The sequence below is a fragment of the Vibrio sinaloensis genome, from assembly GCF_000808535.1.
Taxonomy (GTDB): Bacteria; Pseudomonadota; Gammaproteobacteria; order Enterobacterales; family Vibrionaceae; genus Vibrio; species Vibrio sinaloensis_D.
Genome location: NZ_JWLV01000010.1, coordinates 230,687 through 272,044 on the forward strand (window position 1 = coordinate 230,687; position 41,358 = coordinate 272,044).

The following is a 41,358-nucleotide window of genomic DNA, read 5'->3' on the forward strand; positions in this document are numbered from 1 at the left end:
AAAATTTTAATGCATAACGACGATGGCAAATCAACAAGCACTATTAAGAAACTTGCATACCTTTAATGTTGCGGCTCAAAGGTTAAGTTTTACCGTGGCAGCGAAGGAACTTCATCTAACTCAAGGCGCAGTGAGTCATAGGATCAAAGTGTTGGAATCTGAGCTGGGATTCAACTTATTTGTTAGAGGTACAAGAACGTTAGAACTTACGGCAGAAGGGGAGCGATTCCAAAAAACGTTATCAAAGTCATTAAGTGCTATTTTTGGCGAAATCGAAGATATCAACAGTACCGAGCTTCATGGCAAGATCAACGTTGGGACAAGTCCAGCTTTTGCTAACAGTTGGCTACTGCCGAGAATTTCCGATTTCAAACGACGTTATCCCAGATTTAATCTCAATATTTTTGCCCAAGAGTCACAAGACTTTCATAAAAACCATTTGGACGTGGCGATTTATTACGGCGACACCGAATTAAAGGATATGTATCGCAAGCGTTTGTTTGGCGAGAAGTACATTCCGGTCTGTACGCCTCGTTATGCAAAAGAGGTTGGGGCTTTTGATGACGGTTTAGAGTCGTTACATCGTGTCAACTTTATTCATGCACTAGAATCGGACGTATGGCAGCGCTGGATAAAGCACCACGGTATTGAAGTGAACTTATTTAAACAATTTTACTGTGTTAGCCATCGAGACATGGGAGTACAAAGTGCACTCCACGATGTGGGGGTAGCAATGGGACGCTATCAATTTGTTAAACAGTATCTAGAGACGGGGGAGCTTGTTTCGCCTTATCCTAGTATGGAAACAGAGATGAGCTACGAGGTGCTTTGTCCTATGGGGGCTGATAAGCGTCCTAAAGTTGACACATTCATTAGGTGGTTGGACACTCAACTTAGTTAATTTAGCAATTTCATAGTCCAAATGTGCATTTAGCAAACATATAGCGTTAATTCATAATAAACAGCGTTAAGTTAGATTATGGATATAAAGGATTATGAAAACGTTATTGGTCATTGCAGTGTTGCTGCAGATTGTGGTGGCGATACAGAGCGAAGGCTTGATACGCGCGTTAGCTGAGCTGAGCGCGTTTCTGTTAGTGGCTGCGATGGTTCTGAGCCATCGGCAGCAAAAACATACGAAATTCCGTCTAGGGGTTGATTGAGTCTAGAACAAGGTCAACCACGCGAGTGATGTCGTGGAAATAATCACCCAAAGGGACACACCAAACATTAACGGTTTTGGACCTGCTGCTTTCAACTTTTCCACCGAAATACCACACCCAATCAGGAATAAACACACCACTAAGGCGCGTTTTGAAACGTCAAAGATGCCTTGAAACAGCCAATCAAAGCTTGGAATCAAATCGCTGACGGCGATGGCAACGCAATAGAATAAGATGAAGTATGGAACGGTAATCTTCTTCGAGTCGCTGCGAAACAAAAACGCACTGAACAAGGCGACGGGAATGATCCACAGGGCACGAGCTAATTTGAGCGTTGTAGCTGTGGTTAATGCTTCTTCACCGTAGGCAGATGCTGCGCCGACAACTGAAGAAGTATCATGAATGGCAATCGCTGCCCATGTGCCGAAAGTATGTTGATCTAAGTTGAGCGCATGACCAATGACGGGAAAGACAAATAAGGCAATGGAGTTTAGGACAAACACAGTTGCAAGCGCTAAGCCGATTTGTTCGTCATCAGCCTTGATGGCGGGTGAGACTGCAGCAATGGCACTTCCTCCACATATTGCTGTTCCTGCAGAAATTAAATAGCCCGTTTTTCTGTTCAGACCAATCCATTTGGTGACGGCCCAGCCTAAGGCTAGCGTGCCGACAATGGTTGCGATGATTAGCCCGATCCCATCCGATGTCACTGCTAAGGCTTGATCAAAGTTGATACCAAAGCCCAAGCCGACGATTGAATAAGCGAGGAGCTTCTTAGTGACTTTAGCCAGATTAAACTGACCTGGAACAAGACCAAGAGAAGCTAGTAAAAAACCAATCACCAATGCGGTAGGCGACGTGATGAAGGGGGTTAAGCAAATTGCCAGAGAAAGCCAAAAAACAGACTGTTTAGTTACGTTATTCATGGTAGGGACAGGGACAAAACTCAGACGGCAAGTGTATCAACTTGTTTTTGGTAAGTAGAGTTGAATGTTTTGAACAAGCGTTCAGTCAAACTGAACGCTTGTCTGTTATTGCCAATCACCGCGAAGTTTAGCGACACGATCGTGCATTACGGAAGTTGTTGCATCTGCCGGTTGTACAGGCGTACCGGCTTCGATTTCAATTCGAGACCAGAAACGGGTAGGGAGCCCTTTGAATGCTCTTCCCTTGGAGCGGCTAAAGTAGCTTCCCCAAAGCCCTTTTAACGCCATAGGAATGACAGGAACAGGGCTGCGTCTTAGTATTAAATCCATTCCACGCATAAACTCATTCATCTCGCCGTCTGACGTCAATCGCCCTTCAGGGAAAATACAAACAATGTGACCTTCCGAGAGCGCTTGCTCTACCTCATCAAAAGCGCGACGAATAGACGTACGATTTGTAGCAGAGATAGGAATCACGCCTGCTCGTTTTAAGAAGCGCCTTAAAGGGGGAAGGCTTGCATACTCTTCTTCCATCACGAAGCGAATTAAACGAGGGCAAACCGCACTGAGCAAAAGAGCATCCATGTAACTGACGTGGTTACATACAATCAGCGCGCCGCCCTTCTCTGGCAAATGGTGAAGGTTTTTGTGATTTACTCGATACATCGAGTGCGTCAGGATCCACACTAAGAAACGCACAACAAATATAGGGACCTGCATGAACAGGTAGACAGCAACCAGTAGGTTCATCACCGCGAGCAGCGTAAATAGCTGAGGAATCGTCATGTCCAGTACTGTCAGACAGACAATACCAAGCACGGCACTACCTACCATGAACAACGAATTATAGATGTTCAGCGCCGCGATGACTTGAGCTCGCTGATTCACTTTTGCCCGTTGTTGCATTAGTGCGTAAAGAGGGACGATAAACACGCCACCAGAAGCGCCGAGCAACAGCAAGTAAGCAAACAGCGGCCACAACTCTTGATAGCTAACAAATTGGGAAAACGATTCGAATTCAGGGAGGTAGCTAGGGATGGACGTCGCCATCAAAGCACCAAAGATTGTAATACCCAGGCTTCCGATGGGTACGATGCCAACTTCAATACGGTGATTGGAAAGTTTGTCGCATGCTAATGAACCGACCGCAATACCAACAGAAAAGAGTGCAAGTAAAAATGAAACGGCGCTCTCGTTTCCATTTAGGTAAATTTTGGTGAAGTTAGGAAACTGTGTCAGGTAAGCCGCGCCAAGGAACCAAAACCAGCTGATGGCCATTAAAGCAAGGAAAATGGTTTTGTCTGCTTTGGCAATCGCGATGGTTTGTTTCGTCTGTTTGATGGGTTGCCACTTAAACGACAAGTCAGGCGCACTTGCGGGGGCTTCTGGAATGGAGCGACTGGCAATGTAGCCAAACACGGCGCATAGCACGACGGCGCCAGCGGCGATGTACTTGGCGTTTTCAGCAGAAGCAATCACACCAGCCCCCAATGTTCCAAGTAGGATCGCTAAGAATGTACCTGTTTCAACAAGCGCATTACCCGGAACCAGTTCATTGGCTTTTAATTGCTGAGGAAGTAATGCGTATTTGACAGGACCAAAGAAGGCGGACTGAGTCCCCATCAAAAACAGTAGTATCAAAAGAATGACGTAACTTTCGGTGATAAAACCAATCGCTCCAAGGCACATGATGCCTATTTCAGCGAGTTTCACTTTTCGAATAAACCAAGACTTTTCATATTTGTCCGCAAGGACGCCCGCAGAGGCAGAAAATAGAAAAAACGGCAGGATGAAGAGACCAGCTGCAAGGTTGATGAAGAGGTTACTTGAAATTGGCAGCGCACCGACACCAGCAAAAGCAACAAACAGCAACAACACATTTTTAAAAATGTTGTCATTAAATGCGCCAAAAAACTGGGTAATGAAATAGGGCAGAAATCGTTTCTGCCCTAACAAAGAGGTTTGGTTGTTCGACATGTGTGCCTGATTCCTTTAGGGCTTAATCACCAATTAACAAGGTAATTGGTCAGTAGATTGTCGATAAGTTCTTTACCATCGATTGGGTCTGCGGCGAAAAACTTGTCATCAACGCTTAAGAGCGTGATTCCATGCACACCAGACCATAATACGCGACTAGCTTTGAGAACTTCATCTTCACTGCGCTCTGGTGCCAGCACTCTAAGTAAGTGTTCGAGCATCCCTGTCATGCTATCGATACGTTGAGATTGCCATTCGGGCAACGCCTCACCATTCATATTGTGCTCGAATATTAGCTGCCATCGATGAGGGTGCTTTTGCGCAAAATCGTGATAACAATACGCCAATTGGTAGAGTGCTGTTTTGTGGTCAACACTGCCGCCGACGACATTTTTTGCCTCTTCCGACAACTCGTCTAGCGTTTGAGCGACAACGTGAAGCAACAACAAATTATAGTTACCAAAAACATTGACTAGCGTACTCGGTACATAGCCGATCATGTTTGCTATTTTACGCAGACTTAGCTCGTGGTAGGAGTTTTGTTCCAAAAAGTCCTTCACAGTATCGAGAGTGAGTGCGATAAGTTGCTCGCGAGTATGATCGTTGCGTCGTGCCATGGTAATTACAGTAAAATGAACAATGTTCGATATTCTAATGAGCCACACCCTGTAGCGTCAACTAACAGAAGGCAAATTTGCAATATTCTGATACATGTGTGGCGGAGTATTTAGTTTGCTTCTTTCTAACCAACCCTTATTATAACAAGATAACTACAAACTCTTATCTTGAAAGAACCCGAAAGGATAACTATGAAACGTTTGTTTTCTCTTGTTGCTCTACTGATGGTTTCTGTGGCAATTACGCCAATCGCAGAAGCTAAAAAGTTTGGTGGTGGTAAGTCTTTTGGCAAAAGCTATAAAACTGCTCCTGCGCCTAAACAGCAGCAACAAAACACCAACACGGTTGGTAAAGACCAAACCACTAAAACTCAAAGCTCAAGCAAAAAAGGTCTAATGGGCGGCTTGCTGGGTGGTTTATTGGCTGGTGGTCTGCTCGCAGCTTTCTTTGGCGGTGCGTTTGAAGGTATCCAGTTTATGGATATTCTCATTATCGGTCTGATCGCCTTTGTCATCTTTAAGTTGATGCGCGGCATGCTCGGAGCCAAACAAGGCAGCATGAATCAGCAGCGTCAACAGCCAGCATTCGGCGGCTCTGCGCCTAAGTTCGAGCAGCCTAATGTACACAACTTCGAGCAACCTCAACAACCGGGTTCTCAAGGTGGTTTTGGCTTTGGTTCGCAAACCGATGTGCCGCACAACTACCCACCGGGTTTTGACCATGCAGCGTTTATCAACGGATCTCGTGAGCACTACCGTATCCTGCAAGGTGCTTGGAACCACAATCAGTTGGACACAATCGAAGAGTACGTTTCTCCAAGTTTGTTCGCGGATCTAAAATCAGAGCGAGCGAAACTTGAGGGCGAGCAACATACTGATGTTATGTATGTTGATGCAGAAATTGTTCGTGCCGATTACGATGCTTCGAAAGCACAGCTCAGCCTTCAATTTAGTGGTCGTTACCGTGATGCCGTCGAAGGCATTGAAGAAGATATCACTGATATCTGGCACTTGGAGCGTGATCTTACTACGCCGAATGCGCCATGGTTGATCGTTGGCATTCAAGGCTAACATTGACTGATAACGGCAACGCCCGAGCTTTTCGCTTGGGCGTTTTTGTTTGTAGCCTAAGCTGAGCAATTTTAGGCATGGGTAATTTAGATTGTTCAGTGGAGCGATTACTTGGTAGTATTTTTACACACCAACAATCATAACAAGGGTAGTAAAGTGGCTGAATTTAAATACAAAAACCTGTCTCAAGAAGAACAAGATAAGCTAGACGCCGCGACATTTCGTCGCTTGTTGGCACACCTTGATGAAAATAAAGATGTGCAAAATATCGACCTGATGATTCTTGCGGGTTTCTGCCGTAATTGCTTTAGCAAATGGTACAAAGCAGAAGCGGATAATCAAGGTCTTGATTTGGATATTGATGACGCGCGTGAACGTGTTTACGGCATGACTTACGATGAGTGGAAACAAAATCATCAACCGAAAGCAACGCCAGAGCAGCTTGCAGCCTTCGAAGCTCGTCAGAAGAAGTAACGTTTCTTAGAGTACAAATAATAAAAAAACAGCCCGCTAAGTGAGTGGGCTGTTTCTGTATGTGGAGTCTGATTTTATTCAGTGATTGGACCGCAGCATGCAGCTTCAACGCAGCCTTTCGACTGAATAATTTCAAGTTGTGCTAGGTAAGGCTGAATGTCGCCAATGTTCTCTTTTACCCATTGTGCATTGTAGTAAGTGTCTAGGTAGCGTTCACCAGAGTCACATAACAACGTTACGATTGATCCTGTTTCACCTCGTTGCTTCATTTCACATGCAAGCTGAAGAACCCCGTATAAGTTAGTACCTGTTGATGCACCGACTTTACGGCCGATCAAGCCAGACAACCAATGGGCAGTTGCAACGCTTGCAGCATCGGGGATTTTGCGCATTTCATCGACCACACCAGCTATAAAACTAGGCTCGACACGAGGACGACCGATCCCCTCAATTTTGCTGCCGTTTTCGCCTTTAAGCTCTGCGTTTCCAGAATTGAAATAATCAAAGAAAACGGAGTTCTCTGGGTCAACGACACACAGTTTTGTATCGTATTTTTGATAGCGGATAAAGCGGCCAATGGTAGCAGAGGTTCCCCCTGTGCCAGGGCTCATGACAACCCAACTTGGGATTGGGTGATCTTCGAGCTTCATTTGGCTAAAGATGGAGTTGGCAATATTGTTGTTCCCACGCCAGTCTGTTGCGCGCTCGGCGTAGGTGAATTGATCCATATAGTGACCGTTTAACTCTTTCGCTAAGCGACGAGATTCATCATATATTTGGTCTGAACGGTCAACCAGGTGCGCCTTACCACCGTAAAATTCGATCTGTTCTATTTTCTTGCGAGCAGTGCATTTGGGCATGACCGCGACAAAAGGCAAACCAAGCAATCGTGCAAAGTAAGCTTCAGACACCGCAGTGCTGCCTGAAGATGCTTCAATGACTGTTGTTTCAGGACCAACCCATCCGTTACAAATCGCATAAAGAAACAGCGAACGAGCCAATCTATGTTTGAGCGAACCTGTTGGGTGGGTACTTTCATCTTTGAGATAGATGTCGATGCCTTCAAGCGACGGCAGTTCGAGCTTGAAAAGGTGAGTGTCTGCTGAACGTTGAAAATCAGCTTCGATTTTTCGTACTGCGTTGTTAATCCAGTTGTGGTCTGTACACATAACTTGATTCCTCGAAAATCGTAGGGTAGTTGTTTTTATCTATGGCAATAATCTACCTCTAAGAAGAGAGAAAAACTTTGCTATTATTGTTTTTAAAATGTCTTATTGGAGAATTATTTTCTCCCAATCTGGTAATTTGCAAAATGAATTTAGACAAGATAGATACGCAGATCCTTTCGTTGCTTCAATCCGACGGCACGCTCTCTCTCAATGAGTTAGCAGAGCACGTGAATCTGACGACAACTCCGTGTTGGAAACGGTTGAAAAAACTAGAAGATGAGGGCTACATAGAGAAGCGAGTCGCGTTGCTGAATGCCGAAAAGCTCGACTTATCATTTATTGCCTTCGTACAACTGAAGACGAGTGACCATTCACACGAGTGGTACCACAATTTTGTTACCACCGTCAGCGAATTTCCTGAAGTGATGGAGTTTTATCGTATGGCTGGTGAATACGATTACATGATGAAAGTCTTGGTGAAAGATATGAAGTGCTTTGATGAGTTTTATAAGCGAATGGTCAATAGTGTGAAAGGGTTATCGAATGTGACTTCCACTTTTGCTATGGAACCCATCAAATATACGACCGCTTTGCCGATTTAGACACCGTCAAAAGGTTAAGGAGTGACGCATCACTCCTTACATTTTTATTGAGTAAAGCGCATTACGCCTTCTTGTACTGCGGTGGCAACGAGGTGACCCTCTCGATTGTAGATTTCACCACGCACTAAGCCGCGAGTATTGCTTGCCGTTGGGCTTTCGATGACGTAAAGCAGCCACTCATCCATTTTGAACGGTCGGTGGAACCAGATAGAGTGGTCAATGGTTGCAACCTGAAAGTTTGGTGTCATCAAAGAGACCCCGTGCGGGTGCAGTGCAGTAACCAAGAATCCCCAATCAGACGCATAACCAAGCAAGTATTGATGAATCAACTGATTATCAGGCATCTCACCATTTGCCCGAATCCACAAGTACTGTTTTGGTTCCACTTTTTTAGGGTTGAGTGGGTTAACGACTGTGACAGGCCGCATTTCAATAGGCTTCTCGCCACAGAAGGCTTTCTTGATTTTTTCAGGCAAGTACTCTTCGATTCGTGCCGCTAACTCGGATTCCGACGCAAAATTCTCCGGCCCTGGAATGTCTGGCATGCTATTTTGGTGCTCGAAGCCCGGCGCTTCACCGTGATAGGAGGCGGTAAGATAAAAAATAGGGCGCCCATTTTGAATTGCTTTTACTCGTCGTGTACTGAAGCTTTTACCATCACGAAGGTTTTCCACATCATAGATAATTGGCTTTTCAGGATCTCCAGGATAGAGAAAATAGCTGTGGAACGAGTGTACGGTGCGCTCTGGCTCGACCGTGTAGCGAGCGGCTGATAACGCTTGGCCGATCACCTGCCCCCCATATACCTGAGGCAGTCCTAAGTTTTCACTTTGGCCACGAAAAAGACCTTCTTCTAGTTTTTCTAACTGCAACAAATTGAGCAGTTCGTTCAACGGTTTACTCATACGTTGGCCCTTATTGTTCATGATACCTAACATTTTATGCAATAAGTGATCGTAGAAACAACTGTTTGAGTTAATTGTCAGCAAGAACCAAGTTGCGTAAAGAATCTGTCAACTGACGAGCGATAGTAATGACAGTTAGATAAACCCTACCTATAATCTGCGTGAATTTACCTTCAGGAGAGGCTTTAATGAAAAAAGCACTATTTGCAATAATGTCAGTGGTTCTAGGCGTGGTTTTGGTTGGGTGTCAGTCACCGAGTGAAGAGGTAGAGCAAGCGCAGATTCAATCGATTACAGGTACAGTCGCTTACCGAGAGCGAATTGCTTTGCCGGGCGATGCATTGGTAACGGTGACACTTCAAGATGTCTCTCTTGCGGATGCACCCGCGAAAGTAATCGCTAAACACCGTTTTGAAACAAATGGCGCGCAAGTTCCTTTTGCATTTGATTTGGCGTATGACAGTGCAAAGATTGACCCAAGACACAGATACAGCGTAAGCGCTCGTATTGAAGTGAATGGTCAACTTCGTTTTATCACGGATACCTCTTACCCAGTGATCACAGATGAAGCTAACAGCGACAACGTTGCGTTGATGCTCATCGGAGTCAACTAATCCGAATTTATTGATGGTAGCGTTATGGCTGCCATCGATAGACCTTCAAGCTCACCTTTCCATCATTCGTTACGTCGACTCCGTCTTCTATCAAGGCATTACGTTGACGAACCAAGTCCTCTCCTTTTAATGAGATTCTTCCTTGGCTGTTAATTACTCGATGCCATGGGAGCTTACTTCCAGTTGGGAGTTTATTTAGGGCTTTGCCAACATGGCGTGCATAGCCAGGATAACCTGCCAGTTTTGCGACCTCACCGTAAGTTGTTACTTTCCCACATGGAATTTGGTGAATTACTGCAAAGATTTGCATCAGAAATTGGTCCATAATCTTTAAGTCCTAGTTCAGTTTTCCAAGGAATGGAGTAAGGAGAGGGCATGGTATTTTCTACTTTTCAGTTCTTAATAACAACTTTGTTAGCGATTGTCTGTGCACGTGCGATCAGTTTAAGTGAAGGCGATATTCCTGTTTTAGCTTTACTCATTCCCGCGCTCTGGATTTTACCTCAAGGTGGTGTCTCTGGTTTAGTGTTAATGGCCGCGATGACCACTTATGGGCTAACACTTCCTCATCAACCTATCGCCCTGTCTGTTAGCGTTTGGGTGCTATTCCCGTTACTTATGGTTGTATTCTCAAAACGAAGCAGCATTGGTGTTGTGTTGACCGCTGCTCTCATCGTTTTGACGCTTCAAGTCGGCATTATGGTGACACAAGCATCGGGTAAACTGGCTGGCGAGGCCATCGTGACTGTTGTTCAAACACTGTCGGTGATTGCAACATGGTGGGCTGCTGCACATTGGAGTCGCTCGACAACCCATCGCTGGTGGGCGCTTTTCCTCGTCTTCCCAATGTGGATTGCCGGGCTTCCCTATGCGGCGCTGTTAGCGCTTTGCGTCACTGGCATCATGGCATCAATGGAGAGCCTCTCGCGACTTAAGTCCTTCAAGTGGACCAAATTATTATGCTGGACGTTACCAACGGTTGGTTTCGCGGCTTTAGTTGTGTCTCCCAACATCGATGTTCCTAACCCTGTTTTTGTTGTCTGGCTTTGCTTATTGGGCACCGCATGGATGACAGATTATATTTTACGCAGTGCGGAAGAAGAGTCAGGCATATAAATAGTCAATTATGGCTCCCATTATATGCAGTTGGCATATTCACTTATGTGTGTCAGAATTGCGCATTATTTGCTCACCTTAACAAGTGATGTAAAAACTTAACATTTCAAGTGGTTCATTGTTCACTAATTTCCAACGGAAGGAACAACAGTGTTTGAACGTTTGTTATTTTTTCCATCATATAGGCAGAGTCGTGTAGAAATCATAATTATTCAGGTAGGATTCGGCTAGGATGGCTTACTTTTGGCGCGTGTGGTGCATATGTTGTTTTGTGATGTATGCGCACTCGGCGGTAGCGAGTACGAAATATAAAGTGGCGATGGAAGCGGACGATGTTGTGACTCGTATTCTATTTGATGCCATTTCAGATAAATTTGGACTTAACGTCGAATACGTCTATTACCCAAGTTTTAGCGCGATACTCAACGCAGTAAAGACGTCGGATGCTGATTTCGCCGCAAATGTGACCTTCACCGACGAGAGAGCACGTGATTTTGAATTTACTAGCCCAACCAACATAGAGTACACGTATCTCTACAGTCTAATTAATGCCGATCTAGAGCAGGTCAGTATAGTAGGCGTGCCCGCCGGAACGATATACAAACAACTGATAGCAGCGAACTATCCATCCATTGAACTGATCGAATACACCGGCCATGAACATGCGAAGTCTTTAATTGAGTCTCACCAAGTTGATGGTGTGGTTGATGCAATTAATCAACTCAAGCCAATGCTGCTTGCTGGATTCGACGCTCAACTTCTAAATCATCAGTTGATGATCAAACCTGTCTCAATTATCTCGCCGAAAAACACGCACATGCCTCTGCTGACGAAAATTGAAGATTATGTACATAGCGCCGAGGTACAAAAACAACTAAGAGAAGCGGTAAAACAGTACCAATTTGACCTCCGAAGGCAGGCACTCCGTCAATCCGTCATCGACAGCAATATCAACTACCAGAAGCCCCTTAGAGTCAAAATCGAGGATATTGGTCAGTTCGCGAGCTATCACCCTAATGGAGTTATATCAGGAATCACGGCAGATGTTGTGCAGCAAGCTTGCGCAATTTTAATGCTGTCGTGCGACATTGTAAGTACAAAGGGTGAGTCTTGGGAAAGCATGTACCACGATTTAATTGATCGGAAAATTGATTTGTTGTCTCCGATGGCGATATCGGAGAGTCGCAAAAACATTGCCTACTTCTCTGCTCCCTATTATTTCCCAAAAGCGATCCTAGTGAAAAGGGAAGGGTATAAAGCGGACGTTTACAGCAACGTGTCTGAACTCATCGCGGAACGAATCGGTGTGGTTAGAGACGACTTCTACCAAGAATTACTTTCACAGCGACTACCAAACAAAACACTGCATGCATTTTCGAGCGATGATGAGCTGTTTGATGCATTACTTAATGAGGAAATCGATTATTTGGCGGTGAGTCGCGCCAACTTCAACAAACGATTACGAGATTCTGACTATGTCCTGCCTTTAGTGGAAGAGTCTTTGATCGGCAGCTATTACGAGTCACCGATCGCAATTGGGTTTGCGAAGAATGAGCTCGGTGCTTCTTTAGCCCCTTTGTTTACTCGAGCCCTTAAGATGATAGATGTCGAGAGAATTGTGTCTCAATACGATTATCAACCAAATTGGAAAGCGACACTTCAGGCTGAACAAGCCTTTTCTCGTAAAAGCCAAATTCTATTTATGTTAGTGCTTGGCTTTTTGGTGGTGGTGGCGATGTACTTGCACAGTCAATCAAACACCGACAACTTGACTCGCCTTAAGAATCGTCGAGCGCTGAAGCAAAAGTACCGCAGTGGTGTAAACGGTGATGAAACTCTGATTTATCTCGATGTGAATAAGTTCAAGCAAATCAATGATACCTATGGGCATGAAGTGGGTGATCAAGTACTGCGCTGTGTGAGTGGTCATATTGAACGGTGTTGGCATGGTAGTAGCTACCGTATTGGTGGGGACGAATTCGTTCTGGTTGGAAAAATAGACCCACCTCGTCTTGCCCAGTTAAAACAGAGGTTGAGCACGATTCCATTTGTGTCGCACGACCGAAGCCTTTCGTTTAACGTGTCTTTGGCTTTTGGGGCTTCTGTAGCGGGGCGATCGTTTATGAGTTTACAAGAAGTCATGCACCAAGCCGATCTAGCAATGTATGAGCATAAACATGCGCGTAGTGATTACGTTAAAACGAAAGAGACCCGCTCAAAAGTTGTTTGTTTGAACCAATAGTGGTTACACACTAAGCAGTTGAATCAAAAACACCATTTTTTCGGTGATTCTGCTTGAAATAACATAGGGGATGGCAGATAATCCTCGCACTCCTTAGCACAGCTAAGGAAACAAAATCTATGGAGGCCCTGGTCCTCCCGCAACAATAGCTCGTGAACTCGGTCAGGTCCGGAAGGAAGCAGCCGCAGCGGGTGACTTGTGTGCCGGGATGTGGCTGGGGTCTCCGCCCATCTGAAGCCTGCAATATATGTTCGCATAAATTGCAGGCTTTCTTCATATTTGCACCATAAGTCTTCATAGTCTATTTTTTTGTTGTAGGTTTACAACAAAAGTGATTTTGCTATGTTCGACCAAACCAAGAAGTCATCTCACGTACACAACATCTGTAAGTTCATGAGCTTGAAGAATGACGCAGTTGTTCGCACTCTGTCCATTTTAGAGTTTGATTTCTGTTTTCACCTCGAATATAACGCAGACATCAAAAGCTTTACCTCTCAACCTTTTGGTTTCCACTATCAATTCAATAATCGGAAGTGCCGATATACCCCCGATTTTTTGGCGACAGATCACGATGACCAGTCAACTTTCTTCGAAGTAAAACACTCTAGCCAGATTCTCAAACCTGATTTCAGGGATAGATTTAAAAAGAAACAAAGAGTTGCATTGAATGAATTCAACAGACGTTTAGTTTTAGTTACTGAAAAGCAAATTAGAATGGGACCAACTTTAGATAACTTCAAGCTACTGCACCGATACTCTGGATTGCGTACTGTGACTGAGTTTCAAAAGTTAGTTCTCACGTTTATTCAACATAAGCAAATGGTGAAGCTGGAAGAAGTTTCATTGTATTTCGGATTATCGGAGCAAGATACGCTCATCTCCACCTTGCCTTGGATCTCATCGGGGCAAGTTAAGACAGACCTCAATAGTATTGGCTTTGGCCTCGAAACCTACGTTTGGTGTTAACTATGCCATCGGACTCTAATAATATATTTGGGTTCTTTGATGAGTTTGAAGCTTCAGAAGGAGAGTCGGAACAATCTCCATTAGAGCTATATCAAGAGCCCGTTGAAATTGTATTAACCCTAGACAGTCAGCCAAAGAAGGTGCAACAAGAGGTGCTCCGCCGTATCAAAATTATCGCCTTTGTGGATAGGCGTTTAAAAGGTGGATGGACCGAGAAAAACTTGCCCCCCATACTAAGCCTCGTTGAATCTGAATTGCAACTAACTCCTCCTAGTTGGCGAACACTAGCTACGTGGAAAAAATCTTACTTTGAGTCAGGAAAAGACCCATGTGCGCTTATACCGAAGCATGCGTTTAAGGGGAATAGGCAAAAAGAAATGGATTCACAATCCTTAATTGATGAGGCGATTAGGAATATATATCTGACACGTGAACGACTTAGTGTCGCAGAAGCATATCGATACTATAAGAGTCGAGTGATTCAAATAAATCGTGAGATTGTCCAAGGGAAAATAAAGCTAATTTCCGAGCGTTCTTTTTACAACCGAGTACACGACTTGCCTCCCTATGAAGTGGCGACTGCAAGGTTTGGCAAACGATATGCAGACAGAGAATTTCGCTCGGTTGGTCAACAAGTAGCTGCAACCAAGCCAATGGAATATGTCGAAATTGACCATACTCCAGTTCCAGTTATTCTGATTGATGATGAGTTAGATATTCCTTTAGGACGCCCTTATCTCACGATGCTTTATGACCGTTTCAGTAAATGTATTGTAGGGCTGAGTGTAAATTTTAGAGATCCCAGTTTCGACTCTGTACGCAAGGCTTTACTTAATACTTTGATAGATAAAAGCTGGTTAAAAAGTAGCTACCCTTCTATAAAGAATGATTGGCCATGTCACGGAAAGATTGACTACCTAGTTGTTGATAATGGCGCTGAATTTTGGACCGACAGCTTAGAAGACTCTTTAAGACCATTCGTAACTGATATTCAATATAGCCAAGCTGCTAAGCCTTGGCGAAAGTCAGGGATCGAAAAGCTATTTGATCAGATGAACAAAGGGTTAGTGAACGCATTGCCTGGGAAAACGTTCACCAATCCTACTCAACTTCAAGATTACAATCCTAAAAAGGATGCGGTGGTTAGAGTTTCTATATTTCTTGAATTACTTCATAAGTGGATTGTCGACTATTACCATATGGCACCTGATTCAAGAGAACGTGACATTCCATACCACAAGTGGAATCAATCGGAATGGACTCCCTCTTACTACAGTGGTGCAGAGAAGGAGCAGTTGAGAGTTGAGCTAGGTTTGCTTAGACATCGGACCATCGGAGTAGCAGGAATTAGGCTTCATAACCTACGCTATCAGTCCTCTGAACTTATTGAATACCGTAAATATTGGGCATCCAACAATGGCAAAAAGCTGTTTGTTAAGACCAAAACAGACCCTTCTGATATCAGTTCTATTCATGTTTACCTAGAATCGGAAAAGAGGTATATAAAAGTTCCAGCGGTAGACAACAGCGGATATACAAAAGGGCTGTCCCTTTTTGAGCATGAGCGAATACAAAAAGTACGTAGGCTTAATACTAAGCAGCTTGCTGATGATGAGGCGCTTTCGGATACATTCCTGTACATGAAAAAACGTATTCAGGAAGAGACCGATAGATTCCGCCGTGCGAAAAACAATAAGGCTAGCTTGCCTAAAACGGGCAATACTTCGAAATTAGCAAAGTTTAATGATGTGGGCTCAGACGGACCAAGCTCAATCAATACGACTCCAGTTAAACAAGAAACTACGGTAGTGTTCGATGTCTCAGGGCAATTATCTGACGATGATTTTGAAGATATTGAGGGGTATTAATTTGAACTTAACATCTAGTCAGTTTGAGCAACTAAAGTCCTTTGAAACTTGCTTTATCGAGTACCCTGCAATAACTGAAATCTACTCTATTTTGGATCAACTTCGTTTTAATCATTCCCTTGGCGGGGAACCGGAGTCTTTCTTGTTAACTGGTGAGGCCGGAAGTGGAAAGACGGCTTTGATTAATAATTACCTATCACGCTTTCCGTCGAGTTCAACTTGGAGCAAACAACCAGTTCTTAGCACTAGAGTGCCGAGCCGCATAAATGAACAGAATACGCTCACACAGTTTTTAGTTGATTTGGATGGTAAATCAGGTGGAAGAGGTACTCGAAGACGTAATGAAATTGCACTCGGCGAGGCTGTCGTAAAGCAACTTGAACGCAAATCTGTAGAGCTGATTATCGTTAACGAAATTCAAGAGCTTGTAGAGTTTTCGACAGCAGAGGAAAGGCAAGCTATTGCTAATACGTTCAAATATATAAGTGAAGAAGCGAAAGTCTCGTTTGTGTTGGTTGGTATGCCCTATGCGGATGTAATAGCGACAGAGCCACAATGGAACTCGCGATTAAGTTGGAGACGAAAGATTAAGCATTTCAAGCTGTTGAAAGCTAGCAGTCATTCGAGTGGAGCGGTGTCTTATGCTTTTGACTTGGAACAAAAAAAGCATTTTGCCAAATTTGTCGCGGGTTTGAGTGCGAGAATGGGTTTTGATGAACCGCCAGTACTTACAAAAAATGAAGTGTTATATCCTTTGTTTGTTATGTGTAAGGGAGAGTGCCGAGCGTTGAAGCACTTCTTGAAAGATGCATTACTGATGAGTTTCAATGAGAACGTCGATACGATAGACAAAGCGATATTGTCGCGCACGTTTTCATTTAAGTTCCCCTATTTGGATAACCCATTTGATGCTCCTGTAGAGGAGCTTCGTCTTCATCAAATTGACTCTGGTTCTACTTACAACCTAAATGCCATTGCCGCAGAAGATAAAATACTTGCTCCGCGATTTACAGATGCAATTCCGTTGAGCATGTTATTGAGTAAAAGCGGGCTTAAAGCTTAGAGATGACTTTCGCCATTTAGGTTTTCCAGTAGCGCTTTTTTTTCGTCGTCACTCATTTTCTCAATGGCACACGCCAGTTCAGCACTCAATTCGTTCCTACAGAAAAAATAGTTCAAGGGAACATCTAACTCTTCAGCCATTCGTTCGAGTGTACCAATATCTGGTACGTGTCTACCTTTCTCATAATGGTTCATTCGCCCACTAGCAGAGCTTGGTTCCATGCCGATTTTCACCCCTAAATCTTTTTGGGTGATTTTGGCTTTTTTACGCGCAGCTTTGAGCCTCGCTGGGATTGGGTTGTCTTTTTGCACTTACACATTTCTTTTCAACCTTTAGATAACTTAGATTGTCTAAGTTTTACTGATTTTTGTATACTTAGCAATCCTAAGTTTTTGTTGTTTGTACTAGTGATATGAATAAAGCGATCAGAATTAATCCCCACATGTTTAACCTATTGATTGAAAAAGGAATGGATGGCTTTTCAGTCATAGACGCTAGGGATACTTTACTAAACAGTGATGTGACCTTCCCGAGTAAGGATGACGCTCGAAAGTACATTTATAAGCAACTTCTATCATTCGAGGAGAAAGGTTGGCTTTCTGTTGTTGGGACCCAAAGATCGAAACGTTACCATCAAACTAGTGAGTTCAAAGCACTCAAAGTCGAGCCCAGAATGGCTAGAAACAGTAAGGTTAAAGCTGACTCAATGGCCATTCAGATTTCAGAGACATCTTTGACTGCATTGGAGCAAGAGAAAAAACAATATGAAGGAGAGCTCGCGATTACTCTAGGTGAGATAGAGGAATATCAGTCGCTGTTGACGCGCTTCCCTCACAGCAGACGAAAGATGCAACCCCTATTTAACGAAGCGAGAGAGCGATCAGCAAAGCTATTGGGCAAAATCAATGCACTAACCAATTGGATGCAAGTAGCACAAGGTAAGGTGTAACAATGCTAAGGGTATGGCAAGCCGACTGTGCAGAGCTGGCTATCAATAAATTTGCATCCAATAGACGACCGCATTTCTTCTGCCAAGCGACTCCTGGTGCAGGTAAAACCGTTATGGCTGCCGAGGTGGCAAGGCGCTTATTTGAAGAAGGTATGATTGACTTAGTGCTCTGTTTTTCGCCATCTTTGTCCGTAGCTGAAGGGATGCAAAAAACGTTTGCATGGAAATTAGAGTGCTCATTTAACGGAGGGTTAGGTTCTCTGGGAGGATCTTATACTTACCAATCTATCCGTTTTTTTGACGATAACTTTTGGAACACTATCAGCAAACATCGAGTCTTAGTCGTATTTGATGAAATTCATCACTGTTCGTTTGAAGAAGATGGTCGATCAAACTCTTGGGGTATAGAGATAGTCTCAAAGATACAAGGACTTGCACGATACACGCTGGCATTGTCAGGCACTCCTTGGCGTTCAGACAGACTGCCAATTGTGATGGCAGAATATTCTGCCCCTGAAGGGATGCTTATCTGTGATTACCAGTATGGCTTAAAGCAAGCGGTTGTAGACGGAGTTTGTCGCCAACCGAAAATTGTCTTAATCGATAATGAGCATTTGAGTATTACGTCTGGAGGCAATAGGCAACATTTTGCGTCCATTTTGGATTGCCTTAAACAATCTGATATTTCTTATCAAAGCGTCATTCACAATGAAGAAGCGATGCATTACATCTTGAACAGTGCCTGCAAAAAGCTAGCGCAGATCAGGGAACTTTCGCCAAACGCAGGCGGGTTAGTGGTCGCTGCTTCTATCAAGCACGCGAAAGATATTCAAAAACGCTTGGTCGAGCAGTTTAATCAATCAGCAAGCATTGTCACTTATCACCACGTAAACCCACTAAATGAAATTGAATCTTTTCGACACTCGAATGTTCAGTGGATAGTCAGTGTTGGGATGATAAGTGAAGGTACGGATATTCCTCGGTTGCAGGTTTGCTGTCATATGAGCTCAGTGAAAACAGAACTCTATTTCAGGCAGGTCCTTGGAAGAATATTGAGAGTTAACGACTCACTGAACCAAGAAGCATGGTTGTATACTTTTGCTGAAGAGAGCTTGGTCAAGTTTGCTGAGCGTGTAGAAGAAGACATTCCAGAATCTTGTATGTTCATTGGCGTTGAAAAGTCAGTAACTTCATGTTGTTTAGATTCTCTTTCAGACGATACTGGTTCTATTTCTGAATCACGAACAAACAATATTCTACCACTTGAATGGGCTACGGGCCCTTTTTTGGAAAGTGTGAATAGTGATTTTTTAGCCTTCGAAGAATCAGAACGTATCAAGTTAGGGGCCTTTCGAGAGCGAGTGATAGCGGCTTTTGACTATGTTTAATCTCCCAAGCCTACAATTTGTGATCGGATTACCCATTAACCATACTATTGTTGCGTTCTTATTCTTCACCCATATGAACTTTGTTATATAATCCGTCGCAATTCAGTATGGAATCAAAGTCGTATGGTCGAAAAGTTCTCCAAGTCTCAGCTGTCTGAAGCCGACATCATCTCCAAGTTCATTCTTCCCGCTATTAAAGAAAATGGCTGGGATGACATGAACCAAATCCGCCAAGAAGTAAAACTGCGTGACGGTAAAGTTGTGGTTCGTGGTCAGATTGCCGCACGTAAGAAAGTGAAGTCTGCTGATATTGTGCTGTATCACAAACCAAGTATGCCGCTTGCTGTAGTGGAAGCGAAAGCGAACAAGCACGAAATTGGTAAGGGAATGCAGCAAGGCTTGGATTATGCGTCACTACTGGATGTTCCGTTTGTGTTTGCTAGTAATGGTGATGGGTTTATATTTCATGACAAAACGAACCCTGCGCAACTAGAAACAGAAATCAGACTCGAAGACTTCCCATCCCCTCAAATGTTGTGGGAAAAATACTGCCAATGGAAAGGTTACTCAGATGAGCAACTGCCGCTAATTACACAAGCTTACTACGATGATGGAAGCGGTAAATCTCCGCGTTACTACCAATTAAATGCGATTAACAAAACCATTGAAGCTGTCTCTGAAGGAAAGAACAGAGTGTTGCTGGTGATGGCGACGGGGACGGGGAAAACCTACACAGCATTTCAGATCATTTGGCGTTTATGGAAGTCCGGTGCGAAAAAGCGCATTTTGTTTTTGGCAGATCGCAATATCTTAGTTGACCAAACGAAGAACAACGATTTCCAGCCATTTGGTACTGCCATGACCAAAATTGGAAACCGCAATATCGATCCTGCTTTTGAAATTCACCTAGGTCTCTACCAAGCGATGACGGGGCAGGAAGAGCAAAAGAAAATCTTTAAGAACGTGAGCCCTGACTTCTTTGACTTAATTGTTGTTGACGAGTGTCATCGCGGTAGTGCGTCTGAAGACAGTGCTTGGCGAGAAATTCTGGAATATTTTAGTTCCGCTACTCAAATTGGTTTGACTGCTACGCCAAAAGAAACAGACGAAGTTTCTAATATTGAATATTTTGGTGAGCCTGCTTATACCTATTCTCTAAAGCAAGGGATCGAAGATGGATTCCTCGCTCCTTATAAAGTGGTTCGTGTCGATCTCGATGTAGACTTACAAGGTTGGCGTCCAACCAAAGGTCAGAAAGACAAGCATGGGGAAACCATCACTGATCGCATCTACAACCAAAAAGATTTCGACCGAACAATGGTGATAGATGAGCGAACAGCATTAGTTGCTCAAACCATTACTAAATATTTAAAACGTACAGATCCGATGGCGAAAACCATCGTATTTTGTAACGACGTCGACCATGCAGAGCGTATGCGACGTGCCATTGCTAACTGCAACCCAGAGCAAATGGCGAAAAACGAAAAATACGTAATGAAGATTACAGGGGATGATGAAATCGGCAAAGATCAGCTTGATAACTTCATTAACCCGAAAAAAGCATATCCGGTGATTGCAACAACATCTGAATTGATGACGACAGGGGTCGACGCAAAGACATGTAAATTGGTTGTACTTGATTCGACGATCAAATCCATGACCAAATTCAAGCAGATCATTGGTCGGGGCACGCGTATTGATGACCGATTTGGTAAGCTGTGGTTCTCTATTCTTGACTTCAAAAAGGCGACAGAACTCTTTGCAGATGAACGTTTTGACGGTACACCAGAAAGGGTAAAAGTTACTAAACCAGAAGATTTTGAAAACCCAGATGATCTCAACGATATTGTCGATGGTACAGGTGATAAAGGGGCCGATGACTCGTCTTTCGAGGATGATATAGACCCCACTACAATTTCTAAACCAACGACGCCAACAGATACCCCAACGGATGGAGGTAACACCCCTGAAGGTGGAGATGAACCGATTCAAGAAGAAGTGCGCAAGTTTTATGTGTCTGGTGTTTCGGTAACTAAGGTCGCGGAGCGTGTCCAGTACTATGACAGTGACGGTAAATTGGTAACGGAATCATTTAAAGACTATACCCGCAAAGCAATGGCAACGCAGTTTGCGTCAATGGATGATTTCACTAAGAAATGGAATGATGCAGATCGTAAGCAAGCCATTATTGATGAACTTGCTGAGCTCGGTATTATATGGGAAGCGCTGGAGCAAGAAGTGGGAAAAGACATGGACCCATTTGATATGATTTGTCACGTTGTATATGACCAACCGCCATTGACTCGAAAAGAGCGAGCGGAGAACGTGAAAAAGCGCAACTACTTCACTAAGTACGGTGAAACAGCACAGCAGGTACTGAATAATCTACTGGATAAGTACGCGGATGAAGGCGTTCAAGAGATTGAAAATATTCATGTATTGAAAGTAAAACCTTTTGATGAAATGGGTCGACCGATTGAAATCATCAAGAAAGGCTTTGGTGGTAAGCCGCAGTATCTCGAAGCGGTAAATGAACTAGAAGCGGCAATCTATCAAACTTCATTTGAACAAACCGCATAAACTCCCTTCGTAAAGGTCGCTAAATTTAGCGACCTTTTTATTTTGACTCACCCACTCGATCTAACTCTGAAGAAAACTCTGAAAGAAGCTTAGTGAACTCATCGTCTAAACAAGAATGATTTATGTACTTTGTAGGCACCATATTTAGCTTTAAAGAAAGGTAGTCTGGGTGTTCAGTAATGACTTTTAGATACGCATCAAGGCGCTTTTCCGATGTCGTTTCTCTTTTCAAATGTTTCTTTAGCTTCTCATAAAAGTTTGAGACTGCCTCTGGGGTTACATCTTGAAGATCCTCGTAATCATCGCAATAAAGTTCTTCATATAGCACATCAGCCAACTGACGAATGCTCCATCCCAAAGACGCAATAAGGTCTCGTATCTCTGTTTGTTTTTTTCTTGTCCCCATTTGTCCCAAGTCCGTTCGTTAATATGCAATTGTCTTAGCGAAGACACGTAAATAATCAATTTTAAAGGATAAAATCATGACTAAATCAAAAACACCAATGACACCAGAAGCCGCTGCTCGTATTCAAGGTCACGCAGCGAAACAAAATGGTGGGCAAGTTCCTAAAGGTGACTTTGCGGGCCGAGCTCAACGCGCGGCTGCTCACAACCAAAAACAAGGGAAATAGGAGTTCATCATGAATAAACCAGCTTCAAGTACACCAAAAGGTGGTGCTAAGCCGAATCCAAATTACCCAAGCACGACGGGCAAACCGTCGGGCGGCGGTCGCGGAAATACCCCTAAAAACAAATAGCTGTATATACCCAGAGGCGCACTAGCGCCTCTTTTTCTTCTATTTACTCAACAGCCCTTGGAGTTGTGGATGAATGCTGCGATAAACGGCTTGTTGTCAGCTATATATTCCGAATACGGTATGGCTTTTTCAGTTTTACTCATCGCGCATAAACAAGTATCTCGCTTGTTTTCATACCAGCTTACATCGACCATATTTTGGGAAGAATTCACGCAGGTATCTATGATCGCGTACTCCACTTCCAGGGGATAGCGTTCTTCATCGAAAGTATTATTCACTTGGTAACCACCAAAAGCACCAATAAGCAATGTGGTACTTGCTGATATCCATTTTCGCTTACTAAAGCTAAAGCCTTTAAAACTCTTCTCGCACTCTTTACAAGAGATATTCTCAGCAAACTCGATGTCATTATCGGCTTGGCAATGGGGGCATTCTATTTTCATTAGCAACTAACATGATTGATTTATAAGTATTTATTGAATCTATAATTCTAGCGTGATTATACGCCTACATTCATAGACATAAATCGATTTTTTCGATCGATGTTCTGCTATAATTCGCCCCAATTTTCAGTTAGCTAAAGTAGTAAAACATGTCTATCAGTTCTGTAATTAAATCCATTCAAGACATTATGCGTAAAGACGCAGGTGTTGATGGTGATGCTCAACGCCTTGGTCAAATGTCATGGCTTTTATTCCTAAAAGTATTCGATGCTCAGGAAGAAGAGCTAGAGCTGGAAATGGATGACTACAAAACACCGATTGATGAAAAATATCTGTGGCGTAATTGGGCAGCAGATGCAGAAGGTATTACGGGCGAAAAACTGCTGGAATTTGTAAACGATGACCTGTTTTTTCATCTAAAGAACATGACGGCGCCGGTAGATAAAAACCCGCGTGGCTTTGTAGTAAAAGAAGCATTCAGTGATGCGTTCAACTACATGAAGAACGGTACGTTGCTACGCCAAGTCATCAACAAGCTTAATGAAATAGACTTTACCGACTCTAACGAGCGCCACTTGTTTGGTGATATCTACGAGCAAATCCTCAAAGATCTTCAAAGCGCAGGAAACGCTGGTGAGTTCTACACCCCCCGTGCGGTCACCCGCTTTATTGTTGACCGTTTAGACCCTAAGCTTGGCGAAACTATTATGGACCCAGCAACGGGTACGGGCGGCTTCCTTGCTTGTTCATTCGACCACGTTAAAAACAACTACGTGAAAACGGCGGCTGACCATCAAACGCTGCAAAAGCAAATCCACGGTGTAGAGAAGAAACAGCTTCCACATCTACTTTGTATCACCAATATGATGCTGCATGGAATTGAAGTACCCGTACAAATCAAACACGGCAATACGCTAAACAAGCCGCTTTCAAGTTGGGACAGCAACATCAACGTGATTGCCACCAACCCTCCGTTTGGTGGTACTGAAGAAGACGGTATTGAAAAGAACTTCCCCGCAGAGATGCAAACCCGTGAAACGGCGGATTTGTTTCTGCAACTGATTATTGAGGTGTTAGACCCTGCCAATGGTCGTGCGGGTGTGGTATTGCCAGATGGCACTTTGTTTGGTGAAGGTGTTAAAACCAAAATCAAAAAGATGCTGACGGAAGAGTGTAACTTGCACACCATCGTTCGTTTGCCAAACGGCGTGTTTAACCCGTACACGGGCATTAAGACCAACATTCTGTTCTTCACCAAAGGTAAGCCTACTAAAGACGTGTGGTTCTACGAGCACCCATACCCAGAGGGCGTGAAGAACTACAGCAAAACTAAGCCAATGAAGTTTGAAGAGTTCCAGCAAGAGCAAGAGTGGTGGGGCAGCGAAGAAGACGGGTTTGCTTCTCGTGTTGAGAACAAGCACGCATGGAAAGTCTCGATTGAAGAGATCATCGAGCGCAACTTCAACCTAGATATTAAAAACCCATATCAAGAAGAAGTGGTAAGCCATAACCCGCAAGAATTACTAGAAAGCTATCAACAGCAACAGCAAGAGATTACTGAGCTGCGTAACAAGTTGAAAGGCATTCTTGGTGATGCTCTGAAATCATCTGTAGGTGAGGGTGAATGATGAGCCTTGACCAAACACCTATCAATCAGTTGATTACCGACAATATCGATACTTGGACTTCAACGGTAAAAACTAAAGCAACGACAGGGCGTGGCAGTAGCAAAAAGCTAGAGCTGTATGGCGTTAAGAAACTGCGTGAGCTGATTTTGGAACTGGCGGTGCGAGGTAAGTTGGTGCCGCAAGATCCGAATGATGAGCCAGCTTCTGTGTTGCTTGAGCGAATTGCGGCACAAAAAGCGCAGCTAATCAAAGACAAAAAGATAAAGAAAAATCGTAAACAACCAGTGATTACTCAAGAGGAAATTTATTTCTCTGCGCCTAAAAGCTGGGCATATGCTCGTTTAGAAGATGTATATGATGTTCGGGATGGTACTCATGATAGTCCTAAGCCAACTAGTGAGGGGTATCCATTAGTCACTAGTAAGAACTTATCTTCAGGTAAGCTAGATCTTTCAGAAGTAAAACTGATTTCTAAAGAAGATCATATGAAGGTGATCGAGCGCTCTAGAGTTGATAGGAATGACATCTTGTTTGCTATGATCGGTAGCATCGGTAACCCAGTGATAGTAGATACTGAGATTGAATTTAGTATCAAGAACGTAGGGCTATTCAAGTATTACAACCCTAAAGACTCATCACCAAACTATCTAAATCATTTTTTGAAGTATGCTGCGGAAATCATGAAGAAGCAGTCGGCAGGCGGTGTTCAGCCATTTGTATCGTTAGGCAAGCTAAGAGGTTTTGTTATGCCAACTCCTCCGCTGGCCGAACAACACCGCATCGTCGCTAAAGTCAACGAACTAATGACCCTATGCGACCAACTAGAGCAACAAACCGAAGCCAGCATTGAAGCGCATCAGGTATTGGTGACAACGCTGTTAGACACGCTAACCAACTCTGCAAATGCTGAAGAGCTAATGCAAAACTGGCAACTAGTTGCGGAGCATTTCGATACCCTGTTCACTACCGAAGAAAGCATCGACCAGCTAAAACAGACCATCCTGCAACTGGCGGTAATGGGTAAGCTTGTCCCACAAGACCCAAATGATGAACCTGCTGCAAAGCTGCTAGAGCGTATTGCGGAAGAGAAAGCGCAGTTGGTGAAAGAGAAGAAAATCAAAAAGCATCCCAGCGTCGAGCCAATTGGTCACGTTGGTGTTATCCCAAGTAGTTGGAAAGAAATTGTTGTTCAAGATTTCGCCGACATCAGATTGGGGAGCACTCCATCAAGGCATGAGTCTAAGTTTTGGAATGGAGATATCCCTTGGGTTTCATCCGGTGAAGTCGCTAATGGCGTTATTGTAGATACTGCTGAAAAAATAACTCAAGTAGGCTTTGATAACTCTAGTACATCGATAATCCCTAAAAGAAGTTTGTTAATGGCAATTATTGGACAGGGTAAAACTAGAGGTCAAACGGCTTTGCTTGGGATTGATGCTTGCACAAATCAGAATGTGGCCGCATTTGTATTCAATGAAGAGCTTGTCATTCCAGAATATGTTTGGTTGTGGGCACAAAGTAAATATGAATCCCATAGACAAGGTGGTCACGGAGGTGCTCAACCAGCTCTAAATGGTAAAAAGGTTAGAAGCTTTGCATTTCCTCTGCCTCCAACTAACGAGCAAATGCGTATTGTTGCAAAAGTTAATGCACTTAACTTGCTTTGCGACCAATTAAAACAACGTCTTCGCACTAGCCAACAAACCCAACTTCAGCTGACTGATGCGATTGTTGAGCAGGCGTTGTAGTTTGCGAATGTATCGGGCTTACCACATATTAATGGCAGCCTTAGCGCTGCTATTTTTCTCTTTATTGTTTGAATAAAAAAATCATGGCTTTAGAACAAGTTATCTACGACCTTGAGCAGGTTAAAGGGCTCTCTGATGAAGAGCTTTACCAACGCCTTTACGATAGTTGGGGCTTGGAAAATAATAAAATTGATGTCTGGGGTGAACTGGGTATTAACGAGGCAGGGAACTGGGCTGGCATTCGTAACGCAAAAACACTTAATGGTAACCAAAGCATAGAATACCCTTTGGCTGATTCTTATGAATTGCAATCAGGTGTGTTTTTAAACCCATCAGTAGCAAAAATAGTGCTAGGCAATGACACTAAAGGCATGGTTGCTTGTGAGCTAATGTTAGCGTCCATCCCGCAAAGAGCTAAAAAAAACAACCCATTTCTATTAGCTGTCAATGACAAGACGGTTGAGCGTTTGACCTACTTGCCTGATGCATTACCTAACTTAGACCGGCAAGCCCTAATTCAAAATGAAGATGAAACACTCCTACGCAAAGTTATTTATGACGCAGAAGTTAAGCGTGTTAAACACAAAATCGCTTCAGAAACAGAAGCGTTAGAGGCAACGTTACTAGAAAAACAACAGGATATGACTGAGAAGTTGGCGGAGTTGTCAGACGCATTCAAAAGTACACAGGATAAAATCACAGCATCAACGACAGAGCTTGAAAGCTCAATCAAGAGAAATGAAGAACTAAATGATGATAATCATCGGCTAAATCTGAAGATTCAAGAAAGCAAAGCTGAGTTAGACGTCATTATCGAAAAGAGCCGAAGAGTAGAGGAAAGTATGGCAAGAAAAGTCGAGAAACTAACAGATTTCATCAAAGAGAAAGCCATCTTCCTCAAGAGTTTTGAGTTTTTGGATGAGGAAGATTTCGACTTTTTTGTTGGAAGTCCCTTGTCTAATAAGGAGTGTGGCGAGCATATCTCTTTTTCGCAAGCTTTTGATTCTAACTACAGCGATGCAGTTTCATACATTCAAGCGCACCTAAAAGAACGGGATATTCTTTACCCGTGCCATATTATTGAGAACTTTTTGACGCTTATCCGTACCAATGATCTTATCATTTTGGCGGGAGACTCTGGTTCAGGCAAAACTAACCTAGTTCAGTCGTTTGCTAAAGCGATTGGTGGCGTATCGAAAATCATCCCTGTTAAGCCAAACTGGACCAGTTCAGAGGACTTGCTGGGCTATTACAACCCGTTAGAGAAGAAATATTTGGCGACACCATTTCTTGAGGCGTTGATCGAAGCTAAGCAAAACCCTGATATCCCATATTTCATCTGCTTGGACGAAATGAACCTTGCCCGAGTGGAATATTACTTTGCAGACTTTCTTTCTAAGCTTGAAGAACGTAACGAGCAGCCGACTATTCAACTTTACTCGGATGATGAAGCCGCACACGTTCTCGCCGAGCTAAAAGGGGTTGTTTCGATCATTTCTAACGCGCAAGAAAAATTCAACAAAAACGGCATCTCGGACTTCGTTGCGCTTATGCAAGATGAAGAGATAAACGCAGAGATGAAACGTGCATTTGGCTTTAGCGATAAAGACTCACTGATTAAATACCACGGTGACATCAGACGCATGTTAGCAGGTGTTCTCGGCACGCCTTCGTCGATCACGATTCCAGCGAACGTAAGAATTATTGGTGCTATTAACATCGACGAAACGACGCATTACCTATCACCAAAAATTCTTGACCGCGCGCATGTGATGAAGTTTAAGAGTCCTTTGCTGACCGACTGGGATGCTATTTTTGATGAGATTGACTCTTACGGGCTAGACGACGTTACTTTACCACTAGTGTTTGATATTGAAGAGCTTGGTGAGCGTACCCCTTATCCGAAATTTGAACGTTCGAATGAATTCTGCGAGCTATTTACGACTTTAAACCGAGATGTCTTTGACCCGCTTGGCGTGGAGTTTGGTATGCGTACCATTCGACAAGGGCTTAACTACGTAAGTTTGTTTAGCGATGTAAACGACAATAAGTCTCTGGCCATCAACAACTTTATCGTTCATAAGGTGCTACCAAAATTCACATTTGATGGTGATAAGCAAGTAGGCGATTACAGTAAAGCTGAGCTTGTTAGCCGTGTATTCTTACCTCGCCTTGAGTCGCTGTTGGGTAATCAAGCAGAGATAACGGCGGAGTTTTCTTGCACCAAATCGGTAGAGCGTTTGGTTAAAACTGCTGAATCGAATGATGGCGTTGTGAACTACTGGGCGTAATCATGGAAGCTCCATTCGTTATCAAGTTTATCGAGACCAAATGGCACGATAAGCAAACCTTAGTCAGTGTTAGCGAGTCGGAGTACTCGCTAAAGCTTGATCAGATGGGGAACAATGCCTTTTCCGCACACACCACCATCTACCCTAAGGTCGATGAGCTACGTTTTGCTCAACTTGCGATTAAGACTAAGTATGGCAATCAGTCTCCGCCTTACATTGCCATGCCTAATGGTGATAGAAAGCAGTTAGAGTCGATAACCGATCCCGCCTCTAATGCTGTGTGGTGGGTTGAGCCCGCTCATTGGGATGCAAAACAACGGGTTTGGCGAAGTGAAGCGCGGCGAACGGCTGGTCAGATCGCGTTTGTCATTGGTAACTCAACTCTAAAGCTTGATATTGATATCTCCGAACAGACCAAATCGGATCTTTCACGCTACCTATCAGATTTTAAAGCGGATCTGTGGGAGCTGATACTCGATGAGAATAGTCATATCACGGGCGACGCTAAAAATTCACAGGTTGCAGCCATCGACCAAGAAGCGTTGTCATTGGTCGCATCAATTCTTAGCAATGCACAAACCATCCTCAAAAAGCCCAAAGTTGAGCTGAAAGAAGTTCAAGCATTGAAGCCGGTCAAAGAGGTACGCCCTGTTCCACGTACATTTATGGAAATATGTACCAAAGGTTCGCGTAAGCATTTAACGAGCCGCGCATCTGAGCCGAGTTACAACGTGCCAGAAAACCAGTATGTGCTGTATGTGGTTTCGAGCACACTTAGCATTGTAAAGCAATTGGTTAGGGTGGCTGAGAGCAAAAAGAGTCGTTTTTCTGGTGCTATTGAAAAGCTCAATGAGCGTTTAGACAGTTTAAAAGACTATCGTATTATCAACCGTGACCTAGTAGTTAAAGACTTAGAACGACTTAAAAAGCGCTTTGATACAGAAGTAATCAATGCCGAGTTATCGGAACAGTTAGCGAAAATCAACGTTAATCTGTCTCGAAGTTACTCTGAAAAAGGTTACCTAAGATTGGAAAAAGCAACAGGCTCTGAGAATGAGTGGTGGGCTAAAATCAAACCATCGCAAAATGATGACTGGCAACAGTTTGAGCCAGATGGATATACCATTTTTAGTTCTAGAGGTCATTACGCCAGCTTGTTTAAATCTTATAGCGACTATGAGATAGAAGCGAAGATCCCTTTACCGTTAAGAAGGGGAAAAGCGGTGGTCTTGTATCCAGAATACATCTCACGAATTTGCGTATTACCAGAGTCGCGTTCTATTCAAAGAGAGCAAGAAAATTTCATTAAATTGCGTGACAAAGGCATTGCTCTAAGTAAAAAGGATTGGCAAGCGAAGCTGACAACAGATGAACTCGCTGAACAGGAAAAAGAACGTTCTACCATCAATAAGCGCTTGGGTTATTTCGCAACTGAACGTGAAAAGGTGGGAATGGTACACAAAGCGCTTGAGCCAAAACTGAAACCTTTCCAGCAAGTAGAAAAAGAATGGCGTCAGTGCAAAGTCAAAAGTAAAAGCACCTTTCCTAACTCTATGACTTTTGTGCAAAACCCTGCCTATCAAGCGGTTCACTCGGGTTTTAAAAAGTTAAAAGAGCAGATTGGCTTGGCCGATGAGGACATTTTGCTTTCGCTGGAGAAAGTCGAGGCGATTGGACTAGTCAACATGCCACTACTTTATGAACGTTGGTGTTTGCTGCAAATCATCAAAGTGCTGACTCATGCATTCCGATATCAGCCAGAGGACAACTGGAAACGAAAATTGATTGCGAATATTCAAGGCAATGAAGAACAAATCAGCATTCAGTTTTTCAACCCAAGTGTTTCAAGAACTATCACTCTGCAATACGAGCCGTTCTTAGCTAATGGTAAGTGCCCTGATTTTGTTTTGGATGTAGAAGCGATTACCAAAAGTGGTTACCAGATCTCAAAGCGGTTAGTTGTCGACGCAAAGTACTATTCTGCTGACTATCTCAAGAAAAGAGGTGGGATCGGTGGGGTTATCCATGAACTATATAAAGTTAAGGATTATAGCGAAGGTCAAGAGAATAACGTGTTTGTTCTTCACCCCGTGGTAGATGCGGTTGAGAAAGTCGTATCCCCTCAGGAATGGGCGAAAGACAGTTATTTAGGTGAGCTATCCATGTTTGAGTGGGAGCCTGCATACCATGAACGCAAAGCTACAAACTATGGTGCAGTATGTGCTAACCCAATGAAGTCACAACGCTATCTTGATGAAATCCAACGTATGCTAGGGATGTTTTTGCAATATGGCATTGAAGATAATACGCCATCTCGTGCAGATTCTGATGATACTCAAGCCATAAATTTCTGCGTGTCTTGCGGTTCAGAAAAAGTTTCTGATGTAACTAACTCAATGAGATCAAATCATCAAAAGCGTTGGTATCGGTGCAATGAGTGCACTCAGTTTACCGTGTATAACCACTGTGGTACCTGCAATACACGATTAATTAAGAATGGCGAGTATTGGACCTATTTATCTTTGATGCCGATGTCTTCAATTAGCATTAAGTGCCCAAGTTGTGAGTCGCCAGTTTAGTGAAAATAGAATAATGTCAAAGGTATAAACACAATAATGAGCCTCTACAACATATATAACAAAAACCTAATCGCTTTAACCCAAACTACTTTTGCCGCCGAAGGGCTGCAAGAGCGTCAGGATCTGCAAGAAGCGCTTAAAGGCTGCATCGACGCCATTGCCCCAGATTGCCTGGTGATCTCTGAAGAGTTTTCCGACTGGGAAGACAGCCGTAGGCGTATCGACTTGCTAGCCATTGACCGCAACGCTAACTTGGTAGTGATTGAGCTGAAACGCGATGAAATCGGTGCACACATGGAGCTTCAAGCGCTTCGCTATGCTGCGATGATTTCCACGATGACGTTTGATAAGGCATGTGAGTACTTTGAGCGTTACATCGCTAAAGAGGAGCTAGAAATCAATGCCCGTGAAACCATTCTAGAGTTTGTCGACTTAGATGAAAGCAGTTTGGATGACTTTGGGAACGATGTCCGTATCGTGCTTGCCTCCGCTGATTTTGGTAAAGAACTGACCACATCTGTCCTTTGGTTGCGGGACAAAGGCATTGATATCAGTTGTGTTCGCCTTACACCATACCGCTACAAAGACGATGTGTTGATTAATGCAGAGCAGATCATTCCCGTCCCAGAGGTTGAGGCGTATCAAGTCAAATTCCGCGAGAAACAGGCAGAGCAACGCACCAGTAAAAAGGGACAGCGCGATTACTCGAAATATCGATTTAATGGTCAAGTTTATAACAAACGTAAGTTGGCACTGGCTGTTTTGACACATTGGATTGAACAAGAAAATCCTCAAAGCCTATCTGTCATCAAGGATGCGTTAAAAGACTATAACTTGCCTCGTGCCGTTGCTTTGTTTGAGGGAATCGCTGACAAGCATATGAGCCGTTATCATTCAACAGAATGTGATTTAATTACTTTGACCTCTGGTGAGCTTATTGCCATTTCAAACCAGTGGGGTGACAACATTCCAAGGCTGTTAGATGTGATGAAAAGCTATGGTATAGCCGCGGAAAGAATAGAAAATTGAATTTGTAGAGGGAGCGATTAGCTCCCTTTTTACAAGTATTAATTGATTAAAAGCAATGTGCAATCTCATGCTTATTGATAGAGTGCTCTGATTTTAATGCTTTTTCTTCGAGGTTATTCGCTTCCATGAGTTCGTTACCCACACCATCTCGCTCAAAAAATCAGTTTATTTATGACTTTTCTGTTTACAAATATTCAAGCAAATCAGATGCAGAGCAGATGGTTGAGAAGATTCGCACAGTATTGGATGATGCTAGAACAAATGAACAGTTCAAAGAAATCCAATTGGAGTTGCTTTGGAGAAGTTTAGAAAGTACTGATAAGAAAGTTAATTCTAAGGCATGTATTAGTGAGCAGGAAAAAGCAGAGAAGAAGGCAAGGAAAAAAGCTAAGAAACAAGCGAAAAAAGAGAAAATACGACTTCGTGAAGAAAGAGGGCGTGATGCCATTATAAAGCCAACTAGACGCACACCGTCGAGTTATATCAATCAGGTCGCAACGAAACATCAAGACACCACTAGACAACCGATCGTACACCGAATGGCTTTACAGCCAGCTTCTAAAAAACAAGTGACTCCATGGCCTACATGGGCTCAGGTTAAGGCGAATAAAGTTGTAGCTGTGCCAAAAGAGGCAGCCCCTGTAGAGACGCCCATACATGAACCAGAACTTGAAGCTGTTGCGTTAACTAATGTCTTAATTCAATCAACGGTTCAAAATCCTAAATTAGAAGTAGAGGTTAAAGCGTCGTCTAGTTTCGAAATATCAGAAAAGACTAAAGTAGAACCAGTAGTGTCATCTGCGGCGACTCCTAAGCTAGAAACGTTCCGATGGCCTTCGACAGTCGCTTATGAAGCAGATGAGAGCATGCCTGAATCTAACTGGCCTAAAGTAGGTATGTTATCTGCGGTAGGTTATTGCGTTGGAATTAATGGCTTGGGGCTTAAACAGAGGCAAGAGCTATTGAGTAACGTTTATTCAAAACGTTTGCCGTTTGTCGATAGCCGCAAGTATGTCGCCGAGTGGGGTGCCCCTAAAAGCTCAGAAAGGCTGAAGAAATTAGCAGAGGCAATAGCTGCTTTTGTTCGAAATGCGAAGAGAAAGAAGAATAATATGTCTGTTGCCATTCGTGAATGGGAACAAGATTTAGCATGGCTGAAAGAGAAATACTATCTCCAACACAAGTTTGTATGGGTTTGGCCTAAATCAGCGCTGCCGAATGAAGAGATCGAAAAACTTCAGATAACAGAGGCGCTTGAAGATCAAAAAGTATATGCATCTTCACGAGAGTTTTTGGTAGATCAGTATGTAAATGATGCCAATGAACTTTGCTGCCAGATCTGCCAATCAGCTTTACCGTTTAAATTAGGTACTGGAGAGTATTATTTCGAAGAAACTTCGGTTCATAGCCTTGCTAAGAAAAGTAGTTTTTCCGATCTGCTGTTTTGTCCAAACCATCGTGCAATGTATCAACATGCAAATGATAACGAAGTTCAATTGTTAGAAGCTCTCGGTTCATCCTTTCAAAAAGATTTAAAAATCACGCTAGCTAATAAAAAACATATAATTTTTGTTACTGAGAAACATCAAGTCGAACTAAGAAAGCTTCGTTCTGAACTCAGTGATATAACGTTTGAATTTGTACATAAGTCGTTGTTAGGAGTTAGTAAAGTTCACCTTTATGAACTGGGTGGAAAGTGGATTTTGTCATCGAAGGCAGATGTGAAACTGAGCGAGTTTACATCTAGTCAAGAGGCGAAAGAGTGGCTAAAACGATTCGATGCATTTCGAAAGCGGGAGTCACCAACTCAAATTAAAGAGACAAGACCACAATCTAGAATGAAGAGAAAAACGGGAGCTGGCAAGGTCACTCACACATCGAAAAGTCCTATTTTACGATTAGGGTCTATTAAGAAATCAGTAACTCAAAGCACTTACAAAACGGGCTTCACCACTTGTAGTAATTGCCGTGGTGATGGTGGTATTAATGGTGGCTGTTGGAAGTGTGGTGGTTCAGGTTGGATGTAATGGAAGGTATTAAACTTGTTTAAAAGTGGCACTACGAAGACTACGGTAATTGGTTATGTAAACCGTAATAACCAGAAAAATCATGGTACGAGGTTTGTGAATGGTAATGATCATTACCAAGTTTCGTACAAACTAGAATGTCTTGAATCTGGGTGCGGTGTTGTTTACGGCGCCAATGGGACTGATGTATTTCAAAGAAAGTGCCCTAAATGCCAAGTTGGTAAACCTGGAATTGATTTCTAGTCACAATTTGGCTCCATAGAATTTGAATTATTGGGATTAACGGCAATACTAAAACTTAGATATTCTAAGTTTTAGTGGTGGCATGTGAAAACGGACATTCAACTTTACCCTAACGAATCGCTCGAAAGCTTCTTGTTGCGCTTCTCGCAAGAACAAGGTTACGAGCGATTTTCTCATTTCTCCGAAGATATCTGGTTCGACACAATGGATCAGCATGAAGCGATCGCTGGTGCTTTCCCCTTAGAGCTCAACCGAGTCAATATCTACCACGCTCAAACCACAAGCCAAATGCGAGTGCGGGTTCTCATCCATCTTGAGAACCAATTAAAGCTCATTAACTTTGGCGTACTTCGCCTAGCGTTATCACATTCAAAAGCTCAATTTTCTCCGCAATACAAAGCTGTACATAGATTCGGGGTTGATTACCCTTATGCTTTTCTTCGCAAACGCTTCACGCCTATTTGCCCTCTGTGTATTAGCGAATCTCCCTACATTCGCCAGCAGTGGCAATTTATCTCTCACCAAGCTTGTGAACACCATGGCTGTAAACTGGTTCATCACTGTCCTGAGTGTGAGTCGAGACTTGAATACCAAAGTACCGAGAGTATTAACCAATGTGAATGTGGTTTTGAACTCCGAAACTTGCCAGTGGAGGACGCGACAGAGGCTGAGGTATTAGTCGCTCGATGGTTGTCAGGAAATGATTTAAAACCCTTGGGATTGTTAACGGGGGAAATGACATTATCTGAGCGTTATGGCTTTTTACTTTGGCATGTAAATCGTTATGGTGATATCGATGACCTCAGTTTTGAGTCATTCGTTGAATACTGTAGCGCTTGGCCAACGGCGCTATGGCAAGACCTCGATACATTGAAAGAGAAGGCAGAACTCGTTCGAGTAAAAGATTGGAAGAAGGTATTTTTCAATGAAGCCTTTGGTGCTCTGCTTAAAGATTGTCGCCAGTTGCCGAGTCGGCAGTTGAGTCGCAATATCGTACTGACACAAGTGTTAGCTTACTTTACAAAGCTAATGGCAAAAGTGCCCTCAAGCGCAAAAGGAAATATCGGTGATGTACTGCTCAGCCCTCTAGAAGCTTCTACATTGCTCTCTTGCACAACGGATGAAGTGTATCGGCTGTATGAGTTTGGTGAGATCAAAGCCACTATTAGGCCGCGAATGCATACAAAGATAGTGAGTCACGAGTCGGCGTTTACTCTAAGAAGTGTCATCGAAACAAAGTTGACTCGAATGAGATCTGAAAGTGATGGTTTAAGTGTATATCTACCTGAGTGGTAATTATGACGAAATTAAGTGACTTATTGGCAATCGAAGACGAAGCAGTAAAGCAGGTTACGCTAAAGAAGATGTTCATGCCCTATACGGAAGAAGTCTGTGTTGAAGGGTGTGAAAAAGAAGCGTTGACGATCTTGCTCAATCTCAGTTCAAACCATAAATCAGATAGGTGCTTGGATTGGTTGGATGTTGCTCGAGCTAAAAGGCATTTAAAAGCGGCTGAAAACCTAGAGGCGTCCCTTGATGAAATTAAATGGTTCCACACTCATAATCTCAAGTTTCCAGACTGTCGAGTTAAAGATCAGCGGATAATTGCGGAGCCTCTTACGACAACCGAGGTATTCATTTCAAGCGGAGTATTAGAGCAGCGCTTGGGGTGGGCGCATAACTCTGCTGTATATCGTCACACATTGTGGTTATTGAATCCTTTTAGTTGGCAATCACAGCCCGTATGCATCCTTTCACTTATCAAGCAAGAAAGCTCTATTTGGATTGAGTTGCTCAAAGAATTCGGTCTAAGTGCTAAGTCACTTGCTCGCTTAAAACATACAATTGAAGAGCACCTCCCTGATAATCATTTTCCCGATAGTGTCAGTTCTTGCAGTAAGCAGCTACGATTTCCTTGGGAGGATGGTTATATTTCGGTGACACCAGTGGTCAGTCATGCCATCCAAAGTGAGCTAGAAGTGAGATCGCGAAGTCAGGAAAGTGAGCTCAGGTTTGTGTCTTCGTCATTGCCAAACTCTGCAAGTATCGGGAACTTGTGTGGCAGTTTGGGTGGGCATATGAAAGTCCTAAACTACCCGTTAGACGTCAAACCAGCGAGAGGTGGGACGTTAAATGAAAGTCGCAAAAAGAGTAACCACTACTTTGATGACTATCAGGTAACTAACGCTAAAATTTGTCAGGTGTTAAATCACTTAATTGGATCAGAACCATCAAAAACACAGAAGCAAAGAGAGAGCGCTCGTAAGGTTAGAAGTAAGATATTGCGAAAGCAGATAGCCCTTTGGATGCTTCCTTTAATTGAGTTAAGAGATATCGTTGATGCTGACCCTAATCAACAGCAATTGGAACATGATGACACTTTAGCTCAAGCCTTTTTGGCGCTACCAGAATCGGACCTAGGCTCCTTAGTCAGTGAGTTTAATCGCCGCTTACATCTCGTGTTTCAAAATAATAAGTATGCCGCCAAGTTTGCCTATCACCCTAAGCTTATGCAGGTCGTCAAAGCCCAAATTGTATGGATTCTCGAACAGATCAGTAAACCTACTGGTAATGAAGATAAGGTAACGGGTGAGCAGTATATCTATTTGTCATCAATGAGAGTGCAAGATGCGGTCGCAATGAGCAGCCCTTACTTGTGCGGTGCACCCACTATGACGGCTGTTTGGGGGTTCATGCACCATTACCAAAGAGAGTTTAATAAGCTAGTTAATTGTGATTCCCTGTTTGAGTTTTCGAGTTTCTCTTTTTATGTCCGAAGCGAGAACATTCAATCGACCGCCAAGCTTACCGAGCCTAACTCGGTCGCTATAGTTAGAACGGTTTCAAACGCGAAACGACCTACCATTCGTAGTGAACGATTGGCGGACCTAGAAATAGACTTAGTTATCAGAGTTCATAGTGATAGCCGCATTTCAGATTTTAAGACCGCGCTCAAAACGGCACTTCCCGTTGTTTTCGCCGGAGGGGCATTATACCAACCACAGTTATCGGCACAGGTTGAATGGCTGAAGACGTTTACCAGCAGGAGCGAGCTTTTCCACGTCATAAAGGGGTTGCCAGCATACGGGCGATGGTTATACCCAAGTGAGAGCCAACCGAGTAGCTTTGATGAACTGGAGCGTTTAATAACGAAAGACGCTGATAATTTGCCAGTTTCTATTGGCTACCATTTGTTAGAACGTCCTACTAAACGGTTAAACTCTATAACCGATTGTCACGCCTATGCAGAGAATGCGATAGGGTTTGCTAAGAAAGTGAATCCGGTAGAAGTACGTTTTAGTGGAAGAGATCACTTTTTAAACCATGCCTTTTGGTCGATAGAATGCAGTCGCGAAACTATTCTTATAAAAAACTATAGGGATTAATCGTTTATGGAACTTTGCACTCAGCTAAACTATGTTCGATCACTCTCTGCTGGCAAAGCATATTTCTACTATGTATCTAAAAGTGGTGAGATGTGCCCCCTTGAAATTGATAGAACTAGGTTGCGCGCACCAAAAGGGGGTTATGCAGAAGCATATAAAGGGGGCAAGTTCGTAGAAAAGAATGTTGCTCCACAAGATTTAGCTTACTCCAATCCTCAGTTCATCGAAGAGTGTTATGTAAAACCTGGTGTTAATGATATCTATTGTGCATTCCCCCTTCGAATTCGAGCCAACTCTCTAACTCCAGATACCTGTAGTGATGATGAAGTGCGTTCTAAACTTTCGTTACTTGCGAAAACATATCAAGAGCTCAATGGGTATCAGGAACTTGCTCATCGATACGCGAAGAATATCCTGCTTGGCAGTTGGCTTTGGCGCAACAGAGAGTGTCGAAAGCTGTCGATAGAAGTAACCACCAGTGATTCACAAACCTTGATTGTAGAAAACGCAACAAAGCTTTCTTGGTATGGTCATTGGGATGATGCTTCAGCAGAATGCCTAGAAAAGCTCACAGCCTATTTGATGCGAGCTCTGGCTGACCCAACCGAATATTTCTATATGGATGTCAAAGCTAAAATTGGAGTTGGTTGGGGAGATGAGGTTTACCCAAGCCAAGAGTTCTTGGATGATCGAGAAGATGGTGTTCCTACTAAGCAGTTAGCTACCGTAGAATTCTTGAACGGAAAGGAAACTGTTGCATTTCATGGTCAAAAAATTGGTGCAGCGTTGCAATCGATTGACGATTGGTGGCACGAAGAAGCAGATAAGCCATTAAGAGTGAATGAGTATGGGGCTGACCGAGAGTACGTTATAGCAAGGCGACATGTGTCACATGGAAATGACTTTTACCAATTAGTTAGGAATACAGAGAATTGGATTGAGACAATGACAGCTTCTCAGACCATCCCAAATGAAGTGCACTTCATCATGTCTGTCTTGATCAAAGGCGGCCTATTCAATTGTTCCAAAGCGAAGTAAGGGATAGATATGACTAAGCGTTACTACTTCTGTATACGTTACACCCCTGTTCAAGCCGACTATGAGCTGTTAGCAGGGCGTTGTATCTCTCAAATGCATCTGTTTATGGTTAATAATCGACAAGCGATGAATAAAATAGGCGTGACTTTTCCCGACTGGAGTGACGTCACGGTCGGTCAGGCCATAGCCTTTGTCGCAGAAGATAAAAAAATGATGATTGGACTCTCTTTTCAGCCCTATTTTTCTTTGATGGTAAATGAAGGTTTATTTGAGATCTCCAGTGTATGTGAGGTGCCAGACAATGCTTTAGAGGTGAGGTTTACCCGTAACCAAACGATTGGGAAAAGCTTTCTGGGTTCCAAGAGACGTCGAATCAAACGTAGCATGGCGAGAGCCGAACTACTTGATGCTGGAAGATCATTACCAGTCACTAATGAAGAGCGTATCATCGATAGCTTTCATCGAATACCAATCTCAAGCAGTTCATCAGGGCAAGGTTATTTTTTATTTACACAAAAGGAGCTTGTTTGTGAGCGCTTAGCAGCAAACTTTAATAGCTATGGCTTAGCTACCAATCAAAAAAGAAAAGGGACGGTACCTGAGTTACGTTTTTGACCCTTTTTCTAAAGCTCTTTTTTAGAGGAGTAAAAACAGGGACTTATAGAAGTAAGAAGAAAAAGGGTATTTTGGTGAATTGTAACTTTAAGCACGCAGAATCAGAAGGTTAGAGGCTATATTCTTTAGTGTCCTGCCGCATAGGCAGCTAAGAAATCGATAGCTTCACACCAAGCCGCACTGTAAACGTGTCCTGCCGCATAGGCAGCTAAGAATAGGTCAGGAAGAAAGCAACCAACCTGCTGAACAAGCAGTTAAGAATAAAACCATCAGGTTTTCTCTTGGTGGTTTTTTATTGACATCCCTAAACCACCGCCTTTGGCGGTGGTGATTGTTTCTATGGGCTGTTGCCCGAAAACACGCCCATGTTAGAAGTAAGACTATTATTCACCACAAGTAAGAGGAAACAATAAACATGGGAGATTATAGAAGCTCATCACACGTCTACTGGCGATGTAAATACCATATAGTTTGGACTCCAAAGTACAGGTTCAAAATTCTTAAGGGCAACGTAGCCAAAGAGTTGTACAAGTCTATCTACATCCTCTGCAATATGAAGGATTGTGAGGTACTGGAGTTAAATATTCAGCCTGATCACGTTCATTTAGTTGTCATCGTCCCTCCGAAAGTTTCGATTTCAACGCTAATGGGTACTTTGAAGGGGCGTCTGCAATTCGCCTATTTAATAAGTTTGCTCATATTCGAAAGAAACTATGGGGAAATCATTTTTGGGCAAGGGGATACTTTGTTGTAACGAGATTTCGGTATAAGGATCCGATGATTCACTAATACAAACATAGCCTACCTGATTGAGTTTCATCGAATTACGCAACAAACCCTCTAAGCGATACTTAAAGGAAAGCCACGGCGCTCTCTCAATATCTTGTTCGAACTTTCTGAATTGGGCAGGGTTGAGAGCATTTCCACAATGGGCAAGCTACGCATATCAAATTGCGAATTATTAAACGTTATGGTGTTCACAAATGAGACTGTTTTGAATTTTTACCTAAAGCGCCAAAGTTTGTGATAAGAATCATATTTACAATTTCTTACATTGTTGCAATGACTTTGGTTGTATATGGTAAGCGCACTTATTATTTGTGGTAGCTATAGATCATGTTAGTAGTAAAAAAAATATTCTTGTGCGTAATGTTTTTTTCATTTCATGTACACGCTGTTTCATTTTCATATGACGAACTTGGTAGATTGCGAGGTTTATTTGACGAAGGTAGCCCTGAAAAGCATATTAGCTTTGTCGTTGATAGTTCAGCAAACGTACGATCTATTAGTGATATATCTAATTTCCACTCTCCTTTGAATGGACTTACATCTACTTCTTTCTCTTTTGAATCCAGTAATACCCAAAACTATTCTAATGTGAAACTCCGCTGGAGTTTAGATGGAGAACCAAAAGAAGTCTTGTATGATGTTTATCTAGGAGCAGTCAAACCTCTAAACTTGCTCAAGTCATCACTTGATGAGCCTGTTATAAATTTGGAGTTATCAAGTTACATAGCTCCACTTCAGTTCCGAGTTGTTGCTTATGACCTAGCGGGAAACCGCATTTCAAGTCTCGTTCAGAACATCTCCCCTTTAGACTCAGATTCCGACGGCTTGCCTAACCATATTGAAGATAGACTCTGTACATCGAGCGATCTATCAGACACCGATGGAGATGGATTGAGTGATGCACAGGAGTATTTGTTAGACAAAAAATACTTTATCAGTAATCCGTGTAGTTTCGATACTGACCACGATGGCCTCAGTGACCGTTGGGAATACGATTCAGGCAGTGACCCACTGGTGGCGGACGCCAATGGGGATGTCGATGGGGATGGCACGACCAACTGGCAAGCGTATGTTTTAGCTCAGGCCGCAGCAGA

34 protein-coding genes, 1 other RNA gene and 2 pseudogenes are annotated in these 41,358 nt (G+C 43.2%); 28 read left to right on the plus strand and 9 right to left on the minus strand.

Going from position 1 to position 41,358, the window contains the following annotated elements; genetic code table 11:
* Nucleotides 1-22 precede the first annotated feature (22 nt).
* Both RJ47_RS08400 and RJ47_RS21415 read left to right on the plus strand, forming a co-directional pair.
* Entirely contained in the window at nt 23-901 is an 879-nt protein-coding gene (locus RJ47_RS08400; RefSeq protein ID WP_039483152.1) for a LysR substrate-binding domain-containing protein, read from the plus strand.
* Nucleotides 902-995: 94 nt separating this feature from the next.
* Nucleotides 996-1,163, plus strand: coding sequence for a hypothetical protein (locus RJ47_RS21415; protein ID WP_005473024.1), 168 nt, complete (start codon nt 996-998; stop codon nt 1,161-1,163).
* A gap of 2 nt (nt 1,164-1,165) precedes the next feature.
* Here the strand turns inward: RJ47_RS21415 and RJ47_RS08405 are convergent, their stop codons facing one another.
* From RJ47_RS08405 to RJ47_RS08415, 3 genes are all read right to left on the minus strand, one after another.
* Nucleotides 1,166-2,089, minus strand: coding sequence for a YeiH family protein (locus tag RJ47_RS08405; RefSeq protein WP_039483153.1), 924 nt, complete (start codon nt 2,087-2,089; stop codon nt 1,166-1,168).
* 105 nt (nt 2,090-2,194) lie between these two features.
* Complete coding sequence (locus tag RJ47_RS08410; RefSeq protein ID WP_039483159.1) at nt 2,195-4,066, minus strand: MFS transporter; 1,872 nt, start codon at nt 4,064-4,066, stop codon at nt 2,195-2,197.
* Between the two features lie 26 nt (nt 4,067-4,092).
* Complete coding sequence (locus tag RJ47_RS08415) at nt 4,093-4,683, minus strand: TetR/AcrR family transcriptional regulator (protein ID WP_005473045.1); 591 nt, start codon at nt 4,681-4,683, stop codon at nt 4,093-4,095.
* A 192-nt stretch (nt 4,684-4,875) separates the two neighbouring features.
* Between RJ47_RS08415 and RJ47_RS08420 the strand changes: the two genes are divergently transcribed.
* Both RJ47_RS08420 and RJ47_RS08425 read left to right on the plus strand, forming a co-directional pair.
* Nucleotides 4,876-5,754 (plus strand): Tim44 domain-containing protein, encoded by an 879-nt coding sequence (locus tag RJ47_RS08420; RefSeq protein ID WP_039483162.1) that lies wholly within the window; start codon nt 4,876-4,878, stop codon nt 5,752-5,754.
* Nucleotides 5,755-5,910: 156 nt separating this feature from the next.
* Nucleotides 5,911-6,228, plus strand: a complete 318-nt coding sequence (locus tag RJ47_RS08425) for a DUF1244 domain-containing protein (RefSeq protein ID WP_038134692.1) — start codon at nt 5,911-5,913, stop codon at nt 6,226-6,228.
* A 74-nt stretch (nt 6,229-6,302) separates the two neighbouring features.
* Here the strand turns inward: RJ47_RS08425 and RJ47_RS08430 are convergent, their stop codons facing one another.
* Nucleotides 6,303-7,397, minus strand: a complete 1,095-nt coding sequence (locus RJ47_RS08430) for a PLP-dependent cysteine synthase family protein (RefSeq protein ID WP_038134164.1) — start codon at nt 7,395-7,397, stop codon at nt 6,303-6,305.
* Between the two features lie 143 nt (nt 7,398-7,540).
* Here RJ47_RS08430 and RJ47_RS08435 point away from each other — a divergent pair, with 143 nt between their 5' ends.
* Nucleotides 7,541-7,999 carry an Lrp/AsnC family transcriptional regulator gene (locus RJ47_RS08435; RefSeq protein WP_038134166.1) on the plus strand — a complete coding sequence of 153 codons (459 nt, stop codon included), beginning with the start codon at nt 7,541-7,543 and terminating at the stop codon, nt 7,997-7,999.
* A gap of 44 nt (nt 8,000-8,043) precedes the next feature.
* Here RJ47_RS08435 and tesB read toward each other — a convergent pair whose 3' ends face one another.
* A complete protein-coding gene (gene tesB, locus RJ47_RS08440; protein WP_039483220.1) occupies nt 8,044-8,904 on the minus strand; it encodes an acyl-CoA thioesterase II in 861 nt (286 codons plus the stop codon).
* Nucleotides 8,905-9,092: 188 nt separating this feature from the next.
* Between tesB and RJ47_RS08445 the strand changes: the two genes are divergently transcribed.
* Complete coding sequence (locus RJ47_RS08445) at nt 9,093-9,518, plus strand: YbaY family lipoprotein (protein ID WP_038134167.1); 426 nt, start codon at nt 9,093-9,095, stop codon at nt 9,516-9,518.
* Between the two features lie 22 nt (nt 9,519-9,540).
* Here the strand turns inward: RJ47_RS08445 and RJ47_RS08450 are convergent, their stop codons facing one another.
* Complete coding sequence (locus RJ47_RS08450) at nt 9,541-9,843, minus strand: MGMT family protein (protein WP_038134168.1); 303 nt, start codon at nt 9,841-9,843, stop codon at nt 9,541-9,543.
* A gap of 50 nt (nt 9,844-9,893) precedes the next feature.
* Between RJ47_RS08450 and RJ47_RS08455 the strand changes: the two genes are divergently transcribed.
* The 6 genes from RJ47_RS08455 to RJ47_RS08475 all read left to right on the plus strand — a co-directional run bounded on the left by RJ47_RS08455 (nt 9,894) and on the right by RJ47_RS08475 (nt 16,773).
* Nucleotides 9,894-10,634, plus strand: coding sequence for a hypothetical protein (locus RJ47_RS08455; RefSeq protein WP_038134170.1), 741 nt, complete (start codon nt 9,894-9,896; stop codon nt 10,632-10,634).
* Between the two features lie 232 nt (nt 10,635-10,866).
* Entirely contained in the window at nt 10,867-12,876 is a 2,010-nt protein-coding gene (locus RJ47_RS08460) for a GGDEF domain-containing protein (protein WP_039483166.1), read from the plus strand.
* A 126-nt stretch (nt 12,877-13,002) separates the two neighbouring features.
* Nucleotides 13,003-13,099, plus strand: an RNA gene (gene ffs, locus RJ47_RS20805) — signal recognition particle sRNA small type.
* 119 nt (nt 13,100-13,218) lie between these two features.
* On the plus strand, nt 13,219-13,842 hold the full coding sequence (locus RJ47_RS08465) for a TnsA endonuclease N-terminal domain-containing protein (protein WP_039483169.1): 624 nt from the start codon (nt 13,219-13,221) through the stop codon (nt 13,840-13,842).
* 2 nt (nt 13,843-13,844) lie between these two features.
* Nucleotides 13,845-15,710: a Mu transposase C-terminal domain-containing protein gene (locus RJ47_RS08470; protein ID WP_039483172.1), complete on the plus strand. Its 1,866-nt coding sequence runs from the start codon at nt 13,845-13,847 to the stop codon at nt 15,708-15,710.
* Nucleotides 15,658-16,773: a TniB family NTP-binding protein gene (locus tag RJ47_RS08475; RefSeq protein ID WP_419831529.1), complete on the plus strand. Its 1,116-nt coding sequence runs from the start codon at nt 15,658-15,660 to the stop codon at nt 16,771-16,773. The genes RJ47_RS08470 and RJ47_RS08475 overlap by 53 nt, the downstream gene beginning before the upstream one ends.
* Here the strand turns inward: RJ47_RS08475 and RJ47_RS08480 are convergent.
* Nucleotides 16,770-17,084 carry a helix-turn-helix domain-containing protein gene (locus RJ47_RS08480; RefSeq protein ID WP_039483175.1) on the minus strand — a complete coding sequence of 105 codons (315 nt, stop codon included), beginning with the start codon at nt 17,082-17,084 and terminating at the stop codon, nt 16,770-16,772. The genes RJ47_RS08475 and RJ47_RS08480 overlap by 4 nt on opposite strands.
* Nucleotides 17,085-17,185: 101 nt before the next feature.
* Here RJ47_RS08480 and RJ47_RS08485 point away from each other — a divergent pair, with 101 nt between their 5' ends.
* The 3 genes from RJ47_RS08485 to hsdR all read left to right on the plus strand — a co-directional run bounded on the left by RJ47_RS08485 (nt 17,186) and on the right by hsdR (nt 21,690).
* Complete coding sequence (locus tag RJ47_RS08485; protein ID WP_039483178.1) at nt 17,186-17,722, plus strand: hypothetical protein; 537 nt, start codon at nt 17,186-17,188, stop codon at nt 17,720-17,722.
* Between the two features lie 2 nt (nt 17,723-17,724).
* Nucleotides 17,725-19,110, plus strand: a complete 1,386-nt coding sequence (locus RJ47_RS08490) for a DEAD/DEAH box helicase (RefSeq protein ID WP_039483180.1) — start codon at nt 17,725-17,727, stop codon at nt 19,108-19,110.
* Nucleotides 19,111-19,233: 123 nt separating this feature from the next.
* On the plus strand, nt 19,234-21,690 hold the full coding sequence (gene hsdR / locus RJ47_RS08495) for an EcoAI/FtnUII family type I restriction enzme subunit R (protein WP_039483181.1): 2,457 nt from the start codon (nt 19,234-19,236) through the stop codon (nt 21,688-21,690).
* 37 nt (nt 21,691-21,727) lie between these two features.
* On the opposite strand, the gene RJ47_RS08500 is transcribed toward hsdR, so the two are convergent.
* Nucleotides 21,728-22,096 (minus strand): hypothetical protein, encoded by a 369-nt coding sequence (locus RJ47_RS08500; RefSeq protein WP_038879351.1) that lies wholly within the window; start codon nt 22,094-22,096, stop codon nt 21,728-21,730.
* Between the two features lie 76 nt (nt 22,097-22,172).
* Here RJ47_RS08500 and RJ47_RS20810 point away from each other — a divergent pair, with 76 nt between their 5' ends.
* Nucleotides 22,173-22,322, plus strand: a complete 150-nt coding sequence (locus tag RJ47_RS20810) for a hypothetical protein (RefSeq protein WP_072036319.1) — start codon at nt 22,173-22,175, stop codon at nt 22,320-22,322.
* A gap of 173 nt (nt 22,323-22,495) precedes the next feature.
* Here the strand turns inward: RJ47_RS20810 and RJ47_RS08505 are convergent, their stop codons facing one another.
* Nucleotides 22,496-22,891, minus strand: a complete 396-nt coding sequence (locus RJ47_RS08505) for a hypothetical protein (protein ID WP_039483188.1) — start codon at nt 22,889-22,891, stop codon at nt 22,496-22,498.
* A gap of 149 nt (nt 22,892-23,040) precedes the next feature.
* Here RJ47_RS08505 and RJ47_RS08510 point away from each other — a divergent pair, with 149 nt between their 5' ends.
* The 12 genes and pseudogenes from RJ47_RS08510 to RJ47_RS20685 all read left to right on the plus strand — a co-directional run.
* Nucleotides 23,041-24,519, plus strand: a complete 1,479-nt coding sequence (locus RJ47_RS08510; RefSeq protein ID WP_039483191.1) for an N-6 DNA methylase — start codon at nt 23,041-23,043, stop codon at nt 24,517-24,519.
* The gene (locus RJ47_RS08515; RefSeq protein WP_039483225.1) at nt 24,519-26,267 is read left to right on the plus strand and encodes a restriction endonuclease subunit S; all 1,749 of its coding nucleotides are present in this window, start codon (nt 24,519-24,521) and stop codon (nt 26,265-26,267) included. Before RJ47_RS08510 ends, RJ47_RS08515 begins: the two co-directional genes overlap by 1 nt.
* A gap of 83 nt (nt 26,268-26,350) precedes the next feature.
* Nucleotides 26,351-28,558, plus strand: a complete 2,208-nt coding sequence (locus RJ47_RS08520) for an AAA family ATPase (RefSeq protein WP_039483194.1) — start codon at nt 26,351-26,353, stop codon at nt 28,556-28,558.
* Between the two features lie 2 nt (nt 28,559-28,560).
* A complete protein-coding gene (locus RJ47_RS08525; RefSeq protein ID WP_052237931.1) occupies nt 28,561-31,137 on the plus strand; it encodes a nuclease domain-containing protein in 2,577 nt (858 codons plus the stop codon).
* Nucleotides 31,138-31,173: 36 nt separating this feature from the next.
* Nucleotides 31,174-32,166: a membrane protein gene (locus RJ47_RS08530; RefSeq protein ID WP_039483199.1), complete on the plus strand. Its 993-nt coding sequence runs from the start codon at nt 31,174-31,176 to the stop codon at nt 32,164-32,166.
* A 125-nt stretch (nt 32,167-32,291) separates the two neighbouring features.
* Nucleotides 32,292-34,193 carry a hypothetical protein gene (locus RJ47_RS08535; protein WP_231565941.1) on the plus strand — a complete coding sequence of 634 codons (1,902 nt, stop codon included), beginning with the start codon at nt 32,292-32,294 and terminating at the stop codon, nt 34,191-34,193.
* 327 nt (nt 34,194-34,520) lie between these two features.
* Nucleotides 34,521-35,732: a TniQ family protein gene (locus tag RJ47_RS08540; RefSeq protein ID WP_039483201.1), complete on the plus strand. Its 1,212-nt coding sequence runs from the start codon at nt 34,521-34,523 to the stop codon at nt 35,730-35,732.
* A 2-nt stretch (nt 35,733-35,734) separates the two neighbouring features.
* Nucleotides 35,735-37,822, plus strand: coding sequence for a type I-F CRISPR-associated protein Csy2 (locus RJ47_RS08545; protein ID WP_039483203.1), 2,088 nt, complete (start codon nt 35,735-35,737; stop codon nt 37,820-37,822).
* A 6-nt stretch (nt 37,823-37,828) separates the two neighbouring features.
* Nucleotides 37,829-38,860 (plus strand): type I-F CRISPR-associated protein Csy3, encoded by a 1,032-nt coding sequence (gene csy3, locus RJ47_RS08550; protein ID WP_039483206.1) that lies wholly within the window; start codon nt 37,829-37,831, stop codon nt 38,858-38,860.
* Nucleotides 38,861-38,869: 9 nt separating this feature from the next.
* Nucleotides 38,870-39,475, plus strand: a complete 606-nt coding sequence (gene cas6f / locus RJ47_RS08555) for a type I-F CRISPR-associated endoribonuclease Cas6/Csy4 (RefSeq protein ID WP_039483209.1) — start codon at nt 38,870-38,872, stop codon at nt 39,473-39,475.
* Nucleotides 39,476-39,890: 415 nt separating this feature from the next.
* Nucleotides 39,891-40,219: pseudogene (gene tnpA, locus RJ47_RS08560) on the plus strand (IS200/IS605 family transposase); the annotation flags it as partial.
* A gap of 633 nt (nt 40,220-40,852) precedes the next feature.
* Nucleotides 40,853-41,358, plus strand: a pseudogene (locus tag RJ47_RS20685) (hypothetical protein); the annotation flags it as partial.

Excerpts from the sequence above, each read along its gene's own strand:
- RJ47_RS08400 (WP_039483152.1), top strand. The coding sequence starts at position 23 with ATGGCAAATCAACAAGCACTATTAAGAAACTTGCATACCTTTAATGTT.
- RJ47_RS21415 (WP_005473024.1), top strand. The coding sequence starts at position 996 with ATGAAAACGTTATTGGTCATTGCAGTGTTGCTGCAGATTGTGGTGGCG.
- RJ47_RS08405 (WP_039483153.1), bottom strand. The coding sequence starts at position 2,089 with ATGAATAACGTAACTAAACAGTCTGTTTTTTGGCTTTCTCTGGCAATT.
- RJ47_RS08410 (WP_039483159.1), bottom strand. The coding sequence starts at position 4,066 with ATGTCGAACAACCAAACCTCTTTGTTAGGGCAGAAACGATTTCTGCCC.
- RJ47_RS08415 (WP_005473045.1), bottom strand. The coding sequence starts at position 4,683 with ATGGCACGACGCAACGATCATACTCGCGAGCAACTTATCGCACTCACT.
- RJ47_RS08420 (WP_039483162.1), top strand. The coding sequence starts at position 4,876 with ATGAAACGTTTGTTTTCTCTTGTTGCTCTACTGATGGTTTCTGTGGCA.
- RJ47_RS08430 (WP_038134164.1), bottom strand. The coding sequence starts at position 7,397 with ATGTGTACAGACCACAACTGGATTAACAACGCAGTACGAAAAATCGAA.
- RJ47_RS08435 (WP_038134166.1), top strand. The coding sequence starts at position 7,541 with ATGAATTTAGACAAGATAGATACGCAGATCCTTTCGTTGCTTCAATCC.
- tesB (WP_039483220.1), bottom strand. The coding sequence starts at position 8,904 with ATGAGTAAACCGTTGAACGAACTGCTCAATTTGTTGCAGTTAGAAAAA.
- RJ47_RS08445 (WP_038134167.1), top strand. The coding sequence starts at position 9,093 with ATGAAAAAAGCACTATTTGCAATAATGTCAGTGGTTCTAGGCGTGGTT.
- RJ47_RS08450 (WP_038134168.1), bottom strand. The coding sequence starts at position 9,843 with ATGGACCAATTTCTGATGCAAATCTTTGCAGTAATTCACCAAATTCCA.
- RJ47_RS08455 (WP_038134170.1), top strand. The coding sequence starts at position 9,894 with ATGGTATTTTCTACTTTTCAGTTCTTAATAACAACTTTGTTAGCGATT.
- RJ47_RS08460 (WP_039483166.1), top strand. The coding sequence starts at position 10,867 with ATGGCTTACTTTTGGCGCGTGTGGTGCATATGTTGTTTTGTGATGTAT.
- RJ47_RS08465 (WP_039483169.1), top strand. The coding sequence starts at position 13,219 with ATGTTCGACCAAACCAAGAAGTCATCTCACGTACACAACATCTGTAAG.
- RJ47_RS08470 (WP_039483172.1), top strand. The coding sequence starts at position 13,845 with ATGCCATCGGACTCTAATAATATATTTGGGTTCTTTGATGAGTTTGAA.
- RJ47_RS08475 (WP_419831529.1), top strand. The coding sequence starts at position 15,658 with ATGTCTCAGGGCAATTATCTGACGATGATTTTGAAGATATTGAGGGGT.
- RJ47_RS08485 (WP_039483178.1), top strand. The coding sequence starts at position 17,186 with ATGAATAAAGCGATCAGAATTAATCCCCACATGTTTAACCTATTGATT.
- RJ47_RS08490 (WP_039483180.1), top strand. The coding sequence starts at position 17,725 with ATGCTAAGGGTATGGCAAGCCGACTGTGCAGAGCTGGCTATCAATAAA.
- hsdR (WP_039483181.1), top strand. The coding sequence starts at position 19,234 with ATGGTCGAAAAGTTCTCCAAGTCTCAGCTGTCTGAAGCCGACATCATC.
- RJ47_RS08500 (WP_038879351.1), bottom strand. The coding sequence starts at position 22,096 with ATGGGGACAAGAAAAAAACAAACAGAGATACGAGACCTTATTGCGTCT.
- RJ47_RS20810 (WP_072036319.1), top strand. The coding sequence starts at position 22,173 with ATGACTAAATCAAAAACACCAATGACACCAGAAGCCGCTGCTCGTATT.
- RJ47_RS08505 (WP_039483188.1), bottom strand. The coding sequence starts at position 22,891 with ATGAAAATAGAATGCCCCCATTGCCAAGCCGATAATGACATCGAGTTT.
- RJ47_RS08510 (WP_039483191.1), top strand. The coding sequence starts at position 23,041 with ATGTCTATCAGTTCTGTAATTAAATCCATTCAAGACATTATGCGTAAA.
- RJ47_RS08515 (WP_039483225.1), top strand. The coding sequence starts at position 24,519 with ATGAGCCTTGACCAAACACCTATCAATCAGTTGATTACCGACAATATC.
- RJ47_RS08520 (WP_039483194.1), top strand. The coding sequence starts at position 26,351 with ATGGCTTTAGAACAAGTTATCTACGACCTTGAGCAGGTTAAAGGGCTC.
- RJ47_RS08525 (WP_052237931.1), top strand. The coding sequence starts at position 28,561 with ATGGAAGCTCCATTCGTTATCAAGTTTATCGAGACCAAATGGCACGAT.
- RJ47_RS08530 (WP_039483199.1), top strand. The coding sequence starts at position 31,174 with ATGAGCCTCTACAACATATATAACAAAAACCTAATCGCTTTAACCCAA.
- RJ47_RS08535 (WP_231565941.1), top strand. The coding sequence starts at position 32,292 with ATGAGTTCGTTACCCACACCATCTCGCTCAAAAAATCAGTTTATTTAT.
- RJ47_RS08545 (WP_039483203.1), top strand. The coding sequence starts at position 35,735 with ATGACGAAATTAAGTGACTTATTGGCAATCGAAGACGAAGCAGTAAAG.
- csy3 (WP_039483206.1), top strand. The coding sequence starts at position 37,829 with ATGGAACTTTGCACTCAGCTAAACTATGTTCGATCACTCTCTGCTGGC.
- cas6f (WP_039483209.1), top strand. The coding sequence starts at position 38,870 with ATGACTAAGCGTTACTACTTCTGTATACGTTACACCCCTGTTCAAGCC.